General features: G+C 63.6%; 45 protein-coding genes and 1 pseudogene (1 of these 46 running past the window's edge). 20 read left to right on the top strand and 26 right to left on the bottom strand.

Features of this window, described 5'->3' with window-relative positions; translation table 11 throughout:
* Window positions 1-395 carry the 3' portion of a TOBE domain-containing protein gene (locus ACQKPZ_RS14095; protein ID WP_427539007.1) on the top strand. 34 nt of this gene lie to the left of the window's left edge, so the window shows 395 of its 429 coding nt (coding positions 35-429); its start codon lies beyond the left edge, outside the window; it ends in the stop codon at window positions 393-395.
* A 90-nt stretch (window positions 396-485) separates the two neighbouring features.
* Here the strand turns inward: ACQKPZ_RS14095 and ACQKPZ_RS14090 are convergent, their stop codons facing one another.
* On the bottom strand, window positions 486-2,480 hold the full coding sequence (locus ACQKPZ_RS14090; protein WP_427539004.1) for a DUF4034 domain-containing protein: 1,995 nt from the start codon (window positions 2,478-2,480) through the stop codon (window positions 486-488).
* A gap of 255 nt (window positions 2,481-2,735) precedes the next feature.
* Between ACQKPZ_RS14090 and ACQKPZ_RS14085 the strand changes: the two genes are divergently transcribed.
* The gene (locus tag ACQKPZ_RS14085; RefSeq protein WP_427539002.1) at window positions 2,736-4,226 is read left to right on the top strand and encodes a YifB family Mg chelatase-like AAA ATPase; all 1,491 of its coding nucleotides are present in this window, start codon (window positions 2,736-2,738) and stop codon (window positions 4,224-4,226) included.
* A 115-nt stretch (window positions 4,227-4,341) separates the two neighbouring features.
* Here the strand turns inward: ACQKPZ_RS14085 and ACQKPZ_RS14080 are convergent, their stop codons facing one another.
* The 3 genes from ACQKPZ_RS14080 to ACQKPZ_RS14070 all read right to left on the bottom strand — a co-directional run bounded on the left by ACQKPZ_RS14080 (window position 4,342) and on the right by ACQKPZ_RS14070 (window position 6,448).
* A complete protein-coding gene (locus ACQKPZ_RS14080) occupies window positions 4,342-4,770 on the bottom strand; it encodes a DoxX family protein (protein WP_427538999.1) in 429 nt (142 codons plus the stop codon).
* 326 nt (window positions 4,771-5,096) lie between these two features.
* Window positions 5,097-5,465 (bottom strand): response regulator transcription factor, encoded by a 369-nt coding sequence (locus ACQKPZ_RS14075; protein WP_427538996.1) that lies wholly within the window; start codon window positions 5,463-5,465, stop codon window positions 5,097-5,099.
* Window positions 5,462-6,448 carry a response regulator gene (locus ACQKPZ_RS14070; RefSeq protein ID WP_427538993.1) on the bottom strand — a complete coding sequence of 329 codons (987 nt, stop codon included), beginning with the start codon at window positions 6,446-6,448 and terminating at the stop codon, window positions 5,462-5,464. Before ACQKPZ_RS14070 ends, ACQKPZ_RS14075 begins: the two co-directional genes overlap by 4 nt.
* A gap of 239 nt (window positions 6,449-6,687) precedes the next feature.
* Between ACQKPZ_RS14070 and ACQKPZ_RS14065 the strand changes: the two genes are divergently transcribed.
* Window positions 6,688-11,739, top strand: coding sequence for a trifunctional serine/threonine-protein kinase/ATP-binding protein/sensor histidine kinase (locus tag ACQKPZ_RS14065; protein WP_427538989.1), 5,052 nt, complete (start codon window positions 6,688-6,690; stop codon window positions 11,737-11,739).
* 116 nt (window positions 11,740-11,855) lie between these two features.
* Here the strand turns inward: ACQKPZ_RS14065 and ycaC (ACQKPZ_RS14060) are convergent, their stop codons facing one another.
* Together ycaC (ACQKPZ_RS14060) and ACQKPZ_RS14055 are read right to left on the bottom strand one after the other, a co-directional pair.
* Window positions 11,856-12,482 carry an isochorismate family cysteine hydrolase YcaC gene (gene ycaC / locus ACQKPZ_RS14060; RefSeq protein ID WP_060498171.1) on the bottom strand — a complete coding sequence of 209 codons (627 nt, stop codon included), beginning with the start codon at window positions 12,480-12,482 and terminating at the stop codon, window positions 11,856-11,858.
* A 72-nt stretch (window positions 12,483-12,554) separates the two neighbouring features.
* A complete protein-coding gene (locus tag ACQKPZ_RS14055) occupies window positions 12,555-12,917 on the bottom strand; it encodes a helix-turn-helix domain-containing protein (protein WP_391130708.1) in 363 nt (120 codons plus the stop codon).
* Between the two features lie 137 nt (window positions 12,918-13,054).
* Here ACQKPZ_RS14055 and ACQKPZ_RS14050 point away from each other — a divergent pair, with 137 nt between their 5' ends.
* From ACQKPZ_RS14050 to ACQKPZ_RS14035, 4 genes are all read left to right on the top strand, one after another.
* Window positions 13,055-14,026: a GlxA family transcriptional regulator gene (locus ACQKPZ_RS14050; protein ID WP_427538986.1), complete on the top strand. Its 972-nt coding sequence runs from the start codon at window positions 13,055-13,057 to the stop codon at window positions 14,024-14,026.
* Between the two features lie 283 nt (window positions 14,027-14,309).
* Entirely contained in the window at window positions 14,310-16,097 is a 1,788-nt protein-coding gene (locus tag ACQKPZ_RS14045) for a monovalent cation:proton antiporter-2 (CPA2) family protein (protein ID WP_427538983.1), read from the top strand.
* A 500-nt stretch (window positions 16,098-16,597) separates the two neighbouring features.
* Window positions 16,598-16,891, top strand: coding sequence for a hypothetical protein (locus ACQKPZ_RS14040; RefSeq protein WP_427538980.1), 294 nt, complete (start codon window positions 16,598-16,600; stop codon window positions 16,889-16,891).
* A 172-nt stretch (window positions 16,892-17,063) separates the two neighbouring features.
* The gene (locus ACQKPZ_RS14035; protein ID WP_391130720.1) at window positions 17,064-17,642 is read left to right on the top strand and encodes a PBECR2 nuclease fold domain-containing protein; all 579 of its coding nucleotides are present in this window, start codon (window positions 17,064-17,066) and stop codon (window positions 17,640-17,642) included.
* A 195-nt stretch (window positions 17,643-17,837) separates the two neighbouring features.
* On the opposite strand, the gene ycaC (ACQKPZ_RS14030) is transcribed toward ACQKPZ_RS14035, so the two are convergent.
* Window positions 17,838-18,467, bottom strand: a complete 630-nt coding sequence (gene ycaC, locus ACQKPZ_RS14030; protein WP_427538977.1) for an isochorismate family cysteine hydrolase YcaC — start codon at window positions 18,465-18,467, stop codon at window positions 17,838-17,840.
* A gap of 135 nt (window positions 18,468-18,602) precedes the next feature.
* On the opposite strand from ycaC (ACQKPZ_RS14030), the gene ACQKPZ_RS14025 reads away from it, so the two are divergent.
* The 3 genes from ACQKPZ_RS14025 (at window position 18,603) to ACQKPZ_RS14015 (ending at window position 22,518) form a co-directional block, all read left to right on the top strand.
* Window positions 18,603-19,514: a LysR substrate-binding domain-containing protein gene (locus ACQKPZ_RS14025; protein WP_391130726.1), complete on the top strand. Its 912-nt coding sequence runs from the start codon at window positions 18,603-18,605 to the stop codon at window positions 19,512-19,514.
* A gap of 141 nt (window positions 19,515-19,655) precedes the next feature.
* Window positions 19,656-20,918 carry an OprD family porin gene (locus ACQKPZ_RS14020; protein ID WP_427538974.1) on the top strand — a complete coding sequence of 421 codons (1,263 nt, stop codon included), beginning with the start codon at window positions 19,656-19,658 and terminating at the stop codon, window positions 20,916-20,918.
* Between the two features lies 1 nt (window position 20,919).
* The gene (locus ACQKPZ_RS14015) at window positions 20,920-22,518 is read left to right on the top strand and encodes an MFS transporter (protein WP_427538971.1); all 1,599 of its coding nucleotides are present in this window, start codon (window positions 20,920-20,922) and stop codon (window positions 22,516-22,518) included.
* Between the two features lie 211 nt (window positions 22,519-22,729).
* On the opposite strand, the gene ACQKPZ_RS14010 is transcribed toward ACQKPZ_RS14015, so the two are convergent.
* The 4 genes from ACQKPZ_RS14010 to ycaC (ACQKPZ_RS13995) all read right to left on the bottom strand — a co-directional run bounded on the left by ACQKPZ_RS14010 (window position 22,730) and on the right by ycaC (ACQKPZ_RS13995) (window position 26,862).
* On the bottom strand, window positions 22,730-24,571 hold the full coding sequence (locus ACQKPZ_RS14010; protein ID WP_427539110.1) for an amidohydrolase: 1,842 nt from the start codon (window positions 24,569-24,571) through the stop codon (window positions 22,730-22,732).
* Between the two features lie 377 nt (window positions 24,572-24,948).
* Entirely contained in the window at window positions 24,949-25,767 is an 819-nt protein-coding gene (locus tag ACQKPZ_RS14005) for an alpha/beta fold hydrolase (protein WP_427538968.1), read from the bottom strand.
* Window positions 25,768-25,806: 39 nt separating this feature from the next.
* The gene (locus tag ACQKPZ_RS14000; protein WP_427538965.1) at window positions 25,807-26,115 is read right to left on the bottom strand and encodes a hypothetical protein; all 309 of its coding nucleotides are present in this window, start codon (window positions 26,113-26,115) and stop codon (window positions 25,807-25,809) included.
* A 117-nt stretch (window positions 26,116-26,232) separates the two neighbouring features.
* On the bottom strand, window positions 26,233-26,862 hold the full coding sequence (gene ycaC, locus ACQKPZ_RS13995; protein WP_427538962.1) for an isochorismate family cysteine hydrolase YcaC: 630 nt from the start codon (window positions 26,860-26,862) through the stop codon (window positions 26,233-26,235).
* Window positions 26,863-27,271: 409 nt separating this feature from the next.
* Between ycaC (ACQKPZ_RS13995) and ACQKPZ_RS13990 the strand changes: the two genes are divergently transcribed.
* Window positions 27,272-28,699 carry a mechanosensitive ion channel domain-containing protein gene (locus tag ACQKPZ_RS13990; protein ID WP_427538958.1) on the top strand — a complete coding sequence of 476 codons (1,428 nt, stop codon included), beginning with the start codon at window positions 27,272-27,274 and terminating at the stop codon, window positions 28,697-28,699.
* A gap of 108 nt (window positions 28,700-28,807) precedes the next feature.
* Here the strand turns inward: ACQKPZ_RS13990 and amaA are convergent, their stop codons facing one another.
* Entirely contained in the window at window positions 28,808-30,094 is a 1,287-nt protein-coding gene (amaA, locus tag ACQKPZ_RS13985; protein ID WP_391130745.1) for an L-pipecolate oxidase, read from the bottom strand.
* Between the two features lie 166 nt (window positions 30,095-30,260).
* A complete protein-coding gene (gene amaB, locus ACQKPZ_RS13980; RefSeq protein WP_016712672.1) occupies window positions 30,261-31,751 on the bottom strand; it encodes an L-piperidine-6-carboxylate dehydrogenase in 1,491 nt (496 codons plus the stop codon).
* Window positions 31,752-31,887: 136 nt separating this feature from the next.
* Here amaB and ACQKPZ_RS13975 point away from each other — a divergent pair, with 136 nt between their 5' ends.
* Together ACQKPZ_RS13975 and hglS are read left to right on the top strand one after the other, a co-directional pair.
* Window positions 31,888-32,778 carry a LysR family transcriptional regulator gene (locus tag ACQKPZ_RS13975; protein WP_427538955.1) on the top strand — a complete coding sequence of 297 codons (891 nt, stop codon included), beginning with the start codon at window positions 31,888-31,890 and terminating at the stop codon, window positions 32,776-32,778.
* Between the two features lie 226 nt (window positions 32,779-33,004).
* Window positions 33,005-34,399, top strand: coding sequence for a 2-oxoadipate dioxygenase/decarboxylase HglS (hglS, locus tag ACQKPZ_RS13970; protein WP_427538952.1), 1,395 nt, complete (start codon window positions 33,005-33,007; stop codon window positions 34,397-34,399).
* Between the two features lie 141 nt (window positions 34,400-34,540).
* Here the strand turns inward: hglS and ACQKPZ_RS13965 are convergent, their stop codons facing one another.
* The 3 genes and pseudogenes from ACQKPZ_RS13965 to ACQKPZ_RS13955 all read right to left on the bottom strand — a co-directional run bounded on the left by ACQKPZ_RS13965 (window position 34,541) and on the right by ACQKPZ_RS13955 (window position 37,641).
* Window positions 34,541-35,263, bottom strand: coding sequence for a methyl-accepting chemotaxis protein (locus ACQKPZ_RS13965; protein ID WP_427539107.1), 723 nt, complete (start codon window positions 35,261-35,263; stop codon window positions 34,541-34,543).
* 132 nt (window positions 35,264-35,395) lie between these two features.
* Window positions 35,396-36,439: pseudogene (locus tag ACQKPZ_RS13960) on the bottom strand (Cache 3/Cache 2 fusion domain-containing protein); the annotation flags it as partial.
* Between the two features lie 275 nt (window positions 36,440-36,714).
* Window positions 36,715-37,641, bottom strand: a complete 927-nt coding sequence (locus ACQKPZ_RS13955) for a LysR substrate-binding domain-containing protein (RefSeq protein ID WP_391130754.1) — start codon at window positions 37,639-37,641, stop codon at window positions 36,715-36,717.
* Between the two features lie 155 nt (window positions 37,642-37,796).
* On the opposite strand from ACQKPZ_RS13955, the gene ACQKPZ_RS13950 reads away from it, so the two are divergent.
* Window positions 37,797-39,185 carry a NorM family multidrug efflux MATE transporter gene (locus ACQKPZ_RS13950; RefSeq protein ID WP_427538950.1) on the top strand — a complete coding sequence of 463 codons (1,389 nt, stop codon included), beginning with the start codon at window positions 37,797-37,799 and terminating at the stop codon, window positions 39,183-39,185.
* Window positions 39,186-39,300: 115 nt separating this feature from the next.
* On the opposite strand, the gene ACQKPZ_RS13945 is transcribed toward ACQKPZ_RS13950, so the two are convergent.
* Entirely contained in the window at window positions 39,301-40,965 is a 1,665-nt protein-coding gene (locus ACQKPZ_RS13945) for a putative bifunctional diguanylate cyclase/phosphodiesterase (protein WP_427538947.1), read from the bottom strand.
* A gap of 295 nt (window positions 40,966-41,260) precedes the next feature.
* On the opposite strand from ACQKPZ_RS13945, the gene rep reads away from it, so the two are divergent.
* Window positions 41,261-43,270, top strand: a complete 2,010-nt coding sequence (gene rep / locus ACQKPZ_RS13940; RefSeq protein WP_427538944.1) for a DNA helicase Rep — start codon at window positions 41,261-41,263, stop codon at window positions 43,268-43,270.
* Between the two features lie 65 nt (window positions 43,271-43,335).
* A complete protein-coding gene (locus ACQKPZ_RS13935) occupies window positions 43,336-43,908 on the top strand; it encodes a xanthine phosphoribosyltransferase (RefSeq protein ID WP_427538941.1) in 573 nt (190 codons plus the stop codon).
* Between the two features lie 110 nt (window positions 43,909-44,018).
* Here the strand turns inward: ACQKPZ_RS13935 and ACQKPZ_RS13930 are convergent, their stop codons facing one another.
* From ACQKPZ_RS13930 to dadA, 5 genes are all read right to left on the bottom strand, one after another.
* Complete coding sequence (locus ACQKPZ_RS13930; protein ID WP_427538938.1) at window positions 44,019-45,878, bottom strand: acetyl-CoA hydrolase/transferase C-terminal domain-containing protein; 1,860 nt, start codon at window positions 45,876-45,878, stop codon at window positions 44,019-44,021.
* A 225-nt stretch (window positions 45,879-46,103) separates the two neighbouring features.
* A complete protein-coding gene (locus ACQKPZ_RS13925; RefSeq protein ID WP_427539104.1) occupies window positions 46,104-46,508 on the bottom strand; it encodes a c-type cytochrome in 405 nt (134 codons plus the stop codon).
* Between the two features lie 154 nt (window positions 46,509-46,662).
* Window positions 46,663-47,211, bottom strand: coding sequence for a cupin domain-containing protein (locus ACQKPZ_RS13920; protein WP_391130767.1), 549 nt, complete (start codon window positions 47,209-47,211; stop codon window positions 46,663-46,665).
* 109 nt (window positions 47,212-47,320) lie between these two features.
* Window positions 47,321-48,394, bottom strand: a complete 1,074-nt coding sequence (gene alr, locus ACQKPZ_RS13915; RefSeq protein ID WP_427538935.1) for an alanine racemase — start codon at window positions 48,392-48,394, stop codon at window positions 47,321-47,323.
* A 144-nt stretch (window positions 48,395-48,538) separates the two neighbouring features.
* Window positions 48,539-49,843, bottom strand: coding sequence for a D-amino acid dehydrogenase (dadA, locus tag ACQKPZ_RS13910; RefSeq protein WP_427538932.1), 1,305 nt, complete (start codon window positions 49,841-49,843; stop codon window positions 48,539-48,541).
* A 156-nt stretch (window positions 49,844-49,999) separates the two neighbouring features.
* On the opposite strand from dadA, the gene dadR reads away from it, so the two are divergent.
* Entirely contained in the window at window positions 50,000-50,488 is a 489-nt protein-coding gene (dadR, locus tag ACQKPZ_RS13905) for a transcriptional regulator DadR (RefSeq protein WP_003258963.1), read from the top strand.
* 2 nt (window positions 50,489-50,490) lie between these two features.
* On the opposite strand, the gene ACQKPZ_RS13900 is transcribed toward dadR, so the two are convergent.
* Complete coding sequence (locus ACQKPZ_RS13900) at window positions 50,491-50,844, bottom strand: YkgJ family cysteine cluster protein (RefSeq protein WP_427538929.1); 354 nt, start codon at window positions 50,842-50,844, stop codon at window positions 50,491-50,493.
* 259 nt (window positions 50,845-51,103) lie between these two features.
* On the opposite strand from ACQKPZ_RS13900, the gene ACQKPZ_RS13895 reads away from it, so the two are divergent.
* Entirely contained in the window at window positions 51,104-52,396 is a 1,293-nt protein-coding gene (locus ACQKPZ_RS13895) for an NAD(P)/FAD-dependent oxidoreductase (RefSeq protein WP_427538926.1), read from the top strand.
* Between the two features lie 134 nt (window positions 52,397-52,530).
* On the opposite strand, the gene ACQKPZ_RS13890 is transcribed toward ACQKPZ_RS13895, so the two are convergent.
* Window positions 52,531-52,761 carry a DUF1127 domain-containing protein gene (locus ACQKPZ_RS13890; RefSeq protein WP_427538923.1) on the bottom strand — a complete coding sequence of 77 codons (231 nt, stop codon included), beginning with the start codon at window positions 52,759-52,761 and terminating at the stop codon, window positions 52,531-52,533.
* Window positions 52,762-52,939: 178 nt separating this feature from the next.
* Here ACQKPZ_RS13890 and ACQKPZ_RS13885 point away from each other — a divergent pair, with 178 nt between their 5' ends.
* Both ACQKPZ_RS13885 and ACQKPZ_RS13880 read left to right on the top strand, forming a co-directional pair.
* Window positions 52,940-54,370 (top strand): PLP-dependent aminotransferase family protein, encoded by a 1,431-nt coding sequence (locus ACQKPZ_RS13885; RefSeq protein ID WP_427539101.1) that lies wholly within the window; start codon window positions 52,940-52,942, stop codon window positions 54,368-54,370.
* A 60-nt stretch (window positions 54,371-54,430) separates the two neighbouring features.
* Entirely contained in the window at window positions 54,431-55,987 is a 1,557-nt protein-coding gene (locus ACQKPZ_RS13880) for a phospholipase D family protein (RefSeq protein ID WP_427538921.1), read from the top strand.
* 119 nt (window positions 55,988-56,106) lie between these two features.
* Here ACQKPZ_RS13880 and ACQKPZ_RS13875 read toward each other — a convergent pair whose 3' ends face one another.
* A complete protein-coding gene (locus ACQKPZ_RS13875) occupies window positions 56,107-57,246 on the bottom strand; it encodes an MFS transporter (protein WP_391130788.1) in 1,140 nt (379 codons plus the stop codon).
* A gap of 131 nt (window positions 57,247-57,377) precedes the next feature.
* A partial coding sequence (locus ACQKPZ_RS13870) for an aldehyde dehydrogenase family protein (RefSeq protein ID WP_427538918.1) occupies window positions 57,378-57,671 on the bottom strand: 294 nt, incomplete at its 5' end.

The following is a 57,671-nucleotide window of genomic DNA, read 5'->3' as shown; positions in this document are numbered from 1 at the left end:
AAGTCAGCAACGTTCAACCCGGTGCGGTCAATGCCGAAGTCGAACTGACCCTGGGTGGCGGCGAAAAACTGGTGGCAGTGGTCACCATGGCCAGCCTGCATAACCTCAACATCAATGTCGGCAAAGAGGCCGTGGCACTGGTGAAGGCGCCTTGGGTGGTGCTGCTGACCGACGCGGCCGGCTACAAGCTGTCGGCCCGGAACGCACTGGAAGGTGAAGTGGTACGGGTGGGTGATGGCGCAGTGAACGCCGAAGTGGTGCTCAAGCTGGCCGGGGGCACCGAAGTGTATGCCATCGTGACCCGCGAAGCCGTGCAGGAACTGGGCCTTGCTCCGGGCGTAAGAGCAACCGCGCTGATCAAGGCCTCGCACATCATCCTCGGCGCCAAGCCCTGAGCTTGAAGGTTAACCTGTGGGAGCGGGCATGCCCGCGAACACCGGCGCAGCCGGTGCCATCCACCGCGTTGCCCGCTCCCACAGAGCCTGCTAGCTCGCGCAGAGCTGTTTCGGCGGCAATTCGCTGGCATGCAAGGTGCCGCGAAACAGGGCTGCACCACACTGGGTAACCAGGGTTTTTACCCGATTGTGCGAGTTGAGAATTTCGGCCTGGATATCTTCGATGGCCGAATCCCCAGGCTGCAAGGTAACCGCACGATTGGCCCATTCGATGGCCGCAAACCGGCTCTGCTTGCGGGTGCCGCGCCCCTGCATCCAGGCCAGCCCCAGTTCGGCGCTGGCTCGGCCGGCGATCCACGGGTCGGGGTGCTCGACCAGGCTCGACAGGTAGGCGACCGCCTCTGCCCGTTCCTGCGCTTCGCCAAACTGGCGCAACAGTATCCCCAGGTGCAAGCGCGCACGCGCATTGGTCTGCGCATTACCCAACGCATCGACCAACAGGTGCCTGACGGCCAGCATGGCACTGCGCTCGCTCAAGTCCTCATCGCCACCCATGCGCAGGCAGGCCAGGTTGTACTTGGCCTGTCGGCTGCCCGCTTCCACCGCACGCTGCAACCAGTGCTCTGCCGCCTCGTCATCCAGATAGTGCCCCGGCGTGTTGTCCAGGCCGCCGCTGTGCAACTCGTACAGGCCAAGGGCAGCCCCCGACAGGTTCAGTTCGGCACAACGCTCATACAGGTAGCAGGCCACTTCATGCCGGTTGGCAACCCACAACAGCCGCGCCACCGCAAGCACCTCGAAGCCCGGTGCCTGGCCAGCGCGCTGGCGCGTGACCGCCGTCTGAGCCCATATCCTTGCATGCTCGGCCGAGCGTTGCAGCCCCCACAGGCCGAAGCGATGGCCGACAGCGCGCATTGCACAGGCGCCAGCATGCGAGCGGCCATCACACAGGCCCTCGATGGCGCTACGCAGTAGCTGCTGCTCATCTGCCATGCCATCGCGCAATACCAATTCAGCCAGACAACGAAATGGCACGCCCATGGCACGGATGGCGCCGTGATCGGCGTTGCACGCCAAGCTCGCAGCGAAGTCGCGCAGAGCGCCGGCGTGGTCTTGCAAGGCACTGCTGCGCAGCGCACCGCGCCAAGCCAGCACGATGGCGCTTTCCCTTGGCCTTAGCGGCCGTTTCAACCAGGCATCGAACAGCTGCTGCCAGTCGGCGACGGCCTGCAACTGGTCAGCGTGGGGCAGCTTCAGCCGTTCCTCGACGGCCATCCAGCGCAACGCATTGCGCAGCGTTTCGTCCCAGGCCTCGCACAACGGCCCATTGGCCAACAGTTCCAGCGCATCGAAGCTGGCGCCCCAATGGGGTAGCAGGTAAACGGCGAGGGCCTGAATCGCTTCAAAGCAGCCAGGGCGGGCAACCAGCGCATGGCGCAACCAGTAATAGCGGGGTGCTTCGTTTTCATGACCGGCCCGCCTGCTCAGGCACGTCGGCAACGCGTGTGGCAACTCGGCGAGGGGCTGCAGCCCATGCTTTACCAACAAAGGCGCCGCAGCCTCCTGCACTTCCACATCGGCATGGGCACTTGGCCTGTAGCGTGCGGGCTGCCCCTGGAACAGTTCGGCCAACCAGCCGGGCTCGCGAAACTGCGCGCTGATACGCAGCATGCCGATGGCCGCGGCCACGGGCTGGGCAGAGCGCTCCATGGCGCGCAGCAGGTGGGCAGTGGCACGTTCGCAAATCTGCTCGACGGCCAGCGAGCGTGCAGCACTGCGTTGGCCGCCGCCCTGTACCTGACACGCCCGGTGGAAGCAGTGCAGGCCCATCACCACCTGCGGATGGTAGGCCTTGGGGCAGGCATCGATCCAGGCTTTGAGTACCTGGCTCAGGGCCCTGTCGCCCTGGCAATCCGGGTCGACCAGCAGGTGCCCTTCAATGGCCATCATGTAGGCGGGAAACTCGCCAGGCGGGGCCTGGTGCCATTGCGCCTGGAGGCTATCGAAAAAACGGGTGAGTTCAACGAATGAATTGGCCTGCACCAGTTCGCGGATGACCTGGCGCGTGCGGGCGAGCGTTTGCACGGAGCAATACCTCAAGTCCATTTGAAAGAAGACGCTGTGCCATTCCATGGCAACGGCAGTGGCCCGATAACACTAAGCCATGGCGAGCACATGCGCAAAGTCAATTGGATCCATTTTTGCCGATTTGCGTGGAAAAGCAGGGGAATACCCTGCCCTGAAAAACCCCGACGCATACTTGTTGCGCCTACCTTGCCCGCGCTGGCTATCCTTGGCCTGCCGCAGGAAGCGGCCCTTTTCAGCGACAACGGAGCGTCCATGTCCCTAGCCCTCGTCCATAGCCGCGCCCAGGTAGGCGTACAGGCACCGGCAGTCAGCGTTGAAACCCACCTGGCCAATGGCTTGCCCCACCTCACCCTGGTCGGCCTGCCGGAAACCACGGTCAAGGAAAGCAAGGACCGGGTGCGCAGTGCCATCGTCAACTCCGGGCTGAACTACCCGCAGCGGCGCATTACCCAGAACCTCGCCCCCGCCGACCTGCCCAAGGATGGCGGCCGTTATGACCTGGCCATTGCCTTGGGCATCCTTGCCGCCGACGGCCAAGTGCCCATGGCCACCCTCACCGAGGTCGAATGCCTGGGCGAACTGGCGCTGTCTGGCAAGCTGCGCCCGGTACAGGGGGTGTTGCCTGCAGCACTGGCGGCGCGCGAGGCAGGCCGAGCGCTGGTGGTGCCGCGGGAAAATGCCGAGGAAGCCAGCCTGGCAGGCGGGCTGGTGGTTTATGCGGTGGGGCACCTGCTGGAGCTGGTCGCCCACCTGAATGGCCAGGTACCGCTGCCGCCGTACGCTGCCAATGGCTTGATCCTGCATCAACGCCCGTACCCGGACCTGAGCGAGGTGCAAGGCCAACTGGCAGCCAAGCGGGCCTTGTTGCTGGCAGCGGCCGGAGCACACAACCTGTTGTTCACTGGCCCCCCGGGCACCGGGAAGACCTTGCTCGCCAGCCGCCTGCCCGGGCTGCTGCCACCACTGGACGAACAAGAAGCGCTGGAGGTGGCGGCCATCCAGTCAGTCAGCGGGCATGCACCCTTGAACAGCTGGCCGCAGCGGCCTTTTCGCCACCCTCACCATTCCGCCTCCGGCCCGGCGCTGGTCGGGGGCAGCAGCCGGCCGCAACCGGGCGAAATCACACTGGCCCACCATGGCGTACTGTTCCTCGATGAGCTGCCCGAGTTCGAACGGCGCGTGCTGGAAGTACTGCGCGAGCCGCTGGAGTCGGGCGAGATCGTGATTGCGCGGGCTCGCGACAAGGTGCGCTTCCCGGCACGCTTTCAGCTGGTGGCGGCCATGAACCCCTGCCCCTGTGGCTACCTTGGCGACCCCACGGGCCGCTGCCGGTGCAGCACCGAGCAGATCGCACGCTACCGCAACAAGCTGTCCGGGCCCTTGCTGGACCGGATCGACCTGCACCTGACCGTGGCCCGTGAGAGCACCACGCTGAACAACCAGCCCTGCGGCGAGACCAGTGCCGATGTGGCAGCGCGGGTGGCTGAGGCACGGGAACTGCAACACCGGCGGCAAGGGTGCGCGAATGCGTTTCTCAACCTGGAGGGGTTGCGCCGCCATTGCCCATTGGCCCCGGCGGACCAGGCCTGGCTGGAGGGTGCCTGCGAGCGGCTGACCTTGTCATTGAGGGCAGCGCACCGGTTGTTGAAGGTGGCGCGGACGCTGGCGGACCTGGAAGGTTGTGAGGCCATTGGCCGACCACATCTGGCCGAGGCCCTGCAGTACCGGCCTGGGAGCAGTTAGATTGCGGGGGCTGCCTTGCAGCCCATCGCGACGCAAGGCCGCTCCTACAAAGAACGCGATCGCCTGTAGGAGCGGCCTTGCGTCGCGATGGGCCGCAAAGCGGCCCCAAAATCCATCAGGCAGCCTTGATCTGCCGGATAAGCGCAGACAGTGAATATGATCCCGGCCCAGTCAACGCCAACCCGCCATAAAGCGCCACCAGCAACCAGGCGAACTGCCCCTGCTCCAGCGTCCAGTCCGGATGCACCACCACCAGCGCCACCAACAACACTGCCAGCACCGGCAGGCAAGCCAGGCGCGCGGCAACACCCAACAGCAGCAACAGCGGGCAAACTACCTCGGCAAAAACCGCCACCCCCAAGGTCAGCGGCGCGCCTAGCCCGAATGGGTCTTCGATGCGCTGCAATTCACCGCTCCAGTCCAGCAGCTTCGGTAGCCCGTGGATACACAGCAGCAGCACAGTTGCCATCACCCGCATGAACAGCAGGCCGGTGGCAGTCAGGTTTGGGGATTGCGTGTCGAGGAAAGTTTTCAGGCGGGGCATGGCAAGGGGCTCACTAATCGGTCAACCCGGCGAGCATTGCCCAGCAGCAAACAGATTGATTGCGCAGGCGTGCTGAATTTGCTGTCAATGCTACTGGCCTCTTCGCGGCGGTTCGACGCCTCGATAAACCCGCTGCTATTTTTAAGACTTGCGCAGGACCTGTGGGAGCGGGCATGCCCGCGAAGAATCCAGCGCGGTGCATGGCACCGGCTGCGCCGGTGTTCGCGGGCTTGCCCGCTCCCACAGGGTCCCTGCTGAATCAGTAAGTGATGTGCAGTTCCATTGAGAGCGGGTTTGCAAGCGAAAGGGCCAGCACAGGCCGCACATCACTGCCGGCCAGCCAAAGCCTCCTCAACCCCCCTCAACAGCACCTCTTCAGAAAAGGGCTTGCCCAGGCAGGCCAGTGCGCCGAGGCTCATCGCAGCATGCACTGCGTCGTCATCCCAATGCGCCGACATGCAGATCACCGGTATCAGCCACCGCTGCCGCGCCAGTTCACGTAGCACCGCCAACCCACTCACGCCCGGCATCTTCAGGTCGAGCAGCACACAGCCGGCCTGCCGCGCCAGCTCCGACGCCAGGAACACATCCCCGGCTGCGAACGACAACGTCTCGAACCCGGCCGAACGCAGCAGGTTGGCCAGGCTTTTGCGCACCGAAGCATCGTCGTCGACGATGCATACCCATCTGCTCATGCGCCGCCCAGGCCCTCTGACCGCGCCCCGATAACAGTGTGCATGGCCACCAACTCCACCAGCGAGCGGGACTGCATCTTGTTCATGATGTTCTTCTTGTGCACCTTGGTGGTCACCTCGCTGGTGCCGATCTGCCTGGCGATCTGCTTGTGCGACAAGCCGTCAACCACCAGCGAAAACACCTGCCGCTCACGCTGGGTCAGGCGCTGGTACTTTTCCTCAACCTGCCGCGCATGGCGCCATTTGCGGCCATCCGCCACTGCCCGCGTACGCACGGCCTGCAGCAGCGTCAGCAACTGGTCTTCATCGAATGGCTTGGTCAGGAACTCCACGGCACCGGCACGCATGGCTTGTACCGTCATCGGGATAGTGCCAAAGCCGGTCATGAACACGATGGGCCAGGGCAGCGCCAGGCGGCGCAGGGCGGCCTGTACCTCCAGGCCGGTGGTATCGGGCAGGTGCATGTCCAGCAGCAGGCAGGCGTAGGGGGTTTCCAGGCGCGTTGCGAACAATGCTTCGGCACTGGCAAACAACTGATGCGGGATATCCTGCGAGCGCAGAAGGCGGCCCAACGCCGTGCGCACCGAGGGGTCGTCGTCCACCACCAGCACCGGCACGTTCGTGCTGTCGTCCAAGGGCTCAAGGCTTTCGGCCATGGCGCACAGCGGCGAGGGGCCCAGGCAAGGGACATCAAGGCTGATCTCGGCAGCCAGGCGGTAACCCCGGCGTGGCACGGTCTGTATCAGGCCCCGGTCACCAAAGGCCTTGCGCAGCAACGACACCTGCACCTGCAGGTTGTTGTCCTCGACCACCGTACCGGCCCATACCTGGCTGAACAGCTCGTCCTTGCCGACCACCCGGCCCTTGGCCTTGATCAGCGTGGCCAGCACCTCGAATGCGCGGCCGCCCAGCGGGATCGGCTTGCCGTCGAGAAACACTTCCCGCCGCTCCAGCGACACCTGGGCATTGCCTATTCGGATCATGGCTTCCTCGCACGGGCACGGGCGTTTGCGCAGCCCCGGGCAGCCTAGGCCAGCGCACGCGTTGAAACAATTATCCCGAGGGATAGGTTGCCCTGAGGACTATACAAAAGCCCGCCAGCCACCAGGGTACGATAACGGACAACGGTGTGCCCGTTCCTGCCAACCAGCCTGTAACCCGCATCCTCACTGGGCCCGCTGCGTATACTCGCGCCTCTGGATGTCGCTAGCGGGGGTGCTTTATGCTCGATGAACGCCTTGCCCACAGGCCCATCGATTTCGACCAGTCGGCCGACGAGGGCTGGCTGAACCGGTGTGACATCAGCGCGCTGGGCCAGGAAGGCGAACTCAGCTACTTCCGCCTGCGCGACCCTGCCACTGACCAGGCCTGGATCGCCGTGCGCGCGCCGCTCGAAGCCCCCGCTGCCTGCCAGCGCCTGGAACGCGACTACCGTCTGCGACTGGACCCGCAGTGGGCGGTGATCCCCTCGGCGTTCGTACGTTCGGCCGAAGGCCCGCTGCTGGTGTACCCGGCCGGCCACTCCATCGCCGACCTGATCGCCGAAGGCCCCGCTAGCCTCGCGCCATTTCTCGACATCGCGGTCAACGCGGCCAATGCCCTGGCCCTGGCCCACGAACACAATGTGCTGCATGGCGCGCTGCAGCCCGAGCATGTGTGCCTGTACGCCAACCAGCGGGTGCGGATAGGCTTCTTTCGCGCCGACCCCGCCGAACAGATCAGCGAACAGGGCACCCCACTCGGTAACTGGTCGTACCTGGCGCCTGAGCAGGTCTGCCCGCATGGCAGCAACACTGACCGGCGCAGTGACGTCTATGCCTTGGGTGCGATCCTGTACCAGTTGCTGCTAGGCGAACTGCCTCTGGCCGGGCGCGACACTCAGCACTGGCGCCAGCTGCATGCCGGCGTGCAACCACGGGCGGCCTGCGAAGTGGACAACAACGTGCCGCAGCCGCTCAGCCGGGTGCTGGCCAAAGCCCTGGCCAAGGAGCCCGACGCCCGCTACCAGAGCGCCCATGCCCTGGCAGTAGACCTTGCCCACTGCCAACGGCAATGGGCGGGCAACAAGGCCATGCAAGCCTTCGAGCCAGGCTGCGCCGACCCCGCCGCCCCCAGCCGCGTTCGCCTGTACGGGCGCAGTGCCGAGCAAAAGGCCATCGCCTTGCTGCTCAAGGGGTTGCGCCGCGACAGCAAGCCCCAGGCACTGCTCATCAACGGCGCCGCTGGCATGGGCAAATCGAGCCTCGTACAGGCTGCACTCAAGGCCAGCGCCGAAGGCTACTGGGCCGTCGGCAAGTGCAACAGCCTGGCCCAGGCCGTGCCTTATGCACCCTGGGTCGAAATCCTTGGCGCGCTTACCACCCAACTGCTGGCCAAGAACAGCCAGGACCTCGACACGCTGCGGCGGGAAATTTTGCGCCGCATCAAAGGTTACGGCCGGCTGCTAGGCAAGCTTGCGCCACAACTGCAACTGATCCTCGGCCCCTTGCCCGACCTGCCGGCAAAGCCCACACGGCTGATATTGCAGAAAGAGCTACGGGCCGTAGTCGAATTTCTTCAGGTATTCAGCCGCCCGGGGCGCCCGTTGGTGCTGTTCCTTGATGACATGCAATGGGCTGACGACACCACGCAGAGCCTGTTGGAGCGACTGCTCGCCCAATCGCCCGACAATTTGCTGCTGATCATTGCCCGGCGCAACGATGCGCAAACCGGCGGCCCTGCGCTGGCCATGCCCGCCAGTGTCCGCACCACTACCCTGAACCTGCGTCCGCTGGCCGTTGCTGCCGTGACCGAGCTGATCAGCGAGCGCTACCACGTCAGCCCCGACCAGGCATTGCCGGTGGCCGAGCTGGTGCATGACAAGACCGCGGGCAACCCGTTCTTCATCAACCAGATCCTCAGGGCCATGGTCGAAGACCAGTTGTTCACATTCGACACCCAGGCCATGCGTTGGTCGTGGTGCCTGAAAGCCGTGGCGCGGCACCGCTATTCCGACAACGTCGCCGACCTGATGATCCACCGCCTGGCCCGCCTGCCAGCCCCCCAGCGCGATGTGATGCGGGTCGCCAGCGCGGCGGGCAACCGCTGTGACGAGCGCGTCCTACGCCAGGTGCTGGGCGCACCACCGGACGATGCGCTGAGGGCCTTGGTTGCCGCGGGCTTCCTGCTGCAAACCCAGAAAGGCCTGGCTTTTGCCCATGGCCGAGTGATGGAGGCCGCTTACGAACTCACGCCCGTGCGCAACCGCACCCAGCTGCACGCGCAGATTGCCTTGGCCCTTTACCAGGCGTGGCAAGAGGACTTGCACGAGGTGACATTTGACGTTGCCAATCAACTGCAAAGCGCCGCGCCATGCGGGTTTGCAACGGATGACTGCGAACTGTTCCTGCCACTGTTACATGAAGCCGCAGTGCGCGCGCGCGACAGCGGCGCCGTAGAGCAGGCCGCAGACTACCTGGAGACTGCCGAGCACCTGCTGAGCCAGTGTGAAACGCTTGAAAGCCATGTCACACAAGGGTTTGCCATGAGTTACATGGCGGCAGAATGTGCCATGCAACTGTCGCGCATGGCCGAGGCCGAAGCCTGGGTGATTACCAGCCGCCAGCGCGCATGCACGGTACTGGACCAGGCACGGGTGTGCAGGTTGCAGGCGCGCCTGCACACCTTGCACTGCGATTACCAGGCGGCCATCACTACCGCCCTGGCCGGCCTCGACCTGCTGGGCATCCGCCTGCCCCCCGGCATTGACAGCCAGAAAGTCGAGGCCTGCTACGCCAATGTTCAGACGCTGATCGAGCAGAAAGGCCGCCACTGCCTGGAGTCTTTGCCACGCACCGACTCCGAAGAAGCGGCCATTGCGGTAGGGCTGCTGGCAACGCTGTCTTCATCGTTTTATGTGCGGGACGACATTTGCTTCCTGCACCTGGCAAAGCTCGTGGAGCTGTCGCTGTTGCAGGGTGTCGCGCCGGGCAGCACCTATGGCCTGGCCTGGTTCGGGGTGATGATCGCCGAGCGCTTCGGCGCTTACCACGATGGCCATGCCTTTTGCCTGGCCGCGCTGAAGCTGATCGAGCGGCACGGTTTCGAGGCCGACCTTACCAGCGCGCTGCTGGCCCTGGATCAGGTCAGCGCCTGGACCTCGCCGATGGAGGTCGCCCGCCGCACCGCGCTGGAGGCCGTCGACTCGGCGCGCCTGAGCGGCGACCTGGCGATGAGCTGCCATGCCTGCAACCACCTGGTTTCCGACTCGCTGTTCATGGGCCGCTACCTCCCGGATGTGGCCGGCGAAGTGGCACAGGGCCTTGCCACCGTACGCAGCCATGGCTACAGCGATGTCGAACAGATCCTGCTGGCCCAGCGGGCATTCATCGCCAACCTGAGCGGCGCACCCGGCCCGGCGGCCGTGACAACCCCGGTGAACTCGCCCATCACACTGTTCTTCTGGCATCTGTTCAGCGGCATGAGCGCGTTCTACCTGGGCGATATCCCGCAGGCCATGCGCAACCTGAGCCAGGCCGGTGACAACGCCTGGGCGGTACCCGCGCACATCAACCTGGCCGATTACCATCTGTCCTGCGGCCTGGCCCTGGGCAGCCCGGAGGCCACCGGCAGCCTGGCCGGCAAGCTGACCGAACTGCACGCGCTGCGCGAGCGTTTCGGCCACTGGGCCAGCTTCAACCCCGCCACTTTCCGCAACAAGTTGCTGCTGATCGAAGGCGTCATCGCCAAGCTTGAAGGCGACGGCCTGGCCGCTATCCGCTGTTTCGACCAGGCGCAGATCGCCGCTGCGGCTGCCGGCTTCATCCACGAACAGGCGCTGGCCCACGAACAGCTGGCCGAGGTGTGCATCCCCAGCGGTCTTATCTCCGGGGCCAACCTGCACCTGCGCATTGCCCGCGACTGTTTCCATCTGTGGGGCGCCACCGGCAAAGTGCATCAGCTGGAGGCTTTGCACCCCTTCTTGCGCACCCAGCCCATCCAGGAAACCTGCCACGCCAACCAGCAGGCCAAGCTGGACCTGGAGGCCGGCATAGAAGCGGCGCGCGCATTGTCTGAAGAAGTGCTGCTCGAAGGGCTGATCGAAACCCTGATGGGCCATTTGACCCAGCATTCCGGTGCCGACCATGGCGCCCTGTTGATCGTCAGTGGTGCTGAATTCCAGATGGCCGCCCTCGCCTACATCGACGATGCAGGGCTGCACGTGAGCATGGACAACTGCCAGAAGTTCATGACCCAGGCGCCGCTTTCAGTCATCAACGCCACCATGCGAACCCGCAAGCCGCTGGTGCTCAACGACGCCCAAAGCGATTGCCCCGAAGCCTTCCGCCACGAGCTGCAGGCGCGCAACGCCCGTTCGGTGCTGTGCCTGCCGCTGGTGATCCAGGGTGTGCTGATCGGCCTGGTGTACCTGGAAAACCGCCTGGTGCCCAACCTGTTTGGCAGCCAGCGCCTGGCCATGCTGGAAATCCTCGCCTCGCAGGCAGCGGTATCGCTGCAAACCGCCAAGTTCTATACGCGCTTGGCCGAAGACAACCAGAGCCGCGCACAGATGGAGGCCGAACTGCGCCGCTCCCGTGCGGAGCTGGCGCGCAGTGCACACCTGCAAGTGATGAACGAGCTGTCGGCGTCCATCGCCCACGAGATCAGCCAGCCACTGCTGGGCATCACCTCCAACGCCGCCGCCAGCCTGCGCTGGTTGAAGCGCGCCAAGCCCGACCTGGAAGAGGCAATTGCCGGCCTGGAAGACATCCGCAACGACAGCGAACGTGCGGCCAATATCGTGCGCGCACTGCGTTCGCTGGCCAAGCAATCGCCGATGCAGCTCAAGGCCGTAAAGCTGGACGAACTCATCCGCGAGGTCGTGCGCCTGACCTCGGCCGATGCCGCCAAGGGCACGGTGGACGTGCAGACACGGTTGCAAGCTGGGGTGAGCGTGATGGCCGACCCGGTGCAGTTGCAGCAACTGGTGTTCAACCTGATTACCAATGGGCTGGAGGCGCTGGCGGGGTATCGCAACGACGGCGTACTACGGATTGCTTCGGCAGTGGTCGGGGATGCGGTGGAAATCTGCGTGGACGACAACGGGCCGGGGATTGCGCCTGAGGAGCGGGAGCATGTGTTTGGGGCGTTCTACACCACCAAGCGCAGTGGGATGGGCATGGGGTTGGCCATTTGCAGTTCGGTGGTGCAAGCCCATGGCGGGCAGTTGCATGCGCTGGTTTCAGAGCTGGGTGGGTGCCGGATTCGTTTCACCCTGCCTCTGAATATTTCATAGCCTGTTCTGGCCCCTTCGCGGGCTTGCCCGCTCCCACAGGGATTGCACAAGCCTGACAGGCACCGCTGTAACTGTGGGAGCGGGCAAGCCCGCGAAGAGGCCAGAACAGGTTTACATCAACGCGAGGTCAACGCCGCATAGCTGTTCATCAGGTTGCGGTAGTTGGGAATACGCTGCGACAGCAGGTTACCCAACCCTTCAATATCGTTGCGCCAGTCACGGTGCAGCTCACAGGCCACAGAGAACCAGTTCATCATCTGCGCGCCAGCCTGGGTCATGCGCACCCACGCCGCCTGCTGCACGGTTTCGTTGAAGGTACCCGAGGCATCGGTCACCACGAACACTTCAAAGCCTTCAGCCAGCGCCGACAAGGTCGGGAATGCCACGCACACATCGGTCACCACACCAGCAATGATCAGCTGCTTGCGGCCGGTGGCCTTGATTGCCTTGACGAAGTCTTCGTTGTCCCAGGCGTTGATCTGGCCTGGGCGGGCAATGTAGGGCGCATCCGGGAACATTTCTTTCAGCTCGGGCACCAGCGGGCCGTTCGGGCCTTGCTCGAAGCTGGTGGTGAGAATGGTCGGCAGGCCGAAGAACTTGGCCAGGTCACCCAGGGCCAGCACATTGTTCTTGAACTCGTTGGGCGAAAAGTCCTGCACCAGCGAGATCAGGCCAGTCTGGTGATCCACCAGAAGAACCACGGCGTCGTCTTTGTTCAGGCGCTTGTAATCGGGTTGGCTCATGGGGTGACTCCTTGGGTTGGGAAAACGGGCCGGCACTGTCCGCAAGGGGCTATACCGGTGGGTAGATTCTGCTTAAGGAATGGCCTGCGCCTGGCGCCAGGCCTTGGGTGGCTGGCCAACCAGGCGGCTGAAGGCGCGGGTGAAATGGGCCTGGTCGCAAAAGCCGCACTCCAGGCTCACGTGGGTGATCGGTGCTTCGGTGGCAAGCAGGCGCTTGGCCTTTTCCATGCGTGCCAGCAGGCGCCAGGCCTGGGGTGAAAGGCCGGTGTTGACCTTGAAGGCACGGGAGAAATGGCTGCGGGTGAGGTTGCACACGCTGGCGATCTCGATGATCGACAGCGAGCTGCGCAGCATCAGTTCCTTGGCCTGGCGCAGCCGCGCGGGCGTCAGCGCGCCGGGGGTTTGCAGCGGCTCTTGGGGGGTGCCGGAATGCATGGCGACTCTCCTGTTGAATGCAGAAAGTCTCGCCCCCGGCACATGACAAAGTCCTGAGCCAAACCTGAATTGTTCTTAATTGTGCGCAGCGGTATACCGTAAGATGCACGCTGTACTCAGCTACCGAGCGAAGAAGCATGCAGGTAACCGCTCACCGCACCGTGGCCATGGTGCTGTTCAACGATGTGCTGTTGCTGGACGTCACTGGCCCCATGGATGCATTCGCCATCGCCAACCGGTTCTTGCCTGCCGAGCGGCAATACCGGCTGCTTACCCTGGCCGAAGGGCAGGCTGCGGTGCGCGGCTCATGTGGGCTGAAAGTGGTGGCTGACCTGCGCCTGAAGGATTTGCCGGAGGCCGTCGACCTGTTGCTGGTGCCCGGCGGCCCTGGCGCGTATGACATTGCCGTGCCAGCGCTGGAGCGCTGGTTGCCGCAGGCGGTGCGCAGTGCCAGGCGCTTTGGTGCCATCTGCACCGGGGTGTTCCTGCTGGGCCGGGCCGGGCTGCTGGACGGCTACCGCTGCACCACCCACTGGAACTACGTGGAGCGCCTGGCGCGAGCGTTTCCCGAGGCCAAGGTCGAGACCGAACAGATTTACGTGATCGACCGCTGCTTGATCACCTCGGGCGGGATTACGGCGGGTATCGACCTGGCACTGGCGGTGGTGGCCGAAGACCACGGCAAGGCGCTGGCCCTGGAAGTGGCCAAGGTGCTGCTGGTCGCCCGCCATCGCCAAGGTGGGCAGACGCCCTACGGGCCGTTGCTGGCGGCGGTGCCGCGTGATGATTCGCCGATTGCCCGGGTGCAGGCGTACATCGTGGACCATATCGAGCAGGCGTTCACCGTGCAGAAAATGGCCGACCTGGTGGCCATGAGCGGGCGTAATTTCGCCCGCACGTTTCAGCGTGAGGTGGGGATTACACCGCTGCAGTACTTGCAGAACGCGCGCATCGATCGGGCGCGCAAGCTGCTCGAATGCGGCGACCTGCCCTTGAAGGTGGTGGCGGCGCAGTGCGGGTTTGGCAGTGACCGGCATATGAGGAAGGTGTTCTGTGAGCGGATCGGCATGACCCCGGCGCAGTATCGGGCGCAGTTTGGCGGGGTCTGAGAGTTCCGCGCCGAGCACAGGCCCCTGTAGGAGCGGCCTTGTGTCGCGAAAGGGCCGCAGAGCGGCCCAAGGATCTTGAGGCTGGCCTGAGATTTTGGGGCTGCTATGCAGCCCTTTCGCGACACAAGGCCGCTCCTACAACTGAACGCAGCTCGCAGCTACTGTCTCTTTTTTCAGGACAATCTTACTTTCCAACAGCAGATTGTCTAACGCCACCCCGCCCCCCAGAATTGTCGGCCAAACTGTTCAAACGCTGCCCCGGCAGCTCATGGAGTACGAGCCAATGCCACACGAAGGCAGCCTTCTGCAAACCGCGGTGATCTTCCTGCTCGCCGCTGTCCTCGCCGTACCGCTGGCCAAACGCCTGCAACTGGGTGCCGTGCTCGGTTACCTGTTGGCCGGCGTGGTCATCGGCCCGCAAGCGCTGGGCCTGATCCGCGACACCGAGAGCGTGGCGCACATTTCCGAGCTGGGCGTGGTGCTGCTGCTGTTCATCATCGGCCTGGAACTGTCACCCAAGCGCCTGTGGCTGATGCGCAAATCAGTGTTCGGTGTCGGCACCGCCCAGGTGCTACTGACCGGTGCACTGATCGGCGCCATTGCCCTGTTCGGCTTCAGCCAGTCACTACCGGCAGCCATCGTGCTCGGCCTGGGCCTGGCGCTGTCGTCCACCGCCCTTGGCCTGCAGAGCCTGGCCGAGAGCAAGCAATTGAACGCCCCGCACGGCCGCCTGGCCTTTGCCATCCTGCTGTTCCAGGACATCGCCGCCATCCCGCTGATTGCCCTGGTGCCGTTGTTGGCCGCCAGTGGCCCGGACACCAGCCACGGTGACAGCCTGCAACACGGCCTGAAGGTATTTGGCAGCATTGCCGTGGTCATCATCGGCGGCCGCTACCTGTTGCGCCCGGTATTCCGTACCGTGGCCCGCACCGGCCTGCCAGAAGTGTCCACCGCCACCGCATTGCTGGTGGTGATCGGCACCGCCTGGCTGATGGAAGAAGCCGGTGTGTCCATGGCCTTGGGCGCCTTCCTCGCCGGCCTGCTGCTGGCCGACTCGGAGTATCGGCATGAGCTGGAGTCGCAGATCGAACCGTTCAAGGGCCTGCTGCTGGGGCTGTTCTTCATCAGCGTCGGCATGGGCGCCAACCTGCGCCTGCTGCTGGAAATGCCGCTGGTGCTGCTGGGCCTGACCTTGCTGCTGGTGGCGGTAAAGCTGGTGCTTTTGATTGGCGTCGGCCGCCTGGCCGGTGGCCTGAACAGCGCCAGCGCCCTTCGTTTGGGCATGGTGCTGGCCGCCGGGGGTGAGTTCGCCTTCGTGGTGTTCAAGCTGGGCAAGGACCAAGGGCTGTTCGACACCCAGACCTACGACCTGTTGCTGATGACCATTACCCTGTCGATGGCCATCACCCCGCTGCTGATGATTGGCTGCGCCCGCGCCCTGAAACGCCCGCAGCCTGTGCGGGAAGTGCCCGAGCAGTACAAGCAGATCCAGGCTGATACGCCGCGGGTGGTGATCGTGGGCATGGGCCGCATGGGCCAGATCGTCGCGCGCATCCTGCGGGCGCAGAAAATCCCGTTCATTGCCCTGGAAACCTCGGTAGACACCATCGAGATGACCCGCATGTTCGAGCAGGTGCCAGTGTTCTACGGCGACCCGCTGCGCCCGGAAGTGCTGCATGCGGCCAAGGTGGGTGAAGCGGAGTATTTCATCATCACCATCGATCACCCTGAAGCGGCCATTCACACCGCTGAACGGGTGAAGCGCCTGTACCCGCACCTGAAAGTGCTGGCCCGGGCACGTAACCGCCAGCATGTGCACAAGTTGGCGGATGTGGGTGCAGAGCCAATTCGCGAGACGTTCTACTCCAGCCTGGAGATGACCCGCCGCGCGCTGGTGGGGTTGGGCTTGAGCGATGAACAGGCGGCGGACCGGATTGCACGGTTCACCCAGCATGATGAGGAGGTGCTAGTGGCCCAGGGGCAGGTGCGTGATGACCGGGCCAAGGTGATGCAGACGGCCAAGGAGGCGCGGGTGGAGTTGGAGCGGTTGTTTGATTCGGATGCGGATTGAAGATCGGCGCATCAATTGGGGAAGGCTTAGGCTAGAGCCCGTCAGTTAACAGATTGGGGCTGCTATGCAGCCCTTCGCGGGCACGCCCGCTCCCACAAGTACTGTGCCGCCTGCCAGGTTTGCGCGATTCCTGTGGGAGCGGGCGTGCCCGCGAAGGGCCGCGTAGCGGCCCCAACACACCGGATTCTCAGCAGCGTCCTACGTCTTTCCGGGCCGTTTCTTACATGTGCACATAGCCTGAAGAATTATCCTACACACCGTGTCGACGGCCGTCTGATTGTCCGGGGAAGGCCTGCTCTCTAGGCTGACCGGGTCGCTGGCGGTTCAGCGATCGGGTGTGGAAACCCGTCTCGGTTTGAGGTGCTGTCTTCAATGGCAGTTGTGCACGGGAGGCCGTATGGCCTACCGGGTTGCCTCTCACCGGTTTTCCACCCCGTGTACAACTGCCACCCTTCGCGTGGAAACGGACGGTTGCAGTACAACCTAGAGAGCTTACTGCAATGAAAAAGATCGTCCCCGATCCACCCCTCCCAAACACCACCCAGCGCCCCTTCAGCCGCTGCGATGCCGGCCATCCCCCATTGTTCACAGTAAACCCGGGCGTCTCCGCCCACGATGCCCTGGTACATGTCGCCCAGTACCTGCGCGGTGCCTACGACTGCGGCTACAAAGCCTTGGAGCATCTGGATGACACAGGCAAAAGCCTGTTCTGGAGCAACCTGAATGCACTCGAAATGGCAGAAGGGTTGGTTGAGGCATTGCTGGATGGGATTGAGTCACAGCCCATAAGTTAAAGCGCTTTGCATCAGACCTGAGCAGGCTGCTGTGACTGGCCTGCTCAGCCTCAATATAGGAAACACCCTACAAAGCGCGTCCCTCCCCGTCTGATTGTTCAAGAAAACTCTGCTCTCTAGGCTCACTTGGCCGCCACCGCATCAGCGACATCCATCGCAGCCAGGTATCTCATTGAGCCCCAACCACTCCATCGCGAAAGTCACCGAGAGCAAAAGCCAGAACAATTGGGTGGACGAGAAACTGCCAGACCTCAAAACGCTTGCGCGTGAACTGCGCGCCCAGGCTATCGAAGAACTCGCTTCTGCCGACTCACATGACGCCGCAATTGAACTGGCTGCACAGCACCTGGGCTTGAGCAGAGAAGATGCCAGCCGGGTAATCGTCAAAAGCCCAATGGGCGACATCCTGATTCGGCGTAGCTGTATCCATCACATTGTCGAAAAGCGACAGGACGCCCGGGAACGCTATGTCAAAGTCGCCCTGGATACGCTGATCGGACCATTTGAAGTGTGGCAGGTGGCATACACCAATAACACCAACAGGCTTGCCTTTATAGGCGTCTACGAGACCAAGCGGCAGATGCTGGTGGTCGTAACACTCGACAAAGGCAAAATGCTGTGGAATTTCATGCAGTGCGATGCAAAAGCTCTGAACAAGCATCGCCACGGGAAGCTGCTCTACAAGCGGTACACATTTCTACCGAGCAAAGAAAAGGGCCACTGTTACCAGTGGCCCTGTAAGCATGCTTGATATTCATATACACACCCTCAAGCCGGGGTGTGGAGGTCTCACCCGACGCTGATGATTCAGCCATCGACGGGGTTCCTACGCCAACTGTTGCCGCTGAATGGCAGCTGGTTTCGCGCTCAACTGAGACGCTAACAACACTCTCGCATCAAGTCAACGATCGCTCTCAGTGGAATTCAACCATCAGGTTACCTGGTGTTACCTACCCGAAGTCAGCGCGTTATAGCTGGTCATCAGGTTGCGATAATCCGGAATGTGGTTCGAGCACAGCGCCGCCAGCCCTTCGACATCGTTGCGCCAGTCGCGGTGCAGCTCGCAGGCCACGCCGAACCAGGTCATCAGCTGGGCACCCGCCTGGCTCATGCGGTCATGGGCAGCATCACGGGTCATTTCATTGAAGGTGCCGGACGCATCGGTCACCACGAACACATCGAACTCTTCTTCCAGCGCCGCCAGGGCCGGGAAGGCAACACACACTTCAGTCACCACACCAGCAATGATCAGCTGCTTCTTGCCAGTGGCCTTCACCGCCTTGACGAAGTCTTCGTTGTCCCAGGCATTGATCTGGCCAGGGCGAGCGATGTACGGCGCATCCGGGAACAGCGCTTTCAGCTCGGGCACCAGCGGGCCGTTGGGGCCTTGTTCGAAGCTGGTGGTGAGGATGGTCGGCAGGTTGAAGAACTTGGCCAGGTCAGCCAGGGCCAGCACGTTGTTCTTGAACTTGTCCGGCTCGATGTCACGCACCAGCGACAGCAGGCCAGCCTGGTGGTCGACCAGCAGTACGGCAGCGTCGTCTTTGTTCAGGCGGTTGTATTTGAAGTTGGCCATGGTCTGTGCTCCTAAGGGTTATGAAGTTTTCAGCAATTCGGGGTGTTTCGCGTTGATGGGCACAGATTAAAATCATCACCTTTGCTGCACTAGACTGCGAAAACCGTCCTTAGCGTTCCGTTTGGAGAACGATCATTGGAAGACCTCAACTCCCTCTACTACTTCACCCAAGTAGTCGAGCACGGCGGCTTCGCCCCGGCCGGGCGGGCGCTGGACATGCCCAAGTCAAAGCTCAGCCGGCGCATCGCCGACCTTGAGGACCGCCTGGGCGTGCGCCTGCTGCACCGCACCAGCCGGCACTGCTCGCTGACCGAGATCGGCCAGGCCTACTACAACCGCTGCCTGGCCATGCGCGTGGAGGCCGAGGGCGCGGCGGAGATCATTGAGCGCAACCGCAGCGAGCCACGCGGGCTGGTGCGTATCAGTTGCCCTACCACCCTGCTCAACTCCTGGGTCGGGCCGATGCTGACCCGCTACATGCTCAAGTACCCGCAGGTGGAGCTGTTCATCGAAAGTACCAACCGCCGCGTCGACCTGCTGCACGAGGGCTTCGACATTGCGCTGCGAGTGCGCTTTCCGCCGCTGGAAAACACCGACATGGTGATGAAGGTGCTGAGCAACAGCACCCAGTGCCTGGTCGGCCAGCCGCAGTACCTGGACCAACTGCCCAAGGGCTTCGATCCGCAACTGCTCGGCACGTTGCCGAGCCTGCATTGGGGCAGCGCCCAGCGCGAGTACCAGTGGGAGCTGTTCCAGGGTGAGGACAGCAGCCGCAGCATCGTCATCCCGCATACACCGCGCATGGTGACCGACGACCTGTTTGCCTTGCGCCATTTCGTGGTGGCTGGGGTGGGGATTGCGCATTTGCCGCGGGTGGCGGTGCGCGAAGACCTGGCATCGGGGCGGTTGGTGGAACTGATTCCGGACTGGCACCCGCGGTGCGGCATCGTGCATGCGATCTTCCCCTCGCGGCGCGGGTTGCTGCCGTCGGTGCGGGCGTTGATCGATCATCTGGCCGAGGAATTTGCGATCAGCGACATGGCCTAAATGGGTAGCTGCCTGCTCCGGCCCTTTCGCGGGTGAACCCGCGAAAGGGCCGGGACAGGCAAAGCCCGTTAAAGCACACACATACAAGACCCCTGACCTACCCTTCATCCACAGTCCCGGATCATCCACCCCGGAGCCCCCATGATCCGCGCCACTCACGGACCAGGCCGCGCCCTGCTCGCCACCCTCGCCCTCTGCCCCGCACTCAGCCAGGCCGAGGAACCCGGCTGGTCGCTGCTCAGCCGCAACTACTTCCTGCACAGCGACTTCCGCACACCTTCCGGCAGTGGCCAGAACTACCGCCAGGAATGGGCCCAGGGCTTCATCGGCGAGGTGCGCTCAGGCTTTACCGAAGGCACCGTGGGCGTAGGCATCGACGCCCATGGCTTTCTAGGCCTGAAGCTCGACGGCGGCCGCGGCCATGCCGGCACTGGCCTGCTGCCACGCGACAGCGATGGCCGCGCCGAATCCGACTACTCAAGCGCTGGCGCCGCACTGAAACTGCGCCTGGGCAACACCCAGTTGCGCTACGGCGAAATGAACGTGGAAACCCCGGTGTTCGATACCGGCGACAAACGCCTGCACCCGGAATACGCCACCGGCTGGTTCGTGGAGAACACCGACCTGCCCGACTGGCGCCTGCAAGCCGGGCGTTTCACCGCCTTCAACAACCAGGACAACAGCTCCACCCACGACGACTTCAGCGGCTATGGCGCCACCACCCGCAACCGAGCCATCAGCCTGGCCGGCGCCACGTTCGCGCCCGCTGGCCCGTTCGGCGGCGCGCTGTACGCCGGGCAACTGCAAGACACCTGGCGCCAGGCCTACCTGAACCTGAACCTGGCCGAAGGCAACTGGCGCCTGGACGGCAACCTGTACAGCACCCGCGACACCGGCAACGCCAGCGCCGGTGCAATCGACACCCTCGCCTACAGCCTGCTGGCCAAGTACAGCTTCGGCGCCCAGGCGCTGAGCCTGGCCTACCAGAAAGTCGAGGGCGACACCCCGTTCGACTTCGTCGGCGGCGATTCCATCTACCTGGCCAACTCGATCAAGTACGCCGACTTCAACGGCCCCGGTGAGCGCTCGTGGCAACTGCGCTACGACCTCAACTTCGCCACACTCGGCGTCCCCGGCCTGAGCCTGATGGGCCGCTACGTCAGCGGCCGGGGCATCGATGGCAGCCATGCCCCGGCGAACGGCGCCTATGTGAACCAGTACGGCAACGGCGGCAAACACTGGGAGCGCGACATCGACCTGAAATACGTGGTGCAGTCAGGTGCCGCCAAGGACCTGAGCCTGTCGTTCTCCCACGTCAGCCACCGCGCCAACCAGGCCCAGGCCGGCGATGACATCGACCGCATCTACCTGATCATCGAATACCCACTCAAAGGCAGCTTCTGACATGAGCACATCCCCTTCAGGCGCCTGGAGCCCGTTGCGCAACACCACCTTCCGCATGCTGTGGATCGCCACCATCGCCTCCAACATCGGCACCTGGATGCACGAAGTTGGCGCCGGCTGGCTGATGACCACGCTGTCGGCCAGCCCGCTGCACGTGGCGCTGATCCAGGTGGCCGGATCATTGCCGATGTTCTTCCTGGCCTTGCCGGCAGGTGCGGCGGCGGACATCGTCGACAAGCGCCGCTACCTGTTGCTGGTGCAACTGTGGATGTCTGCCGTGGCCGTGGTGCTGGCGGCGCTGACCCTGCTCGGGCTGATGAACGTGACCCTGCTGCTGGTGCTGACCCTGGCGCTGGGCATCGGTACGGCGTTGATGATGCCGGCCTGGAGTGCGCTGACGCCGGAACTGGTGGGCAAGGAAGACCTGGCCAACGCGGTGGCCATTTCCAGTGTCGGCATCAATGTGTCCCGCGCCATTGGCCCGGCCCTGGCTGGCGTGGTGGTGAGCCTGGTTGGCCCGTGGCTGACCTTTGCCCTGAACGCGGTTTCGTTCGCCGGGGTGATCCTGGTGCTGTTCCTGTGGAAACGCGAAGTGAAAGAACCGCTGCTGCCAGCGGAACGATTTGTCGGTGCCATGCGTACCGGGCTGCGTTTCGCACGCAGTGCCAAACCCTTGCAGGCCGTGCTGTTGCGAGCGTTGGCGTTTTTCTTCTGCGCCAGCGCTGGCACCTCGCTGCTGCCCTTGATCGTGCGCGGTGAAATGCACGGTACCGCTGCCGACTTCGGCCTGCTGCTGGCGGCCATCGGCATCGGCGCGGTGGCCGGCGCGACCTTGCTGCCGCGCCTGCGTGAACGCATCAGCCGCGACCGCCTGGTGATGCTGGCCAGCCTGCTGTATGCCCTGTTCCTGCTGGCCCTGGCACTGGTGCGCAATTTCTACGTGCTGATGCCAGCGATGCTGCTCAGTGGTGCGGCGTGGATTGCCGTGCTGTCGAATTTGCAGGTGGCAGCGCAGACCTCGGTACCGGCCTGGGTAAGGGCGCGGGCGCTGTCGGTGTACATCCTGATCTTCTTCGGCGCCATGGCCTGTGGCGGCTTGCTGTGGGGTACGGTTGCCAGCCATGTATCGATCACTCTCAGCCTGCTGTTTGCCGCAGGTGGCCTGGCATTGGGCACCTTGCTGACCTGCAAGGTGACGCTGCCGGAAACCGAGGCTGAAGAGCTGACGCCGTCGCTGCACTGGCCGGTGCCGGTGCTGAGCGATGACATGGACAAGGAAAGCGGACCGGTGATGGTGACCGTGGAGTACCACATCGACCCGGCCAAGGCCGAAGCATTCCAGTTGGCGGCGCGGGAGCTGGAGGCCATGCGCAAACGTAATGGCGCATTGTCGTGGGGGTTGATGCGCGACAGTGCCGACCCGACGGTGTGGCTGGAGTTCTTCTTTGAAGAGTCGTGGCTGGAGCATTTGCGGCATCACCATCGAGTGACGCGCGGCGAGCTGAAGATCGAGGCGCGGGTGCGGATGCTGCAGACCGATGGGGTTGCGGTGAAGATTCGGCATCTGTTGGCTGGCGGGGAGCATAAGGCTCACCACTGAATGCCACAGGACTGATGCGCGCCCTTTGTAGGAGCGGCCTTGTGTCGCGAAAGGGCTGCGCAGCAGCCCCGGCAATTTCTGCTGTGTCGCTAATACCATGGGGCTGCTGCGCAGCCCTTTCGCGACACAAGGCCGCTCCTACAGGGGAATGCGCAATCCTGACAGACAAAAAAGGGGCCAGCAATTGGCCCCTTCTTTGTATCAGCTCAGCTTAGAACGCAAAGCACGAGCAACCCAGCGACCCCCAGAAGCCCTGGAAGTCACTCACCGGCACACTCGATTTGCGCGCCTTGTCATGGCTGTGCGCATGCACCCCGCACGGCCCCGAGCACTGGTGCACGGCTGCTGCCAGCGACGGTGTACCCACACGCCAGTGCCCCGGCACCTTGGCCACCGGCGACCACTCCGGCAGCACCGGCACCTGTGGTGGGCCGAGGCGATCGAACTCACCCGCCGCATACACCACCTTGCCATCGACAATGGTCAGCACCGACTCGATGCCCTTGATCGCCTCTTCATCAACGCTGAAGAAGTCCAGCGACAGCGCCGCCAGGTCAGCCAGCTGGCCCACCTTGATCTGGCCTTTCTTGCCCTGCTCGCTGGAGAACCACGCGCTGCCCTGGGTGAACAGTTGCAGTGCGGTATCGCGGCTCAGCCCTTCGGGGTACAGCTCCATGCCGCCCACGGTCTTGCCGCTGACCAGCCAGTACAGGGAGGTCCATGGGTTGTAGCTGGACACACGGGTAGCATCGGTACCGGCACCAACCGGCACGCCCATGTCGAGCATGCGCTTGATCGGTGGGGTCTGCTCGGCGGCCTTGGCGCCGTAGCGATCAACAAAATACTCGCCCTGGAAGGCCATACGGTCCTGTACGGCGATACCACCGCCCAGGGCGCGCACGCGCTCGATGTTCTGCGGGGTGATGGTTTCGGCATGGTCGAAGAACCACGGCAGGCCGTTGAACGGGATGTCGCGGTTGACCTTCTCGAACACGTCGAGCATGCGCGTGATCGATTCGTTGTAGGTAGCGTGCAGGCGGAACGGCCAGCGCTGCTCGACCAGGTGGCGCACCACCGGCTCCAGCTCTTCTTCCATGGTCTGCGGCAGGTCCGGGCGCGGTTCGAGGAAGTCCTCGAAGTCGGCGGCGGAGAACACCAGCATTTCGCCGGCGCCGTTGTGGCGCAGGAAGTCGGTGCCGCTGTGCAGCTTGACGCTGGAGGTCCACTTCTTGAAGTCGTCCAGCTCTTCCTTGGGCTTCTGGGTGAACAGGTTGTAGGCAATGCGCACGGTCAGCTGGTTGTTGTCGGCCAGCTCCTGGATCACCGAGTAGTCGTCGGGGAAGTTCTGGTAGCCGCCGCCAGCGTCGATGGCACTGGTCAGGCCCAGGCGGTTGAGCTCACGCATGAACTGGCGGGTGGAGTTGACCTGGTATTCCAGCGGCAGCTTCGGCCCTTTGGCCAGTGTGGCGTAGAGGATCATCGCGTTCGGGCGGGCAATCAGCATGCCCGTCGGGTTACCGAACTTGTCACGCTGAATCTCGCCACCCGGCGGGTTCGGGGTGCTCTTGTCGTAGCCGACAGCCTTGAGCGCGGCGCGGTTGAGCAATGCGCGGTCGTAGAGGTGCAACAGGAACACCGGGGTATCGGGTGCAGCCTGGTTGATTTCTTCCAGGGTCGGCATGCGTTTTTCGGCGAACTGGAACTCGTTCCAGCCACCCACCACACGCACCCACTGCGGGGTCGGCGTGCGTGCAGCCTGGTCCTTGAGCATGCGCAGGGCATCGGCCACCGACGGCACGCCTTCCCAACGCAGCTCCAGGTTGTAGTTCAGGCCACCGCGGATCAGGTGCAGGTGCGAGTCGTTCAGGCCGGGGATGACCGTGCGCTGCTTGAGGTCGACGATTTGCGTGGTGGCGCCCTTGTGGGCCATGGCCTCGGCGTCGTTGCCCACGGCGATGAAGCGGCCGTCCTTGATGGCGACGGCGGTAGCGGTGGGCTTTTCGCGGTCAACGGTGTGCAGTTTGCCGTTGAACAGAATCAGGTCGGCGGTCATGGAACCTCCTTGGGTGGATGCGTGAGCGGAACCGGCTTGGCCGGTGAAAGGCAATGCAGACCAGAGCGCACCGGCAGCACCGAGCACGGTGCTGGTGGCGAGGAACTGGCGACGGGTCTTGTCGTTGCGGTCCTGGGACATGGGGTTCTCCGTCTCTAGGTGCGGCGGCGGCAGGCGCAACTGCGAAGCATGCCGGTTGGTGCAGTGCCAGGGCTTGGATGGATGTGCGGTGGGTTGTAGAAGGTTAGCCCTGATCAGGTTTTGTGTTGCCTGGGCCGGCCTCTTCGCGGGCTCGCCCGCTCCCACAGGGAAATCACAGGTTTCGAGTGCTGTGCAGTACCTGTGGGAGCGGGCGAGCCCGCGAATGCCTCCCACAGTTACTGCTGGAGAAACGCCAGCAAATCCTCATTAAGCTGCTGCGCATGGGTCACCGCAAACCCGTGCGGCGCCCCGGCATACACCTTCAGCTCGGCCCCACGAATCAGTTCCGCCGCCTGCTTGCCAGTGGTCTCGAACGGCACGATCTGGTCGTCATCACCATGAATCACCAGCGTCGGCACATCGACCTTGGCCATGTCCGGGCGGAAGTCGGTTTCGGAGAACGCCGTCACGCAATCCAGGGTGCCCTTGATCGAGGCCATCAGCGCAATGTTCAGGGTCTGGGCCTGCACGCCCTGGGACACTTTCTGCCCATGGTTGATGCCATAGAACGGCGCGGCGAAATCGGCGATGAACTGGGCGCGGTCGGCACGCAGGCCGGCGCGGATACCTTCGAACACCGACAGGTCGACGCCCTCGGGGTTGTCGTCACGCTTGCCGAATACCGGCGTCACTGCCCCCAGCAGCACCAGCCCGGCGACCCGCTCGCTGCCGTGGCGGGCGATGTAGCGGCTGACGTCACCGCCACCCATGGAGAAGCCCACCAGGGTCACGTCGCGCAGGTCGAGGTGCTCGATCAGCTGGGCAATGTCATCGGCAAAGGTGTCGTAGTCGTAACCGTTCCACGGCTGGCTCGAACGCCCAAAGCCCCGGCGGTCGAAGGCGATGGCGCGGTAGCCGCGGCTGGCCAGGAACTCCATCTGCGAATCCCACATGTCGGCATCCAGCGGCCAGCCGTGGCTGAACAGCACGGGCTTGCCGCTGCCCCAGTCCTTGAAATAGATCGAAGTGCCATCACGGGTAACGAAGGTGCTCATAACGGTATCTCCTTGAAAGTGTCGAGGTGAAGGCGTGGCTCAGCCGCGCAGCCAGTTGGCGCAGCGGCGGGTGACCCAAGGCATGATGTAGAACACCACGGGCAGGATGACGAACAGGTTGACGATGAGGTTGCCGGTGATCGGGCCGCCCAGCTGCGGGAAGCGAGCGAACAGCGGCGCCAGCAGTTGCGGAATGATCATGGTCATCGGGCAGATCACCAGGTAGGTCAGCAGCGCCTGCTTCCAGCGCGGCGGTTGCGCGGCCGGGGTGCCCGGGGTGCTATCAAGAACCTGGTGTTGCAGGCATACGGTCACCACTTCGCGGTTGTCTTGGAGTGCGGTGTTCATCGGCGTTCCTTGGGATGAGCTTGCCCGCATCCACTGTGCAACGGTGAACGGGCGGAGGATTGGATGGGTGTGCTGCCCTTGGCGGGCACCGACTGGCGGCGCCCGCGGCGGTTGGGCTTACTTGTTGGCGTTGAAGGCGTTGTAGCTGGTCATCAGGTTGCGGTAGTCCGGGATGTGGTTGGAGCACAGCGCGGCCAGGCCTTCGATGTCGTTGCGCCAGTCGCGGTGCAGCTCACAGGCCACGCCGAACCAGGTCATCAGTTGGGCACCGGCGCGGCTCATGCGGTCGTGGGCAGCGTCGCGGGTCATGGCGTTGAAGGTGCCGGAGGCATCGGTGACCACGAACACATCAAACTCTTCTTCCAGGGCCGCCAAGGCCGGGAAGGCAACGCACACTTCGGTGACCACGCCGGCGATGATCAGCTGCTTCTTGCCGGTGGCTTTCACCGCCTTGACGAAGTCTTCGTTGTCCCAGGCGTTGATCTGGCCTGGGCGGGCGATGTAGGGGGCGTCCGGGAACAGTTGTTTAAGTTCCGGTACCAGCGGGCCGTTGGGGCCTTGCTCGAAGCTGGTGGTGAGGATGGTTGGCAGGTTGAAGAACTTGGCCAGGTCAGCCAGGGCCAGCACGTTGTTCTTGAACGCGTCTGGTTCGATGTCGCGGACCAGCGACAGCAGGCCAGCCTGGTGGTCGACCAGCAGTACGGCGGCGTCGTCTTTGTTCAGGCGGTTGTATTTGAAGTTGTTCATGGGGGTAGCTCCTAAGGGTTTTGATTTTCAGTAAGTTGGGTGTTTCGCGTTGATGGGAGAAGATTAAAACCATCACCTTTGGAGCGGTAGATAGTGGTTTTTGGCTTTAGCGTTCTGTTTCAGGAACGATGGATTGGCGTTGGATTTGCTGGACCGGATTTGTGCATAACCTGAGGCATACGCAATCCCTGTAGGAGCGGCCTTGTGTCGCGAAAGGGCTGCAAAGCAGCCCCGGCAATTTGTGCGTCTTCGCTGAAACCCTGGGGCTGCTCTGCAGCCCTTTCGCGACACAAGGCCGCTCCTACAACTGGGCCTAGGGAGTGGCTGCCCACGGCGCAGGCTCCCATTGCCTGCAACAGCAACCTGCTCTATTACTACCCACAGCCCTCCCCTCACCCCCGAGACCACCATGCTGGCGTTCATCCAGTCGTCCCCGTTGTTGCTCGGTACCGCCCTGATCCTGCTCGACCTCGTGCTCTGGCAAGTCATCCCTCTCCAGCGCCGTGCCTGGCACATCGGCACGCGGCTGGTCATATTCCTGCTGTTCAGCTCGGTGCTGGTAGCCGCCGGCATGAGCCCGCTGCAACCGCCACCCTGGCCCGACGATGTCTCGCGCAACCTGATGGCCACCGTGCTGAGCATCGGCTGGTGGCTGTTCGGCGCACGCACGGTCACGGTGGTGTTCGGCCTGCTGCTGGTGGCCCGTGGCAGCCATGGCGGGCGGTTGTTGCAGGATGTGCTGGGGGCGTTGATCTTCCTGGCCGCCGTGGTGGCTGCCGCAGGCTATGTGTTGCAGTTGCCGGTGAAAGGCCTGCTGGCGACATCGGGGGTAATGGCCATCGTCATCGGCCTGGCGTTGCAGAGCACCCTGGCCGATGTGTTCAGCGGCATCATCCTGAACACCACGCGGCCGTACCAGATTGGCGACTCGATCTCTATCGACGGCACCGAAGGAAAGGTGCTGGAAATCGACTGGCGCGCCACGCGCCTGTTGACCGGCACCGGCAGCCTGGCGGTAATCCCCAACTCGGTGGCGGCCAAGGCCCGGCTGCTCAACCACAGCCGCCCGGCCGATGTGCATGGGGTGTCCATCAGCGTGGTGGTGCCGGCCAAGGTGCGGCCCAAACGGGTATTCGATGCACTGGAAAAAGCCTTGCAGGGCGTCAGCGCCATTCTTGCCACGCCCAAACCGAAGGTGACGGTAAAGGCTTCAACGCTGGAGTCCGTGGAGTACGAGGCCAGTGGTTTCGTAGCGGACGCGGGCGTAAAGGGCGATGCGCGCAACCAGTTGTTCGACCTTGCCCATCGGCACCTGGAGGCCAGCGGGGTGATGTGGAACGTCGACCTGGCCATACCACCGCGCAGCCGCCAGCGCGAGGTACTGGACGAAGTGCGGGTGTTCCGCTCGTTGAGCGCCGAGGAGCGCGATGCGCTCAGCCAGCGCATGACCGCCGTGGAGTACCTGGCGGATCAGGTGATTCTGGAGGTGGGCGAGCATTCCGAGCATTTGCTGGTGATTGGCAGCGGCGTGGTCTCGGCGTCGGTGCGCGATGGCGACAAGCTGCTGGAAGCCGGGCGCATGGGGCCGGGCGAGGTGCTGGGGATCGAGGGGATCATCGATGAGGATGACTCGTTTGCCGAATTCCGGACATTGACCAGTTGCGTGCTGTACCGGATCGATAAGGAGCAGGTGAAGAGTTGCCTGGTGCAGCGTGGCGATGTGCAGACGGCGCTGAGCAAGTTGCAGCGGTTCCGGCGCCAGAGCCGGGAATCGTTGTTGCTGCAGAAGCCGGCCTTGATCAAGAAGGGCGGCTTCCTTAGCTGGTTGCACAAGTAAGCCTGTACTGGCCTCTTCGCGGGCTCGCCCGCTCCCACAGGGATCGCGTAATGTCGACATCCTGCGCGGTACCTGTGGGAGCGGGCATGCCCGCGAAGAGGCCGGCGCTTACAACACAACTCTCAAGCATTGCCCCGCGTGGTACAGCGAGAAGCCGGACTCATAGAACGCGGTGCGCAGCGAAGGCGCGCTCACACCATTCATCGGCGAGAACGGTATCGGCAGGCTATCAGCCTCGCCCTTCAGCAGGAATTCGGCAAACGCCCGGCCAATCACGGTACCGGTGGTATTACCCCGCCCGTTGTACCCGGTCACCGCCACCAGCCCCGGTGCAGGCTCGAACAGGCGCATCAGGTGGTCAGGGGTGAAGTCGATGCAGCCGGTCCAGTGCATCTCCCACTCGACCTTGCCCAGCTCCGGGTAGTAGTGGCTCTGGATCCGGTCGGCCCAGCTGCGCACGAACCACGCCGGCTTGTTGTCGACCCGGCCCAGGCTGCCGAGCAGCAGGCGGCCCTGGTCGTCGCGGCGGATGCTGCTGAGCACGGTACGGGTGTCCCACGAGCCTTGGCCGTGTGGCAGCACCTTGTCGGCCGCAGCGCCCTGTAGCGGCTTGGACGCCACTTGGTAGTAATAACCGCGGAAGAACTGCTTCTGCAGGTTGCTCCAGTCGCCTTCGGTGTAGGCGCCTGTGGAAATCACCACCTTGTCGGCGCGCACCGAACCGCGTGCGGTCTTCACCCGCCAGGCATCGCCATCACGCTCCAGGCCTTCGACCGAAGACTGCTGGAACAGCTTGCCGCCCAGGCGTGCCACGGCAGCAGCCAGGCCCTGGGTGTAGCCCATGGGGTTGATGGTGCCGGCGCGGCGGTCGAGCAGCGCGGCGGAAATCTTGTTGGTACCGCAGTATTCCTGGCACTGGGCGCCGGTCAGCAGCTCGACGTCGGCACCACGGCGGCGCCATTGTTCGTGCCGGGCTTCGAGGTCGGCGATGCCGGTGGCGTTGTGCGCCATGTGCAGCGTGCCTTTGTGCTGGGCCTGGCAGTCGATGCCCAGGCGCTCGATCATGGCGAACACTTCCGCCGGGGCTTCGCCGAGCACCTTGTTCAGGCGGCTGCCCTGCTTCTGGCCGAGGGTGGCCTCGACGTCGTCGGGGCGGATCCAGGTGCCGGCGTTGACCAGGCCAACGTTGCGCCCGGAGCCGCCGTGGCCGATCTTCCAGGCCTCCAGCAGGATCACCGACTTGCCCTGTTCGAGCAGGTGGATGGCCGCCGACAGGCCGGTAATACCGCCACCGATCACGCAGACATCGGCCTTGTGCTCACCGGCCAGGGCCTGGGCGGCAACGGTCGGTTTGCTGACGAATTCCCACAAGCATTCTTGACGCAGTTCGGACATGGCCCGGCTCCAGCAATTTGTTCTTGTTGGGGCTGCCTTGCAGCCCATTCGCGGGCACGCCCGCTCCCACAGGGACCACACAGACCTCAAAGGCAGTGGAGATCCTGTGGGAGCGGGCGTGCCCGCGAACCGGGGGCGAGGCCCCCGGCCATGCAGCATCAATCGGTCAGTCGAACACAATACCCTGCGCCAGCGGCAGCTCGCGCGAGTAGTTCACGGTGTTGGTCTGGCGACGCATGTAGCCTTTCCACGCATCCGAACCCGACTCACGACCACCGCCAGTTTCTTTCTCGCCACCAAACGCACCGCCGATCTCGGCGCCGCTGGTGCCGATGTTGACGTTGGCGATGCCGCAGTCGCTGCCCGAGGCACTCTGGAAGCGCTCGGCCTCACGGATGTCGGTAGTGAAGATGCACGACGACAGACCTTGTGGCACTTCGTTGTTCAGGCGCAGCGCCTCTTCGAAGTCGTCGTAGGCCAGCACGTACAGGATCGGGGCGAAGGTTTCATGGCGCACCACGTCGCTCTGCGCGGGCATTTCGGCAATGGCTGGCGACACGTAGTAGGCGTTCGGGTACTGGTCGGCCAGCTGACGCTCGCCACCAAACACCTGGCCACCTTCGTCGCGGGCCTTGGCCAGCGCGCCCTGCATGGCGTCGAACGACAGCTTGTCGATCAGCGGGCCTACCAGGTTGTCCTTGCGTGGGTCGCCGATACGCACTTTGCCGTAGGCCGCTTTGACGCGGGCAACCACCTCGTCCTTGATCGAGCGGTGCACGATCAGGCGGCGCAGGGTGGTGCAACGCTGGCCAGCAGTACCGACAGCCGAGAACAGGATGCCGCGCACGGCCAGGTCCAGGTCGGCACTCGGGGCCAGGATCATGGCGTTGTTGCCGCCCAGTTCGAGGATGCTGCGGCCGAAACGGGCAGCCACACGTGGGCCGACTTCGCGGCCCATGCGGGTGCTGCCGGTGGCGCTGACCAGCGGTACGCGCGGGTCATCGACCATGGCTTCGCCAGCTTCACGGCCGCCGATGACCAGTTGTGCCAGGCCAGCCGGGGCGTCACCGAAGGCTTTAAGGGCTTTTTCGAACAGTGCCTGGCAAGCCAGTGCGGTCAGCGGGGTCTTTTCGGACGGCTTCCACACCACCGAGTTACCGGCCACCAGGGCCAGGGCGGTGTTCCAGGCCCAGACGGCGACCGGGAAGTTGAAGGCGCTGATCACGCCGACCACGCCCAGCGGGTGCCAGGTTTCACGCATGTGGTGGCCCGGGCGCTCGGAGGCGATGGTCAGGCCGTACAGCTGGCGCGACAGGCCAACGGCGAAGTCGCAGATGTCGATCATTTCCTGCACTTCGCCCAGGCCTTCCTGGGTGATCTTGCCGGCTTCGATCGATACCAGCTCGCCCAGGTCGGCCTTGTGCTCACGCAGCACTTCGCCAAACAGGCGCACCAGCTCGCCACGGCGCGGGGCCGGTACAGTGCGCCAGGCTTCGAAGGCGCTTTGGGCCTGGTCGATACGGGCGATGGTCTCGGCTTTGCCGAGCAGTTTCACCGAGGCGATCTGGCTGCCGTCGATCGGCGTGTGAACAGGGTAGTCGCCCTGGGTGTAAGCCTCGGCGGCAACGCCAAGGCGCTCGAGCAATCCAGCAACCATTTGTGCATCTCCTACATCGGGTGATGGGGTGGAAAAATGATGTGGATCAGTATTAATCCGATCACATAGGTACAACAAACGACCTTTATTCCGCATATCATTCCGTCAGGTAATGATTTGAGCCGCAGAGACCGCTATGTCCAAACGCCTGGTGCCTTCCATGACCGCGCTGCAATGCTTTGAGGCTGCAGCCCGCCACTTGAGCTTCACCCGTGCCGCCGAAGAACTGCACCTGACCCAGAGCGCGGTCAGCAAGCAGGTGGCGCAGCTTGAAGACATGCTGCGCCACCACCTGTTCCTGCGCATCCGCCGGCGCCTGCAACTGACGCCGGCCGGTAGCCTGTACCTGGCCGAGGTCAACAAGATCCTCACCCAGGTGGACATGTCCAGCCGCTACGTACTCACCTACGGCGAGCAGACCGAGATATTGAAGGTAGCCACTCAACCGAGTTTTGGCGTGCGCTGGTTGATCCCGCACCTGAAGGGTTTTGGCAAACGTCACAGCAACATCCACCTGGACATCCGCAACGAGATGGAGCCGTTTGCCCTGTTGCAGGGCTCGGCGGACGTGGTGTTCTTCTATGGCCAGGGGACCTGGCCTGGGGCTACCTGCGTGGAGCTGTTCCGCGAAGAGGTGGTGCCGGTGTGCGCGCCGGAGCTGCTGGCAGGGCGTGAGCTAGGCGGGGCCGAGGAACTGGCCGATCTGGTGCTGCTGCAGAGCACGTCGCGGCCGGAGGCCTGGCATGAGTGGTTCCTGGAGCAGGACCTGCAAAGCGTCAGCGCCTACCACGGGCCGCGCTTCGATACGTTCTATATGGCGTTGAGTGCGGCGCAGGCCGGGTGTGGGGTGGCGTTGGTGCCGCGTTATCTGGCGGCGAAGGAGTTGGCCGAGGGGAGTTTGGTGGTGCCTTGGAACCATGCGATGCGCAGCGCCGGGGCGCATTACCTGGCGTATGCCGAGCATGCGGCGGAGGTGCCCAAGGTGAGGGCGTTGGTGGAATGGATTCACGAGCAGTTGCAGGCTTGAGATTGCCGGGGCCGCGGTGCGGCCCTTTCGCGACACAAGGCCGCTCCTACAAAAGCAACGCGGTCCCCTGTAGGAGCGGCCTTGTGTCGCGAAAGGGCTGCAAAGCAGCCCCAATGGCCCTTGAGGTCGATCAAAAAAGGAATGACACACTCACTTTTTTTCGCTTGTGAGCCAAGTGCATTCCCAGCTTTCATGTAAGCGTCCGAACCCAACCAGGAAGCTAGCGATGCCCGCCCACGATTTCGTCAGCCCAGACAGCATTCGCGCGCAGTTCTCTGCCGCCATGTCGCTCATGTACAAACAGGAAGTGCCGCTGTACGGCACGCTGCTGGAGCTGGTGAGCGAAATCAACCAGCAGGTCATGGCCCAGCAGCCCAAGGTTGCCGAGGCCCTGCGCTGGACCGGCGAAATCGAACGCCTCGACCACGAACGCCATGGCGCCATCCGCGTCGGCACTGCCGAAGAACTGGCCACCATCGCCCGCCTGTTCGCGGTAATGGGCATGCAGCCAGTCGGCTACTACGACCTCAGCTCCGCTGGCGTACCGGTGCATTCCACCGCCTTCCGCGCCGTGCACGAGCAATCGCTGCACATCAGCCCGTTCCGGGTGTTCACCTCGCTGCTGCGCCTGGAACTGATCGACAACCTGCAACTGCGCGAGCTGGCCCAGAGCATCCTGGCCAAGCGCCAGATCTTCACCAGCCGTGCCCTCGAACTGATCGCCCAATGCGAGCGCGATGGCGGCCTGAACGCGGCAGATGCCGAGGCGTTCGTGCACGAAGCACTGCACACGTTCCGCTGGCACCACGATGCCACTGTCACCGCCGAGCAGTACCAGCAGTTGCACGACCAGCACCGCCTGATCGCCGACGTGGTGGCCTTCAAGGGCCCGCATATCAACCACCTGACCCCGCGCACCCTGGACATCGATGCAATCCAGCTCGGCATGCCGGCCAAAGGCATCCCGCCGAAGGCTGTGGTCGAAGGCCCGCCCACCCGCCGCCACCCGATCCTGCTGCGCCAGACCAGCTTCAAGGCCTTGCAGGAAAAAGTCGCGTTCAGCGACCAGCAAGGCAGCGAAGGCAGCCATACCGCGCGCTTTGGCGAGATCGAACAACGTGGCGCGGCCCTGACGCCGAAAGGTCGCCAGCTGTACGACAAGCTGCTCGACGCCACCCGCGCTGCCTTGGGTGGCGCACCGGCCGAGGCAAATGCCGAGCGTTACATGGCGCTGCTGAAAGACACCTTTGCCGAATTCCCGGATGACCTGGCGCAGATGCGTGAGCAGGGCCTGGCGTACTTCCGTTACTTCGCCACCGAAAAAGGCCTGGCTGCTCGTGACCAGGAAGGCCGCCCGACTACCCTGCAAGGGCTGATCGAAGCTGGCCATGTGCACTTCGAGACGTTGGTATACGAGGATTTCCTGCCGGTGAGCGCGGCGGGGATCTTCCAGTCCAACCTGGGCGACGATGCGCAGGCCGAGTACGGCAGCAATGCCAACCGCGATGCGTTTGAAGTGGCGCTGGGGCTGCAGGTGCAGGATGAGCTGGCGCTGTATGCGCAGAGCGAGCGGCGTTCGTTACAGGCATGTGCCCAGGCGTTGAACCTGGGTTCGATGTAAGGCTGGATATCGCCAGGGGCGCTTTGCGCCCCATTCGCGGGCATGCCCGCTCCCACAGGGACAGCGCAAGCCTGGGCCTTGAGGTGATCCTGTGGGAGCGGGCGTGCCCGCGAATGGGCCGCAGGGCGGCCCCCTGCGGTATCAGCGAAAACGATCGACTTCCTGCCGTAACTGCGCCGCCAGCCCTTCCAGCTCTCGCGCAGTAAAGGCCAGCTCATTGGCCACCTCGCGCTGCTCGCCGTTGGCCTGGGCAATGCTCTGCAAATTACGGCTAAGCACAGTCGCAGTACTGCTCTGCTCCTGAGTCGCCGTGCTGATCACCGCAAACTGCTCACCCGCCGCACGGCTTTGCTCGTCGATACGCGCCAGCGCCTCTGCCACCTTGTCGTTACGCTCCAGGCCGTCCTGCATCAGCTGGTTACCTTGCTCCAGCGTAGTGATGGCGTGCCCGGTCTGCTGCTGGATGCTGGTGATCATGCCGGAGATTTCATCCGTAGCCTGGCGGGTTCGCGCCGCCAGCCCACGCACCTCATCAGCCACCACCGCAAAGCCACGCCCCTGTTCACCGGCGCGGGCAGCCTCGATGGCAGCATTCAACGCCAGCAGGTTGGTCTGTTCGGCGATCGCGGTAATGACGCTGATGATGCCGCCGATTTCTTGCGAACGTGCGCCCAGGTTGTCCATCACCGTGGCAGTGCCGCCGAGGGCGTCGGCAATCTGCTTCAGCGAGCGCGATGCCTCGTCCATGGCGTTGCGGCCGATGCGGGTCTGCTGGGCGTTGTCACGGGCCATGCGCTCGGTGCCCGCCATGTTGTCGGCGATGTTCATCGAGGTGGCGCTGAACTCCTCCACCGCACCGGCCATGCTGGTGATTTCGCCGGACTGCTGGTCCATGCCCTCGCAGGCGCCAGCAGACAGGCCGGACAGCGAACGGGCGCGGGTGCTGACCTGCTCGGATGCGCTGCGGATGTGCTCGACCATGGTCGACAGTGCCTCGCCCATCTTGTTGAAGCTGCGCGCCAGCTGGCCGATTTCGTCATGGCTGGTCACGTTCAGCCGTGCGTTCAGGTTACCTGCCCCAAGCGCTTCGGCCTGCCGCACCAGCTCGTCCAGCGGCCGCAACTTGCGCCTCAACAGCCACAGCGTGGCAGCCACGGCCAGGACCATGGCCAGCAAGCTGCCGATGGCCAGGCGCAGGCCGACGCTCCAGGTTACCTCGCGAATTTCCTCCATTGGCATGCTCGCAACCACCGTCCAGGGGCCTTCGGCAAAGGGTGCAGTGGCACTGTACAACTGCTGCTCGGCATTGGCCGGCGGTACCAGCCATTGGCCTTTTTCGTCCTGAAGGGCCAACGAACCCGTCTGGCCGATGCGGAAGCGCTTGAGGTTGGCGAACTGCGCGTTCTGCGCGTCGGTGTAGTCGAAGCCGACGAACAGCACGGCGATCACCCGGCCATTGCTGTCGCTCACTGGCACATAACGGGTCATGTAGTTGCGCTCGAACAGCACCGCGCGGCCAACGTACATCTGCCCGGCCAGCAGCTTGAGGTAGGCCGGGTGCTGGCGATCGAGTTGGGTGCCGATGGCGCGGCTGCCGTCCTGCTTTTTCAGGTTGGTGCTGATGCGCACGAAGTCGTCACCGCTACGCACGAACAACGTGGCAATCCCGGCGGTCATCTGCTGGAATTCGTCAACCTGCTGGAAGTCGTTGTTCAGCAAGTGGTCGCCCAGGTACAAGGCCGGTGTCGCCTGGCCAGCGACCTGCACGGTCTCGCCGGCATGCAGCGACAGGCCTGAAGCGAAGCGGCGCTCGAACAGGCCGCTGAGGCGCTGGGTATTGTCCTTGAGCGAGCCGTGGAACGTGTCGAGCTGGTCGGCCAGCAAGCGCGCTTCGCTGGCCAGGTGGGCCTGGCGCGTGGCGAGGTTGGCATCGTCCAGCGAACGCAGGGCAAACAGGGTACTGCCGGAAATCACCAGCGCCAGCACGATGGCGAGGGCGACACCGAGCTGCGAGGCGATGCGGGCACGCGGTTGAGACATGGGGAAGCTCCAGGCAAGAGGCCGGGATCGTCCTGATCACGCTGACCGCCCGCTTCTGATTGACGGGGAGCGCGCCCTCTTCCGGGACGCTGGTGCCAGTAAATCGGCGTCGCGGCCGAATACTTGAGTGTCGGGCCGGGGTATACGCAAACGTTTTCTATCGCCTGTTCCGGCCCTTTCGCGGGCACGCCCGCTCCCACAGTTACTGCGCCACTCCAGAGCCTGCGGTAATCCTGTGGGAGCGGGCGAGCCCGCGAAGAGGCCGGCACAAGCAATCAAAGGGGCGGCAGGATTTCCACATCGGGCAGATCCATCGCCGCCACCTCCTGCTCAAGAAAGGCACTCAACCGCCGCAACCGCTCCCCTCCGCGCCGAGTACGCGGCCACACCAGGTAATAATCCATGCCGCTGGGCACCGCCGTCGGCCAAGGCAGGCTCAGGCGCTTCTGCGCCACATCCTCGGCCACCATCAGCAAATCGCCCATGGAAATCCCGTAGCCACGCGCCGCCGCAATCATGCCCAGCTCCAGGGTATCGAACACCTGCCCGCCCTTGAGCGACACCTTGTCACTCAGGCCCATGCGCTCCAGCCATTCGCGCCAGTCGCGCTTGTCCACGGTGGGGTGCAGCAGCTCGATGCCGGCCAGCCGGCACACGTCCCAAGGCTCTTCGTCGAGCAGGTCCGGCGCACCAACCGGGATCAGCAGTTCCGGAAACAACTTGCGCACCTCCCAGTCCGCCGGGAACACCCCGTCGCTGAGCAACACCGCACAATCGAACGGTTCCTGGTTGAAGTCCACATGGTCGACGTCCATCCAGGCGCTGGTCAGTTGCACCTCGTTGCCCGGCTGCAAGTGGCGAAAGCGGCTCAGGCACGCCAGCAACCAGCGCATGGTCAGGGTCGAAGGCGCCTTCATGCGCAGGATGTCGTCTTCACCACACAAGGTTTCGCAGGCCCGCTCGAACGCGGCGAAGCCCTCACGCACCCCCGGCAGCAACACCCGACCGGCTTCGGTCAACTGCAGGCTGCGCCCACTGCGCACGAACAGGCGGCAGGCAAAATGCTCTTCCAGGGTACGGATGTGCCGGCTGATAGCGCTTTGGGTGATCGACAGCTCTTCGCCGGCTCGGGTGAAGGAACTGAGCCGTGCGGCAGCTTCAAATGCGCGCAAGGCATACAGCGGTGGTAGCTGGCGTGGCATCAGGCACCTGCAATATGGGCGTGAGAGGCGAATCATCAAGGAGCAAATATGCATGAGTTCAACTCATGCCAACTATCGCATTTATCCTTTTGTGCAAACTTGACCGAAGCCTCAGAATCGCGCTTCGTTCATCAGCTCAGGAACAAGGACTGCCCATGCACGTCGCGCCCACTACCGAACTCAAGGCTTTGCTGCGCCTGGCCGGGCCGCTGATTGCCTCGCAGTTGGCGCACATGCTGATGGTACTGACCGACACCCTGATGATGGCCCGTATCAGCCCGCAGGCCTTGGCTGGTGGCGGTTTGGGCGCGGCCAGCTATTCGTTCGTGTCGATCTTCTGCCTGGGCGTGATCGCCGCGGTCGGCACCCTGGTGGCAATCCGCAAAGGCGCCAACGATATCGAAGGGGCCACCCGCCTGGCACAGAACGGCCTTTGGCTGGCCTGGGGCCTGGCGCTGTTCGCGGCGCTGGTGCTGTGGAACCTTGAGCCGGTACTGCTGCTGTTCGGGCAACAGCCCGAAAACGTGGCCTCGGCCGCCGAATTCCTTACCCTGCTGCCGCTGGCACTACCCGGCTACCTGACCTTCATGGCCTTGCGCGGCTTCACCAGCGCGCTGGGCCGCTCGACCCCGGTAATGGTGATCAGCCTGGTCGGCACGGTGCTGAACTATCTGTTCAACGTGGCGCTGATCGAAGGCATGTTCGGCCTGCCCAAGCTGGGCCTGATGGGCATCGGCCTGGTCACTGCGGTGGTGTCGATGGGCATGGCCGTCGCCCTGGCGCTGTATATCCGCTGGCACCCGGCCTATGCCGCCTACCCCTTGCGCAAGGGCCTGTCGCGCCCATCGCTGCCGGCCCTGCGTGAGCTGTGGCGGCTGGGCCTGCCGATTGGCGGTACCTATATGGTGGAGGTGGGCCTGTTCGCCTTTGCCGCCCTGTGCATGGGGGTACTGGGCAGTACCGAATTGGCGGCGCACCAGATCGCTTTGCAGATCGTGTCCACGGCGTTCATGGTACCGACTGGCTTGTCGTATGCGGTGACCATGCGCGTGGGGCTGTACTACGGCGCCGGTAACCTGCTGGCGGCGCGCAGCGCCGGGCGGGTAGGCATCGGCTTCGGGGCGATGATCATGTTTGCCTTTGCGGCGCTGTTCCTGCTGCTGCCAGAAGCGCTGGTGGGGCTGTTCATCGACCGGAATGACCCTGGCTTTGCAGCCATCTACCAACTGGCGGTGCAATTGTTGATGGTGGCAGCATGGTTCGAACTGTTCGATGGCATGCAGACCATTGCCATGGGCTCCATACGCGGGCTGAAGGACGCCAAGACCACCTTCCTGATCGGGCTGTGCTGCTATTGGCTGGTGGGGGCGCCGAGTGCCTGGCTGTTCGCGTTCAACCTGGGCGGTGGGGCGGTCGGGATCTGGTGGGGGTTGGCGCTGGGGCTGGCGTGTGCGGCGGTGGCGCTGACCTTTGGTTTTGAGTGGCGGATGAAGCGGTTGATGATGAAGGCAGTTTCACCTGACAGGTCTGCGGTGTCTGTTTGATTGCCGGGGCTGCTTTGCAGCCCATCGCGACGCAAGGCCGCTCCTACAGGTCATGCGGTCCCTTGTAGGAGCGGCCTTGTGTCGCGATCGGAGGGCGAAGCCCTCCCCTACGATGTCACAGGCTAACCAGCTTCGGCCTGCTGCAATTGAGCAAGAACTCCATCAGCTCATCCACCGGCAACGGCTTGCTGACCAGAAAACCCTGCACCTGGTCGCACCCAAACCCTCGCAACAATGCCAACTGCTCTTCACTCTCAACGCCCTCGGCCACAACCTCCAGGTTAAGGTTGTGCGCCAGGTTGATCATGGCGTGCACCAGCTTGCGGTTTTCCTCGCGCATTTCCATTTCGGCCACAAAGCTGCGGTCTACCTTGAGCAAGGTGATCGGCAGGCTGTTGAGGTGCACGAACGAGGAAAACCCGGTGCCGAAATCGTCAAGCGAGAAGCGCACGCCCAGGCGGCCCAGGGCGTCCATGGTCTGGCGCACCACCTCGTTGCGGCGCATTACTGCCGTTTCGGTCAGCTCGAACTCCAGCCAGCGGGCATCCACGCCATGCTCAAGGATCAGGCGGCTCAGGGTGGCCAGCAACTGGCTGTCCTGAAACTGACGGAAGCTCAGGTTGACGGCCATGTGCAGCGGCTCAAGGCCCCGCTCGCACAGCGCCTGCATGTCACGCAGGGCCCGTGAGATGACCCAGTAACCCAGCGGTACGATCAAGCCGCTCTGCTCGGCCAGGGGCACGAACTCGCTGGGCGGCAGCAGCCCGCGCTCTGCATGGCGCCAGCGCACCAGCGCCTCGAGGCCAACGATGCGCCCGTCGGCCAGGTCAAGCCGCGGCTGATAGTGCAGCTCCAGCTCGTCGCGGCGCAGGGCGCGGCGCAGTTCGCTTTCCAGGTCGGCCAGGCTGCGAGCGTTGCGGTTGATACGTTCATTGAACACATGGAAGGTGCAGCCCTGGCTGCCCTTGGCCTGGCGCATGGCGATATGCGCGTGCCACATCAGCGGGTCGGCACCACCTTGGGCGCGGGCATGGGCCAGGCCCAGGCTGCAGCCCAGTAGCAGGCTTTCGCCGTCGATCCAGTAGGGCTCGGCCAGGGCCTCGACGATGCGCTCGGCAATCCATTCGGCACGGTTGGCGTCGCGACGGGTGTCGATCAACAGGGCAAACTCGTCGCTGCCCAGGCGCGCCAGCTGGTCGCCCGCCTCAAGCTGGTTTTGCAACCGCGACACCACTTGCAGGATCAGCCGGTCGCCGCTCTGGTGGCCGAGGGCATCGTTGACGTGGCGGAAGTTGTCCAGGTCCAGGTGGCCCAGGGCAACACCACGGCCCTCGTTTTCGGCCAGGCGTGCGGTAAGCAAGGCCTGGAAGCCCTGGCGGTTGGCGATGCCTGTCAGTGGGTCTTGTTCGGCCAGGCGTTGCAAGGTGGCCACCAGCACACCACGCTCGCGCACATGGCGCAGCGAGCGGCGCAAGGCATCGGCATTGAGCTGGTCGCGTACCAGCCAGTCGCTGACGGCAGTGGGCGCCACCTCGGGCTCGTGGTCGAGCAACAGGATGGTCGGCAGGTCGCAGCGCCCTGGCACCGGCTGCCGGGCCGGAGTTGCCAGCACGACTGCCTGGCGGTCATGGCTGAACAGGCTGTCGACTGCGTCCCAGTTGGGGGCGGTCAGCAACACGGCGCTGCCGCTCAGGGCAGGCATGCAAGCGTGCAACAAGGCGGCCCATTCCGGCTCATCAGCCAACAGCAGCAAACGCAAAGGTTCGACAGGCGTGGACAAGCGGACTCCTTAGGGCTTCACGGTGCAACGATAACTGGCGGGTATGCTACTGCATTTAATGAAAATGATTTTCACTTTTATACATGTTTTTACGGGCGTAGCTTCCCGACGTATTTTGTCGTGCATCCTGCTCGAAACGAGCCGAAGCGGCAAATATGATTTTTTCAGGTACTAGGATTAGTAACACTAATAGTAGGCCGGACAAAAGTCTGACTCAGACGTCAGACGGTCGCGCCACAACGGTCCCATGCCTGTTAGAATGCGCGGCTATTTTCTGGCGACCCCGGTTTCTAGCATGTCCCGACTCAACCCCCGGCAGCAGGAAGCCCGTGACTACGTCGGCGGCCCTCTTTTGGTGCTCGCTGGTGCAGGTTCGGGCAAGACCAGCGTGATCACGCGCAAGATTGCCCACCTGATCCAGAACTGCGGCATCCGTGCCCAGTACATCGTGGCGATGACCTTTACCAACAAGGCCGCGCGCGAGATGAAGGAGCGGGTCGGCACGCTGCTGCGCCCGGGAGAGGGCCGCGGGCTAACGGTGTGCACCTTCCACAACCTGGGCCTGAACATCATCCGCAAGGAGCACGAGCGCCTGGGCTACAAGCCGGGCTTCTCGATCTTCGACGAGTCCGACATCAAGGCGTTGCTGTCGGACATCATGCAGAAGGAATACTCCGGCGACGACGGCATCGACGAGATCAAGAACATGATCGGTGCCTGGAAGAACGACCTGATCCTGCCGCCCGAAGCACTGGAAAAGGCGCGCAACCCGCGCGAGCAGACCGCCGCCATCGTCTACACCCACTACCAGCGCACGCTCAAGGCGTTCAACGCGGTGGACTTCGACGACCTGATCCTGCAGCCGGTCAAGCTGTTCCAGGAGCACCCCGAGGTGCTGGAGCGGTGGCAGAACCGCGTGCGCTACCTGTTGGTGGACGAATACCAGGACACCAACGCCAGCCAGTACTTGCTGGTGAAGATGCTGATCGGCATGCGCAACCAGTTCACCGTGGTGGGCGACGACGACCAGTCGATCTACGCCTGGCGGGGTGCCCGGCCCGAGAACCTGATGCTGCTCAAGGAGGACTACCCCTCCCTGAAGATCGTCATGCTTGAGCAGAACTACCGCTCCACCAGCCGCATCCTGCGCTGCGCCAACGTACTGATCGCCAACAACCCGCACGCGTTCGAGAAGCAACTGTGGAGCGAGATGGGCGTGGGCGACGAGATTCGCGTTATCCGCTGCAAGAACGAGGAAGCCGAGGCCGAACGCGTGGCCATGGAAATCCTCACCTTGCACCTGCGCACCAACCGCCCGTACAGCGACTTCTCCATTCTTTACCGCGGCAACTACCAGGCCAAGCTGATCGAACTGAAGCTGCAGCACCACCAGGTGCCGTATCGCCTGTCGGGCGGCAACAGCTTCTTCGGACGCCAGGAGGTCAAGGACCTGATGGCCTACCTGCGCCTGCTGGTGAACCCGGACGATGACAACGCCTACCTGCGCGTAATCAACGTGCCCCGCCGCGAAATCGGCTCTACCACCCTGGAAAAGCTCGGCAACTATTCCACCGAGCGGGGTATTTCCATGTACGCCGCCAGCGAGGAGCTGGGCCTGGGCGAGCACCTGGACGCCCGCTATACCGAGCGCTTGCAGCGCTTCAAGCACTGGCTGGACGGCGTGCGCCACAAGGTTGCCCTGGAAGACCCGATTGCCGCGCTGCACGAGATGATCCGCGACATCGATTACGAGAACTGGATTCGCCAGCAGACCGCCAGCGACAAGGCCGCCGAGTTCCGCATCAGCAACGTCTGGTTCCTGGTCGAAGCGCTGAAGAACACCCTCGAAAAGGATGAAGAGGGTGACATGACCATCGAGGACGCCATCGGCAAGCTGGTGCTGCGCGACATGCTCGAGCGCCAGCAGGAAGAGGAAGAAAACGCCGAAGGCGTGCAGATGATGACCCTGCACGCCTCAAAGGGCCTGGAATTCCCCTACGTGTTCATCATGGGCATGGAAGAAGAAATCCTCCCGCACCGCTCCAGCATCGAGGCCGACACCATCGAAGAGGAACGCCGCCTGGCTTATGTGGGCATCACCCGCGCACGCCAGACCCTGGCCTTCACCTTCGCCGCCAAGCGCAAGCAGTACGGTGAAATCATCGACTGCACGCCCAGCCGGTTCCTCGACGAACTGCCACCGGATGACCTGGCCTGGGAGGGCCTGGACGATGCGCCGGTCGAGGTAAAGGCCGCCCGCGGCAACAACGCCCTGGCCGATATCCGGGCAATGCTCAAACGCTGATCAACCATTACTCTTTAATTCTGCCGCTTTTAGCGGCCACCTTTGTTACATCGAGGAATACCACAGTGGAAGCACTGCATCAGAAGATTCGCGAAGAAGGCATCGTGCTTTCCGATCAGGTTCTCAAAGTCGACGCGTTTCTCAACCACCAGATCGACCCTGCGCTGATGCAACTGATCGGTGACGAGTTCGCCCGCCTGTTCGCCGACGCCGGTGTGACCAAGATCGTCACCATCGAAGCCTCGGGCATTGCCCCGGCGGTGATGGCCGGCCTGAAGCTGGGCGTGCCGGTGATCTTTGCTCGCAAGCACCAGTCGCTGACCCTGACCGAAAACCTGCTGACTGCCTCGGTGTATTCCTTCACCAAGCAGACCGAGAGCACCGTGGCCATCTCGCCGCGCCACCTCAACAGCAGTGACCGCGTGCTGGTGATTGATGACTTCCTGGCCAACGGCAAGGCGTCGCAAGCGCTGATCTCGATCATCAAGCAGGCCGGCGCCACCGTGGCGGGCCTGGGCATCGTGATCGAGAAGTCGTTCCAGGGCGGCCGTGCCGAGCTGGACAGCCAGGGCTACCGCGTTGAATCGCTGGCCCGGGTGAAGTCGCTGGAAGGTGGTGTGGTCACTTTCATCGAGTAATCGCGGCGCCTGCTTCGCGGGCACGCCCGCTCCCACAGGGATATCACAGTATTCAAAACCAGTGGTATCCCTGTGGGAGCGGGCGTGCCCGCGAATGGCCGCAACTCTCTTTATCTGGTCGCCGCCAACCCCGCCAGCAACAGCCGCTGATAAAGTTCTTCCTTCAACCCCTGCGGAGCATCCAGCCCCATCCGCTCCAGATGCCGCTCATACCCCTCCGGCCCTGGCGCATCCAGCGCTGCCTTGCCCAGTTCCAGCACCTCGCTGAGCTTGAACTTGCTCTTCAACCAGTTCAACGCCCGCAACAAGTCCCGTTCTTCAGCCGTAAAGTCCGTCCCCATCGGATACTCCGGGAATAGCCGTGCATGCTGCGCCCTGACTGCCTCCAGCCGCTGCGGCGTATTGTCGGTAAAACGCGCATCCAGCTGAAAATCCCTGGCCAGCTTCCCAGCGCGCTTGGCCTGCTCGATCAGCCCCTGCTGGAACCGTGAATCACAAACAGCCAACAACCGCGCAATCACCTCGCTGTCGGTCTGCCCACGCAAATCAGCAATGCCGTATTCCGTCACCACGATATCGCGAAGGTGCCGGGGGATTGTGCAGTGGCCATAGGTCCAGAACAGGTTTGAGGTCACTTCCCCGCCCGCCTCACGCCAGCTGCGCAACAGCAGGATCGAACGCCCGCCCTCCAGCGCATGGCCCTGGGCAACAAAGTTGTACTGCCCGCCCACGCCGCTAAGCACCCGGCCGTCTTCCAGCTGGTCGGCCACCCCGGCACCCAGCAGGGTCATGCCGAACGCAGTGTTGATGAAGCGCGCATCGCGACGCTGGCGGCGCTTGATTTCCTCCTGCCCGTACAGCTCGTTTATAAAACTGATGCGGGTCATGACGAACTGCGCGCGCTGTTCCAGCGGCATGTCGCGCAGGCGCTGGTAAAACGCCTGCGGGCCGAGGAAGAAGCCGCCATGCAACAACGCGCCCTGCTCGTCCGCCGGGCGTCGCAGCAACCCGGCTTCGGCCAGCACCAACAAGCCATTGACGAACATCTCGCTGCAGCCGTACAGGCCTTGGGCGAAGGTATCCAGGCCCCCTTCCCGCTCGATCAGCGCCTGCCATGGGCCGACACCGAGCGCGTCGAGTACCGCACGGTAGCCCGCGTTGTCGCCTTGGCGCGCCAGCAATGCCGCGGCGACCGCATCGCCCATGGCACCAATACCAATCTGCAACGTGCCACCGTCGCGCACCAGGCTGCTGGCGTGCAGGCCGATGCAGTGGTCCTGGATGCCGACCGGCATGTTCGGCGTGGAGAACAGCCGGCGTTGCTCGGCTTCATCGAGCAGCAGGTCGAAGGCATCGATGGGCAGCTCAGCATCGCCTGGCATGTACGGCAGCTCGGCATGCACCTGGCCGAGCATGAGGATCGTTTCGCCAGCCGCACGACGCTTGGCGATCATCGGCAAAAGGTCGAGCGTGATATCCGGGTTGCAGGCCAGGCTGAGGTGGACGGGTTTCTCGGGGGTCGCGGCTACGAGCTGGGCAATCAGGTTCAAACCCTTTGCGTTGATATCACGTGCGGCATGGCTGTAGTTGCTGCTGACATAGTCCTGCTGGGCCGATTCGCTGTGCAACAGGCTGCCGGGCTGCATGAAGAACTGCTCGACGCGGATGTTGGGCGGTAGGTTGTCGTTGCGCAGGTCGGCGAGGTAGGTGAGTTCTTCGTAGTCGGCGAACACGCGCTCGATGAAGGGTTCGAGAAAGCGCCGTTGCAGGCCATCGCCCAGTGGTGGGCGGCCGAGGGACAGGGCCGTGTAGATGGTCAGCTGCCGTTCGGGCAGCTCGCGCACACGGGCGTAGAGGGCGTTGACGAAGGCATTGGGCTTGCCCAGGCCCAGCGGCAGGCCCATGTGGATGTGGGCTGGCAGGCGGGTCAGGACTTGCTCGATAGCCTGGTCTATGGAGCAGAGGTGCATGGGGCCTCCTGAGACATCCGTGGGTTCAGGGGTTGGACATGGGCCTGGAGTATTTGGTTGCCTGTACCGGCCTCTTCGCGGGCTCGCCCGCTCCCACAGGTATTTCACAGGGCTAAGGGCGGTGGTGATCCTGTGGGAGCGGGCGAGCCCGCGAAAGGGCCAGTACAGGCGCCACAAAAACAAAGCCCGCCATCAATGGCGGGCCTCATGCAATTCAGCTGCGGCTCACAGCCCGGACATTTTCTTGATCGCCCCTTTCAGGTCGTCATCCGAGCAGTCTGCGCAGGTGCCCTTCGGCGGCATGGCGTTGATGCCGGTAATGGCCTTGGCCAGGATGCCGTCCAGGCCGCCCTGGTGGTCGGCGCGCTCTTTCCACGCGTCTTTATCGCCAATTTTCGGTGCGCCGAGCAGGCCGCTGCCATGGCATGCGTTACAGTGCTTGGCGATGATCTCGTCCGGCGTTTTCGCGCCCCCGCCACCGGCACTTGCAACCACTTCCATGCCTTTGCATTCCTGGCCCTGGACGCACACCTGGCCAACCGGCTCCAGGCGCTTGGCGATGTCGTCATTGGTCGCAGCGGTTGCGCTCATTGCCCAGAGGGCGAATACGGCTGCTGGTACGGCCAGCATCTTCTTGATTTGGTTCACGCGAACACCCTCATGGTGGCTAATCACGCTCGCGGCCACGGAACGGCGAGCGTTGAAAAGTATAGCGGGAACCCAGAGGCCGTGAAACGACCCTACAAGCGAAAGGGGTATTGCCGAATCAATGCACTGCGCTGGATCAAAAGTTTGAAGGCGTGGCCGCACTGATCAGGCGGGCGGGCTGGTTGAACGGGTTGCGAAAGCGGTGCGGGCGCGTGCTTTCGAAGTAGTAACTGTCGCCTTCTTCGAGGATGAAGATCTCGTTACCGACCACCAGCTCCAGGCGACCTTCCAGCAGGATGCCGGTTTCTTCACCGTCGTGGGTAAGCATCTCGGCACCGGTGTCGGCACCTGGCGGGTACACCTCGGTGAGAAACGCGATGGCACGGTTGGGGTGCGACTTGCCAACCAGCTTCATGGTCACCGCACCGTCCGAGATATCAATCAGCTCGTGAGCCTTGTAAACGATTTGCGCAGGGCTTTCAGCCTCCAGCTCCACCGAAAAGAACTCGACCATGGACATGGGAATGCCGCTCAGCACCTTGCGCAGCGAGCTGATCGACGGGCTCACACTGTTCTTCTCGATCATCGAGATGGTGCTGTTGGTCACCCCGGCACGCTTGGCGAGTTCACGCTGGGACAGGCCCTTGAGCTTGCGGATGGCTTGCAGTCGTTCGCCGACGTCCAAAGCTGGAGCCTCCTGAAACGGTGGAAAGGGGGGTGGATGTGAACGATATCATGGCAATGCCGTTCAGTATTTACAACACACCGCCCTTCAACCTGTCCGCTTCAGCGTGTCATTCGCCGATGTAGTCCCGCGGTACGCGCTTCAGGTTGCAGAAGATCTGGTACGGAATGGTGCCAGCGTGCGCGGCCACTTCGCTGGCCAGCACCTGCTTGCCCCACAGCTCCACCGGGCTGCCGACAGTGGCATGCGGCACGTCGGTGAGGTCGATGCTGAGCATGTCCATCGATACACGGCCAATCAGCTGGGTGCGCTGGCCGGCGACCAGCACCGGGGTGCCGTTGGGCGCCTGACGCGGGTAACCATCTGCATAGCCCATGGCGACCACGCCTACGCGGGTTGGCCGCGGGCTGACGAACTTGGCGCCGTAACCCACCGGCTCGCCGGCAGGCAGCTCGCGTACGCTGATGACTCGCGATTGCAGGGTCATGACCGGTTGCAAGCGTTCGGCCTGGGCCTGGGCCACTTCGAACGGCGATGCGCCGTACAGCATCAGGCCTGGGCGCACCCAGTCGCCAGCCGCTTGTGGCCAGCCCAGCACGCCGGGCGAGTTGCGCAGGCTGCACTCGGCGGCCAAGCCCTGGCGGGCGGCCTCGAACACGGCGATCTGCTGGGCGGTGGCGTCGGCATCCAGTTCGTCGGCGCGGGCAAAGTGGCTCATCAATACGATGCGCGCCACCTTGCCGCTGGCCAGCAGGCGCTGGTAGGCATCGTGATAATCCTTGGGGTGCAGGCCGACGCGGTGCATGCCGCTGTCGAGCTTCAACCAGACGGTGAGCGGCTTGTGTACATGGGTCTTTTCAATCGCTTCCAGCTGCCACAGCGAATGCACCACGCACCACAGGTCGTGCCCGGCGATCAGCGCCAGTTCGCTGGCTTCGAAAAAGCCTTCCAGCAGCAACACCGGGGCCTTGATACCGGCGGCGCGCAGCTCCAGCGCCTCTTCGATGCAGGCTACGGCAAAGCCGTTGGCTTCGGCCTCCAGGGCCAGGGCGCAGCGCACAGCACCATGGCCATAGGCGTCGGCCTTGATCACGGCGAGGGCTTTGGCACCGGTCAGTTCACGGGCCAGACGGTAGTTGTGGCGCAGGGCCTGGAGGTCGATCAGGGCGCGGGCGGGACGCATGGCGGCTGCCTTATGGTGGTTCGGGTTGAAATCGGTGTGGGATTCTTCGCGGGCTTGCCCGCTCCCACAGGTACTGCACAACTTTCAACAGCTGTGGTGTTCCTGTGGGAGCGGGCGAGCCCGCGAAAGGGCCAGCACAGGCTATTACTGCTGGTGAGCCGGCGCAGTCTGCCCGTGCTTGGCCACTTCCGGGCTGTTGCCATACCGGGAAATGTCCAGGCCTTCGGCGCTGATCTGCGGCTTCTTGCGCGCAATCAGGTCAGCCAGCAGGCGGCCGGAGCCACACGCCATGGTCCAGCCCAAAGTACCGTGACCGGTGTTCAGGAACAGGTTGCGGAACTTAGTGGCACCCACGATCGGCGTACCGTCCGGGGTTGCCGGGCGCAAGCCGGTCCAGAAGCTGGCCTGGCTCAGGTCACCGCCGCGAGGATAAAGGTCGTTGACGATCATCTCCAGCGTTTCGCGCCGGCGCGGGTTCAGCGACAGGTCAAAACCGGCAATTTCAGCCATGCCGCCTACACGGATGCGGTTGTCGAAACGGGTGATCGCAACCTTGTAGGTTTCGTCGAGAATGGTCGAGGTCGGGGCCATGTCGCCGTTGGTAATCGGCACGGTCAGCGAGTAGCCTTTCAACGGATACACCGGGGCCTTGATGCCCAGCGGCTTAAGCATCTGTGGCGAATAGCTGCCCAGCGCCAGCACGTAGCGGTCGGCGGTTTCCAGCTTGCCGTCGATCCACACACCATTGATGCGGTCACCAGCGAAGTCCAGGCGCTGGATGTCCTGGCCGAAACGGAATTCCACGCCCAGCTTCAGCGCCATGTCGGCAAGTTTGGTGGTGAACAGCTGGCAATCGCCAGTTTGATCGTTAGGCAAGCGCAGGGCGCCAGCCAGGATGTCTTTCACGCCAGCCAGGGCCGGTTCGACGCGGGCAATGCCATCACGGTCGAGCAGCTCGTAAGGCACGCCGGACTGTTCGAGTACGGCAATGTCCTTGGCCGCAGCATCTACCTGGGCCTGGGTACGGAACAGCTGGGTAGTACCCAGGCTGCGGTTTTCGTAGTTGATGCCGGTTTCGGCGCGCAGTTCGTCGAGGCAGTCACGGCTGTACTCGGACAGGCGCACCATGCGCTCCTTGTTCACCGCGTAACGGCTGGCAGTGCAGTTGCGCAGCATCTGTGCCATCCACAGGTACTGGTCAACGTCGCCGGTGAGTTTGATGGCCAGCGGGGCGTGGCGCTCCAGCAGCCATTTGACGGCCTTCAGTGGCACGCCTGGGGCGGCCCAGGGCGAGGCATAGCCGGGCGAGATCTGACCGGCGTTGGCAAAACTGGTTTCCATGGCCACCGCTGGCTGGCGGTCGACCACCGTGACTTCGAAACCTTGCCGGGCCAGGTAGTAGGCACTGGCGGTTCCGATTACGCCGCTACCAAGTACCAGAACTCGCATCGTTATATCCCTCACACGCGGCACGCCGCAGACTTTTATTGAAATGGCATGAATGGGCGCAGTATAGGAATTTGAGACCAGTGCAATTCACTATATAAAAGCCTATTATTGGCGAGAATTCTCGGCAAAATCGCCTTTCACGGAGGGGCATCCCCTATGAGAACCCAGCACCAGAGTAAGCGTGAACTGGACAAGATCGACCGCAACATCCTGCGTATCCTGCAGAATGACGGGCGTATTTCCTTCACCGAACTGGGCGAGAAAGTTGGGCTGTCCACCACCCCTTGCACCGAGCGGGTTCGCCGCCTGGAGCGCGAGGGCATCATCATGGGCTATAACGCCCGCCTGAACCCGCAGCACCTCAAGGGCAGCCTGCTGGTGTTCGTGGAAATCAGCCTGGACTACAAGTCGGGCGACACCTTCGAAGAGTTCCGCCGTGCGGTGCTGAAGCTGCCCCACGTGCTGGAATGCCACCTGGTTTCAGGTGACTTCGACTACCTGGTGAAAGCGCGTATTTCCGAGATGGCCTCGTACCGAAAGCTGCTTGGCGACATCCTGCTGAAGCTGCCGCACGTGCGCGAATCGAAGAGCTACATCGTGATGGAGGAGGTGAAGGAGAGCCTTTGCCTACCGATCCCGGACTGAAGCTAGACCAGCACCTGGCGGGTGGTGGCAATGAACTGGTGCACCAGCTGCTCGGCAGCAGGGTCGATCATCGGTTCAGGGCCACGGCCGCGTGGGCAAGCCATGCGCGGCGTGGTGCCGAACAGGCGGCAGATCATCGGGCGTTCTTCGTAGACCGTACAGCCGTTGGGGCCCAGGTGCACACAATCCAGGTTCTCCAGGGCGGCGTCCTGCTCGGCCTGGGACTTGCGTGGCAGGCGGGCCATTTCTTCCGCCGAGGTGGTGACCGGGCCGCAGCAATCGTGGCAGCCGGGCTCGCACTCGAACGAGGGGATGAGTTCGCGCAGGAACTGGATCTTGTGGCGGTTGCAGGACATGGCTGAATACAAATTTGGAAACCAGCCCGAATTATAGGCTTACGCGCTCTTTGTAGGAGCGGCCTTGTGTCGCGAAAGGGGTGCGTAGCGCCCCCAAATTTTTAGCTTCGCCGCAGATATTGCCGGGGGCCGCTACGCGGCCCTGTCGCGACGCAAGGCCGCTCCTACAGGTGACCGCGTTAACCAGGCCAGGCGGTTGCCCACCCCAAAGGCCCGGCTTATCCTCCTCCCCTAGCCCACCAGCCTCAGGACCGAGCCCATGATCCACAGCGCGCAGCACGTCGCCTCCTACTACGCCGCCAGCAGCGCGCCTCACCCCGACTACTCCTTCCTGCAAGGCGAACACAGCGCCGATGTATGCATCGTCGGCGGCGGCTACTCGGGCTTGAACACCGCCATCGAACTGGCCGAACGCGGCTTCTCGGTCATCCTGCTGGAAGCCCGCAAACTGGGCTGGGGCGCCAGTGGCCGCAATGGCGGGCAGTTGATCCGCGGCGTCGGCCATGGGCTTGAACAGTTCCTGCCGGTGATCGGCGAGGACGGTGTGCGCAGCCTGAAGCTGATGGGCCTGGAGGCCGTGCAGATCGTGCGCGAGCGGGTCGAAAAGCACGCCATCGCCTGTGACCTGACCTGGGGCTACTGCGACCTGGCCAACAAACCCGCCGAATTGCAGGGTTTTGCCGAAGACGCCGAAGAACTGCGTAGCCTGGGCTACGCGCATGAACTGCGTTTGGTCGGCAAGGATGATATCCACAGCGTGGTCGGTGCCGACTGCTATGTGGGCGGGCTGGTCGACATGGGCTCCGGCCACCTGCACCCACTTAACCTCGCCCTGGGTGAAGCCGCCGTCGCCGCGCGGCTGGGGGTGAAGCTCTTCGAGCAGTCCGAAGTCACGCGCATCGACTACGGCCCTGAAGTACAGGTGCATACCGCCCAAGGCCAGGTACGTGCGAAAACCCTGGTGCTTTGCTGCAACGCCTACCTCAACGGCCTCAACCGCGAGCTGGGCGGCAAGGTGCTGCCGGCCGGTAGCTACATCATTGCCACCGAGCCGCTGGGCGAAGAACGCGCTCGCGCGGTATTGCCGCAGAACATGGCGGTGTGTGACCAGCGCGTGGCGCTGGATTACTACCGCCTGTCCGCCGACCACCGCCTGCTGTTCGGCGGTGCCTGCCATTACTCGGGCCGCGACCCCAAGGACATTGCTGCCTACATGCGGCCGAAGATGCTCAAGGTGTTCCCGGAACTGGCCGACGTGCGAATCGACTACCAGTGGGGTGGCATGATCGGCATCGGCGCCAACCGCTTGCCACAGGTCGGCCGCCTGGCCAGCCAGCCGAACGTGTATTACGCCCAGGCCTATTCGGGCCACGGGCTCAACGCCACCCATTTGGCGGCGCGTCTGCTGGGCGAAGCCATCAGCGGCCAGGAAAGCGGGCGCTTCGACCTGTTCGCCAAGGTGCCGCATATCACCTTCCCCGGCGGCAAGCACCTGCGCTCGCCGCTGCTGGCGTTGGGGATGCTCTGGCATCGTCTGAAAGAGCTGGTCTGAACCACCGCGCCCGCCCTGTGGGAGCGGGCATGCCCGCGAACACCGGCAAAGCCGGTGCCAGCCACCGCATCGCCTGTTTCGCGGGCACGCCCGCTCCCACAGTGACCGTACAGGCTTCAAAACCGGGGTGAGCTTCAGTCCTTCCAGAAGGGTTTCTGCCCTTCTGTACGCGCCTGCTCCCAGCTCAACCCTACATCGCGCAACTCGTCATTGGTCAACTGCAGCAGCGCCCTGCGGGTGTGCCAGCGATGCAGCATCAGCCCCCAACGCCCCAGCCCCGCCGGCGCATTGAAAACCTTGGTCTGATGCCCGGCGTCCAGTTCTTTGGCCATCAGTTGCAAACGCACATCGCTCATGCCACCCATCACTGCTATCTCCCACTCAGTTGATACCGTGGAGAAAGCATGCGCGTCGGCAACACCGGCAATACAGATCCAATACAGCCTTTTTATTCCCATACAGAATTGGCTGAAGATCGACTGAATGCTGTATTTTCAACTGAACTGTACCGGTCGCTATGCCAATGCAGCGCAGGAGTATGCCGTGACCCTCTACCTGAACCTCGCTGAACTGCTTGGCGCCCGCATCGAACAGGGCCTGTACCGCCCCGGCCAACGCCTGCCATCGGTACGCGCCCTTAGCATGGAGCACGGTGTCAGCCTGAGCACCGTGCAGCAGGCCTACCGCATGCTGGAAGACAGCGGCATGGTCTCGCCACGGCCCAAGTCCGGCTACTTCGTCAGCGACCACCGCCTCCTCCCGGCGCTGCCCGCCGTCAGCCGCCCGGCCCAGCGCCCGGTGGATATCTCGCAATGGGAGCAAGTGCTGGAGCTGGTACGCAGCACCCCGCGCAAGGACGTGGTCCAACTCGGCCGCGGTATGCCCGACATCGATAGCCCTACCCTCAAGCCGTTGCTACGCAGCCTCGCTCAGTTGAGCCGGCGGCAGGATATGCCAGGCCTGTATTACGACAACATTCACGGCAACCTGGCCCTGCGTGAGCAGGTTGCGCGCCTGATGCTCGACTCTGGCTGCCGCCTGAGCCCGGCAGATCTGGTCGTAACCACCGGCTGCCACGAGGCGCTGTCGTGCAGCATTCGTGCGGTATGCGAGCCAGGCGACATCGTCGCGGTCGACTCCCCCAGCTTCCACGGTGCCATGCAAACCCTGAAGGGCCTGGGCATGAAGGCGCTGGAAATCCCCACCGACCCGGTGACCGGCATCAGCCTGGAGGCACTGGAGCTGGCCTTGGAGCAGTGGCCTATCAAGCTCATCCAGATCACCCCCAGCTGCAATAACCCGCTTGGCTACATCATGCCCGAGGCGCGCAAGAAGGCCCTGCTGAGCCTCGCACAGCGCTACGACGTGGCGATTCTGGAGGACGATGTGTACGGCGACCTGGCCTATACCTACCCGCGTCCGCGTACGGTCAAGTCGTTCGACGACGATGGTCGCGTGCTGTTCTGCAGTTCGTTTTCCAAAACCCTCGCCCCCGGCCTGCGGGTAGGCTGGGTGGCGCCCGGGCGCTACCTGGAGCGGGTGCTGCACATGAAATACATCAGCACCGGCAGCACCGCCTGCCAGCCGCAGTTGGCCATCGCCGACTTCATCGCCGCGGGGCACTACCAACCCCACGTGCGGCGCATGCGCAGCCAGTACCAACGTGGCCGAGACCTGATGAGCGAATGGGTAACCCGCTACTTTCCACCGGGCACCCGGGTCAGCCGCCCCCAGGGTGGCTTCATGTTGTGGGTGGAATTACCCGAACATTTCGATACGCTGCGCCTGAATCGGGCTTTACTGGAGCAAGGCGTACAGGTTGCCGTGGGCAGCATCTTCTCGGCCTCGGGCAAGTTTCGGCACTGCCTGCGCATGAATTTCGCCGCGCGGCCGACGCCGCAGATCGAGGCCGCCGTGCGCAAGGTTGGTGAAACCGCCCTTCGTCTACTGGATGAAGAAAGCGCCGACGCGTAACTTTGCGCCGCCTGCCACGGTCGAACCACTAAAGCCCTTGCTGCACAGGACGATCCACCTTTGAGACCCCAGCGAGCCTTGCCTCTGCTGCTGGTGCTGCTGCTCGGCCTCACAGGCTGCGCCAGCGTCAGTGCGCCCCGCGAAACCAGCCAGGCACTGCCCGCCAATGACTCGGCCTTTGGCCGCTCGGTGCTGCGTCAGGCTGCCCCTTACGGCGGCCGCTCCGGCTTTCGCCTGTTGCCCAACAGCAACGAGGCCTTTCGCGCCCGTGCCGAGCTGATCCGCAACGCCCAGGCGAGCATCGACCTGCAGTACTACATCGTCCACGACGGCCTCAGCACCCGCGCCCTGGTGCACGAATTGCTGCGCGCCGCCGACCGTGGCGTACGTGTGCGCATCCTGCTCGACGACACCACCAGCGACGGCCTGGATACCATCATGGGTACCCTCGACGCGCACCCGAACATCCAGATCCGTGTGTTCAACCCGCTGCACCTGGGCCGCAGCACAGGCGTAACGCGCGCCGTGGGCCGGTTGTTCAACCTGTCGCGCCAGCACCGGCGCATGCACAACAAGCTGTTTCTGGTGGACAACAGCATGGCGATCGTCGGCGGGCGCAACCTTGGCGACGAGTATTTCGATGCCGAACCCAACCTCAACTTCACCGATATCGACCTGCTGGGCGTTGGCCCGGTGGCTGAACAACTGGGGCACAGTTTCGACCAGTACTGGAACAGCGCCCTCAGCCGGCCGATTACCGACTTTCTCTGGCGTGACCCGAATGCCGACGACCTGCGTGCCAGCCGCCATCGCCTGGAAGTGTCGCTGGCCGAAGCCAGGACCCAGCGCAAGGCCCTGTACGACCGCCTGATGGCCTACCAGTCGCAGCCACGCCTGGATGTGTGGCGCAATGAGCTGATCTGGGCGCACGCCCAGGCGTTGTGGGATGCACCAAGCAAGGTATTGGCCGACGATGAGCCAGACCCGCAACTGCTGCTAAGCCAGCAACTGGCGCCGGACCTGGCCAACGTGCACCGCGAGTTGATCCTGATGTCGGCCTACTTCGTGCCGGGCGAGCCGGGCCTGCTTTACCTCACCGGCCGCGCCGACGCCGGTGCGTCGGTGAGGCTGCTGACCAACTCGCTGGAGGCCACCGACGTGCCCGCGGTGCATGGTGGCTATGCGCCCTATCGGCGGGCCTTGCTTGAGCATGGCGTGCAGCTGTTCGAATTGCGCCGCCAACCGGGCGCGCCGGTGCACACACGCCTCAGCCTGCACGGCAGCAGCTCGGATTCGAGCCTGCACACCAAGGCGATCGTGTTCGACCGGCGCAAAACCTTCATCGGCTCGTTCAACTTCGACCCACGCTCAGTGCTGTGGAACACCGAGGTCGGGGTGCTGGTGGACAGCCCGGAGCTGGCCGAATACACCCGTGAACTGGCCCAGCAGGGTATGGCGCCTGCATTGAGTTACCAGGTGAAACTGGTGGGTGACAAACTGGTATGGGCGACCGAAGACAATGGGCAGCGGCACGTGCTGACTTCCGAGCCGGGTGGGATGTGGCGCAGGTTCAATGCCTGGATCAGCAAGGCGGTTGGCTTGGAGAAGATGTTGTAGCGGCAATTTTGGGGCTGCTCTGCAGCCCATCGCGACACAAGGCCGCTCCTACAAGGATCGCGCACCCCTGTAGGAGCGGCCTTGCGTCGCGATGGGCCGCAAAGCGGCCCCAATATCGATCAGGCGGACACAGCCTCGAAGGCCCCGCGCCGCTGGGTCAACACCACCAACCCCGCAGCCCCTGCAGCCATCAGCAACAGCAACGCATGCCCACTGATCCACTGGCTCCCGGCCCCTGCCAACAACGGCCCGAGCAGGCAACCAATACCCCACAGTTGCGCCACATGGGCATTGGCCCGCACCAGCTCGTCATCGCGGTAGCGCTCGCCGATCAACACCAGCGACAAGGTAAACAGGCCGCCAGCACTCGCCCCGAACAACACCCACAACGGCCAGATTACCGGCGTATGCAGTAACAGCGGAATCGCCAGGCTGGACACCAGCAGCGTCACTGCACAACCGGTGAACAACGCCTTGCGCGACATATGGTCGGCCAGCGCACCGATGGGCAGCTGCAACACAGCATCGCCGACCACCACGGTACTGACCATGAACAGGGCGATTTCCGTGGTAAAGCCTTGCTGCAGGCAATACACCGGCAGCAGGGTAAGGATCATTGCCTCGAACGAGGCAAACAGGGCAATCGCCCAGGCAATCACCGGTAACCTTCGGCAGAAGGCAAACAGGTCGCGGAAGGTAACGCTGCAGGCTTCGGTACTCGGTGCCCCACCACGCCCCAGCAGCACCAGCGGCGCGAGCAGCAACAGGCCGGTCGCGGCCCAGAAACCGAAGTCGTCATCGGAACCGAGAAAGCCCAGCACCAGCGGCCCCGCCAGCTGGCTCAACGCGTAGCTGCTGCCGTACAGCGCCACCAGGCGGCCACGCCATTGCTCGACCACCAGTTGGTTGATCCAGCTTTCGCCGAGGATGAATACCACGGTCAGGGACATGCCTATCATCAGCCGCAACAGCAGCCACAGGGGATAACTGGGCAGCAGCGCAACCAGGCCGATCGACAGTGCCCCGCCCCACAGGCAAATGCGCATGGCCGAGGGCACGCCGACCCAACCGGCCAGGCGGCTGGCCAGGCTGGCACCGGCCAGCACACCCAGCGCAGGCATCGCGGCCATTACGCCGATGGCGAAACTGCCGTAGCCCCAGGCTTCCAGGCGCAGGGATACCAGCGGCATGCTCACACCCAGCGCCAGCCCGACACTGAGCACCGATGCCAGTACGGCGAAGTATGTACCCCAACGCATTGCAGCCTCCCAGGCCAAGAATTTTCCATGGCCCATTCGCGGGTAAACCCGCTCCCACAGGTACAACACCACTCTTCAGAGCGGTGTTGTACCTGTGGGAGCGGGTTTACCCGCGAAAAGGCCCTAGCAGATTACAGCTTGATCCAGGTCGCCTTCAGCTCAGTGTACTTCTCCAGTGCATGCAGCGACTTGTCACGGCCGTTGCCCGACTGCTTGAAGCCACCGAACGGCGCGGTCATGTCGCCGCCGTCGTACTGGTTGACCCAGACGCTGCCCGCGCGCACGGCACGGGCGGTCTTGTGGGCCTTGGAAATGTCCGACGTCCAGATACCAGCGGCCAGGCCATACGGCGTGTCGTTGGCAATGGCGATGGCTTCTTCGGCGGTGTCGAAGGCGATCACCGACAGCACTGGGCCGAAGATCTC

The organism is Pseudomonas sp. NPDC089547, from assembly GCF_050280665.1.
GTDB lineage: Bacteria > Pseudomonadota > Gammaproteobacteria > Pseudomonadales > Pseudomonadaceae > Aquipseudomonas.
Note: the sequence above shows the minus strand (reverse complement) of the source record. Positions and strands in the feature narration are given on the sequence as shown.

Excerpts from the sequence above, each read along its gene's own strand:
- ACQKPZ_RS14085 (WP_427539002.1), top strand. The coding sequence starts at position 2,736 with ATGTCCCTAGCCCTCGTCCATAGCCGCGCCCAGGTAGGCGTACAGGCA.
- ACQKPZ_RS14080 (WP_427538999.1), bottom strand. The coding sequence starts at position 4,770 with ATGCCCCGCCTGAAAACTTTCCTCGACACGCAATCCCCAAACCTGACT.
- ACQKPZ_RS14075 (WP_427538996.1), bottom strand. The coding sequence starts at position 5,465 with ATGAGCAGATGGGTATGCATCGTCGACGACGATGCTTCGGTGCGCAAA.
- ACQKPZ_RS14070 (WP_427538993.1), bottom strand. The coding sequence starts at position 6,448 with ATGATCCGAATAGGCAATGCCCAGGTGTCGCTGGAGCGGCGGGAAGTG.
- ACQKPZ_RS14065 (WP_427538989.1), top strand. The coding sequence starts at position 6,688 with ATGCTCGATGAACGCCTTGCCCACAGGCCCATCGATTTCGACCAGTCG.
- ycaC (WP_060498171.1), bottom strand. The coding sequence starts at position 12,482 with ATGAGCCAACCCGATTACAAGCGCCTGAACAAAGACGACGCCGTGGTT.
- ACQKPZ_RS14055 (WP_391130708.1), bottom strand. The coding sequence starts at position 12,917 with ATGCATTCCGGCACCCCCCAAGAGCCGCTGCAAACCCCCGGCGCGCTG.
- ACQKPZ_RS14050 (WP_427538986.1), top strand. The coding sequence starts at position 13,055 with ATGCAGGTAACCGCTCACCGCACCGTGGCCATGGTGCTGTTCAACGAT.
- ACQKPZ_RS14045 (WP_427538983.1), top strand. The coding sequence starts at position 14,310 with ATGCCACACGAAGGCAGCCTTCTGCAAACCGCGGTGATCTTCCTGCTC.
- ACQKPZ_RS14040 (WP_427538980.1), top strand. The coding sequence starts at position 16,598 with ATGAAAAAGATCGTCCCCGATCCACCCCTCCCAAACACCACCCAGCGC.
- ycaC (WP_427538977.1), bottom strand. The coding sequence starts at position 18,467 with ATGGCCAACTTCAAATACAACCGCCTGAACAAAGACGACGCTGCCGTA.
- ACQKPZ_RS14020 (WP_427538974.1), top strand. The coding sequence starts at position 19,656 with ATGATCCGCGCCACTCACGGACCAGGCCGCGCCCTGCTCGCCACCCTC.
- ACQKPZ_RS14015 (WP_427538971.1), top strand. The coding sequence starts at position 20,920 with ATGAGCACATCCCCTTCAGGCGCCTGGAGCCCGTTGCGCAACACCACC.
- ACQKPZ_RS14010 (WP_427539110.1), bottom strand. The coding sequence starts at position 24,571 with ATGACCGCCGACCTGATTCTGTTCAACGGCAAACTGCACACCGTTGAC.
- ACQKPZ_RS14005 (WP_427538968.1), bottom strand. The coding sequence starts at position 25,767 with ATGAGCACCTTCGTTACCCGTGATGGCACTTCGATCTATTTCAAGGAC.
- ACQKPZ_RS14000 (WP_427538965.1), bottom strand. The coding sequence starts at position 26,115 with ATGAACACCGCACTCCAAGACAACCGCGAAGTGGTGACCGTATGCCTG.
- ycaC (WP_427538962.1), bottom strand. The coding sequence starts at position 26,862 with ATGAACAACTTCAAATACAACCGCCTGAACAAAGACGACGCCGCCGTA.
- ACQKPZ_RS13990 (WP_427538958.1), top strand. The coding sequence starts at position 27,272 with ATGCTGGCGTTCATCCAGTCGTCCCCGTTGTTGCTCGGTACCGCCCTG.
- amaA (WP_391130745.1), bottom strand. The coding sequence starts at position 30,094 with ATGTCCGAACTGCGTCAAGAATGCTTGTGGGAATTCGTCAGCAAACCG.
- amaB (WP_016712672.1), bottom strand. The coding sequence starts at position 31,751 with ATGGTTGCTGGATTGCTCGAGCGCCTTGGCGTTGCCGCCGAGGCTTAC.
- ACQKPZ_RS13975 (WP_427538955.1), top strand. The coding sequence starts at position 31,888 with ATGTCCAAACGCCTGGTGCCTTCCATGACCGCGCTGCAATGCTTTGAG.
- hglS (WP_427538952.1), top strand. The coding sequence starts at position 33,005 with ATGCCCGCCCACGATTTCGTCAGCCCAGACAGCATTCGCGCGCAGTTC.
- ACQKPZ_RS13965 (WP_427539107.1), bottom strand. The coding sequence starts at position 35,263 with ATGGCCGGTGCGGTGGAGGAGTTCAGCGCCACCTCGATGAACATCGCC.
- ACQKPZ_RS13955 (WP_391130754.1), bottom strand. The coding sequence starts at position 37,641 with ATGCCACGCCAGCTACCACCGCTGTATGCCTTGCGCGCATTTGAAGCT.
- ACQKPZ_RS13950 (WP_427538950.1), top strand. The coding sequence starts at position 37,797 with ATGCACGTCGCGCCCACTACCGAACTCAAGGCTTTGCTGCGCCTGGCC.
- rep (WP_427538944.1), top strand. The coding sequence starts at position 41,261 with ATGTCCCGACTCAACCCCCGGCAGCAGGAAGCCCGTGACTACGTCGGC.
- ACQKPZ_RS13930 (WP_427538938.1), bottom strand. The coding sequence starts at position 45,878 with ATGCACCTCTGCTCCATAGACCAGGCTATCGAGCAAGTCCTGACCCGC.
- ACQKPZ_RS13925 (WP_427539104.1), bottom strand. The coding sequence starts at position 46,508 with ATGCTGGCCGTACCAGCAGCCGTATTCGCCCTCTGGGCAATGAGCGCA.
- alr (WP_427538935.1), bottom strand. The coding sequence starts at position 48,394 with ATGCGTCCCGCCCGCGCCCTGATCGACCTCCAGGCCCTGCGCCACAAC.
- dadA (WP_427538932.1), bottom strand. The coding sequence starts at position 49,843 with ATGCGAGTTCTGGTACTTGGTAGCGGCGTAATCGGAACCGCCAGTGCC.
- dadR (WP_003258963.1), top strand. The coding sequence starts at position 50,000 with ATGAGAACCCAGCACCAGAGTAAGCGTGAACTGGACAAGATCGACCGC.
- ACQKPZ_RS13900 (WP_427538929.1), bottom strand. The coding sequence starts at position 50,844 with ATGTCCTGCAACCGCCACAAGATCCAGTTCCTGCGCGAACTCATCCCC.
- ACQKPZ_RS13895 (WP_427538926.1), top strand. The coding sequence starts at position 51,104 with ATGATCCACAGCGCGCAGCACGTCGCCTCCTACTACGCCGCCAGCAGC.
- ACQKPZ_RS13890 (WP_427538923.1), bottom strand. The coding sequence starts at position 52,761 with ATGGGTGGCATGAGCGATGTGCGTTTGCAACTGATGGCCAAAGAACTG.
- ACQKPZ_RS13875 (WP_391130788.1), bottom strand. The coding sequence starts at position 57,246 with ATGCGTTGGGGTACATACTTCGCCGTACTGGCATCGGTGCTCAGTGTC.